We start from the raw sequence: 57,671 nt of genomic DNA on the forward strand, positions 1-57,671 counted from the left end.
GCCTTTAGGCGGGTTGTAATCGGCGTGATTAATTCGGGCTTCAGCCCCACATATAGCAGGTTAGAAAATAACGTAAACCGGTGCTTCAGCGCCGACAACATTTAATCGGGCTGAAGCCCGATGCGGGTGTTCCGGTATAAACGGATTATTTTGGGCTGAAGCCTTGAATATCCCCCTTGTATACCCCGCTTAAAAGCGGGGCCTATTGAGCGAGTGCGCTAACAGCCGGGCTTGCTTTTTGAAATCAGGAAATAAAATCGTTCACGATACTTTTTAAAAGGATATTTTTAAACATTTTATTTTAACCGGACAACAGTGATGAGCAAATTAGCAAATGCGCCCTTAAATTCGCCTTCCCTTATTAGATACAATTGATGGATAGATCAGTTTTAATTGGTAATTCTGAAGTTCTTAAACCCGATTGGAGCGGATACCGGCCTGTGGTTAAGGCCTGTGTAGTATGAGCGAAAAGCGGGACTGCCTTTAAAAAGTACACTGCAGTATATTTCAAAATGATATAAACCAATTTGAAACTACAAATTAGCAACTCAAACCAAATTCTTAAATAACGTGAACTCGACAAAATATAAAAAACCGCATACCTGCCTGCCGGCAGAGAAATATAGCATTTTAAAGCTGCCAGATTTATTTTAGACACAGATTTCTTTAAGCTTTGTTACACACAATATGATTTACAATCTATTTTTCCTTTAAAGCATAATATATTCAATCTATGTGGTTAGATATTGATCTTTAAATATTTATATATCAAACTCACGTTAAATAAATTGTATCGAACTCAGATTAATTTAATTCTTCAGATAAATTGGCTGATTTAATTCTTAATTTCAATTTAGAAAACAAACTATAAAAAATGAATCTTTCAAATAAACTCAGGTCTCTCATTTTGCTGGCACTGATTCTGCCTGTGCTGGTATCATTTAAAGAAGACCCAAAGCGGGTAGAAAATAAGGCAGAAATGCTGCAAAAAGAGGGCTTCGTACCTCTCTTTAACGGGAAAGACCTGAAAGGTTGGAAGGGTTTGGTTGCAGACCCGATAAAGAGATCGAAAATGGACGCTAAAACCTTAGCTGAAGCACAAAAGAAGGCTGATGCAGAAATGCGGGATAGCTGGAAAGTGGTGAATGGCGAGCTTCAATTTACAGGGCATGGAAATAATATTACCACAATAAAGAAATATGGTGATTTTGAAATGCTGGTCGATTGGAAAATTATTAATAATGGCACTCTGGACGGTGATGCAGGTATTTACCTGAGAGGTACTCCTCAGGTACAAATTTGGGATAATGCGAATTTAAAAGTTGGGGCACAGGTTGGTTCAGGTGGTTTGTACAATAATAAGGAGCATGAAAGTAAGCCGCTCACGGTAGCTGACAAAAAATTGGATGAGTGGAATACCTTCCATATTATTATGAAAGCCGATCGTGTTACTGTATACCTTAACGATGTACTCGTAACTGATAATGTGATTCTTGAAAATTACTGGGACAGAAGTATACCCATATTTGCTGAAGAACAAATAGAATTACAGGCACATGGCTCACCTATTGCCTACCGGAATATTTACATCAAGGAACTTCCACGCGTAAAACCATTCCAGCTGAGTGCTCAGGAAAAGAAGGATGGTTTTAAGGTATTGTTTGATGGAACGAATATGCACAGCTGGATAGGTAATACCAGGGATTATATCACCGAAGATGGTAATATGGCTGTTATTCCGAAACCTGGCAAAAGTGCTCTGGGTAATAACTTATTCTCCAGAGAAGAATTCAGTGATTTTGTATTGCGTTTTGAGTTTCAACTAACTCCTGGTGCGAACAATGGTTTGGGCATCCGCTCTCCTATAACCGGCGATGCAGCTTATGAAGGAATGGAATTGCAAATACTGGATAATGATGCTCCTGTTTATAAGGATTTGAAAGTTTATCAGTATCACGGTTCTATCTATGGTACTTTACCTGCAAAAAGAGGCTATCTGAAACCTGTGGGCGAATGGAATTATCAGGAGGTAATTGTTCAGGGACCAAAGATCAAGGTCATCTTAAACGGTACCGAAATACTTGATGCGGATATTACGGATGCCAGAAAAAATGGTGCAGCCGACGGGCTGAAACATCCGGGCTTATTACGAGACAGTGGGCATATCGGTTTTCTTGGGCATGGAAATCCGCTGAAGTTCAGAAATATCAGGATCAAGGATTTGAGTGCGAAATAATTAGAATTACTGGGTATGCTAACTGTGGAATGTATTATTAAAGATGAGTAACAACTATTAAACTTGGTATCTCACATCTCACATCTCATATCTCACATCTCATTAAGTATATGAAATTAAATTCAACCCGTAGGGATTTTATCAGGAAGACAGGCATTGCCGGTATGGGAATGTTGATGTTACCTGGAATGCTGCGTAAAGTAGCTGCAAGTGACCGCTTACGCGTTGCCCATATTGGTCTGGGTGGAATGGGCAATGCGCATATGAAGTGGTTTTCGGCAATTCCGGAAGTTGAAATTGTGGCTTTGTGTGACGTGGATCAGCTTCATTTAGATTCCACGATGAAAACCCTGGACACCCTTCGTCCCGGACATAAAGCTCAGGCTTACAAAGATTTCAGACATATATTGGATCGTAAGGATATTGATGCCATAAGCTGTGCTACTCCGGATCATTGGCATAGTCAGATTGCAACGTTGGCATTTAAGGCCGGTAAAGATGTGTATGGTGAAAAGCCCCTTTCGTATGATGTTAAAGGAGGCGAAGAAATGCTTAAGAACTTAAAGCGTTACGACCGGATTTTCCAATTGGGTACGCAGATTCATGCAGGCGATAATTATCATCGTGTGGTGGAACTTGTTCGCTCGGGAATCCTGGGTAAAATTCATACCATTCGTTTATGGAAAACCGGTGTTCCACCCGATTTTGGTCCGGCAGCCTACCAGCCGGTTCCAAAGAATTTGGATTGGGATATGTGGCTTGGCCCGGCTCCTGTATCTGAATATGATCCTCAACGCTGTCATTTTAATTGGCGTTATTTTTCTGACTATGGACATGGTGTCTTCGGTGATTTCTGGTCGCATATCGCTGATGTTGCTTATTGGGCACTCCAGCCTCAGGGCTTAAAAAGCATCCACGCCAGAGGTGAGCAAAATACCGGTATTTCCAATGTTCAGCGTTGGATTGATGTGGATTATGAGTATGAAGATTTAAATGTTTACTGGACGAGCATGGTTCCAAATGTTCCGGGAGCTGCCACCCGTTCTAATATTGGAGCTTATTTTGAGGGAGATAAGGGTACTTTGATTTGCGATTATAATACCCATGAGGTTCGGATAGGAGGAGAGCTTGTGTCTGATCTGGCTCATGTTCCGGTCACAATTGAACGTTCACCGGGTCATCAGCAGAATTTTGTGAATGCAGTTAAATCACGTACACAACCCGAGTCTAATCTGGAATATGCCCGTAAACTTACATTGCCTATGCACCTCGGACTAATATCCTATAAATCAGGTAGAAAGCTGGAATGGAATGATAGAAGGGAGCGGTTTGTACACGACAGAGAGGCGAATCAGCTATTATCGAGGGAAAATCGGAAGGAATGGGATTTGACGTAAGGTGTTTGGGGGATGGTGAGAAGGTCGGGGTCTTCGATATAATTACAATAAGTGTTTAAAGAATGGGGTCGTGGCTTTCGAGATAATGACAATCAATGCTTACAAAATGAGGCTGCCCTTAGCGGGCTTGACCCCAATGTCATTAAGTTAAGGATTACGATCCTGACGAATTCAGGATCTCCTCCATTATTAGAAAAATTGCATTGTCATTCTGGCGAAGGCCAGAACCTCCTGCCCTTAACTTAATGACATTTGCCTTGACCCCATGTTATTATTTAAGGATTGGGAGGTTCCAGCCTTCGAGGGATGATAAATCGGGAGGTGGGTTCCAGCTTTCGCTGGAATGACAAATTTTAGTGGGAGGTATAGGGAGATTCCAGCCTTCGCTGGAATCGTCTCAGGTTACTTACTTCTTTTGATGAACCAATCCGCGGCAAGATCATGCCAATCTGGGTTATGTTTTTCAATCAGATTATTTTTCCATGATCGTTGCCAGGTCTTTAATTGTTTTTCTCTGGCGATGGCTAAGTTCACGTCAGTAAACTTTTCAAACCACACCAGTTTAGTACAATTATACTTACTCGTGAATCCATAAACGAGCTTCCGTTTATGCTCGTATACTCTTCTGCGGATATTGTTAGTAAAACCGATGTACAAAACATTATGATAAGTATTTGTAAGCATGTAAACATAATATTCCCTCATTCTCCAAAACTGCAATCCCCGAAATACATAAAGTCAAAAAATGAGTAAAAGGTCTACATCATTTATCATACGGTTCCGCATTTCGATTCCAGCGAAGGCTGGAATCTCCTGCCTCTAAGCCACACTTGTCATTCCTGCGAAAGCAGGAACCTCCTTACCCTTAGCAACCATTGTCATCCGATAAAATCGGATCTCGCGAGGGCGAGAAACCCCACAATCCTTCAAACGTAGTCATACAATAAAATCGGTTCGCACGAAGGCTGTTTCTCCTGAATCCCAACTAACTTTGTCAGAACTACGAATTGTGAACCTCTCCAATACCCCACAAGCAATTTTAATCCAAAGAGCCTAGCCGCACTCTTAAATAATGACATTGGACTTGACCCGTTACCTCTCTTCATCACCCAGCAATCCATTGTAATATCGGAACTGAACCAAATCGTAACATCATCCTAATGGCATCTCAGAGTTAGACCATTTTCAAATTGCCCCTATTTCCTAAACCTCTGATACACCCAGCCAAGCAATAATACTGCCCCCACAACCACCCAAACCTGCCAACCATTAAACCTGTCCTTTTCAACAGATTTAGAATTGTTGATCTGCCTGGACGCCAGCTTTCTGATCATCTTAGATCTTGTCTCTTTACCTTCGGAAACCATAAGCACAGTGCTATCACTTACCCGGTTTAGCTGCCTGATTGAACCTATAATCTCTACCTTAGCTGCCTTGCCAATAAAACCCCTTTCCACAGAAAATTGAAAACTGTCCCTCGGGAAAATCGTAATCTGATAAACCTGCCCGATAGAGTCCCTGACAAAGCGGGCATGGGAGAAATGTATAGTTTCCTGCTCCCGGATCAGCGTATCTGTTTGTTCAAGCCGTGTGAGCTGATTCAGCTGGCGGTTTGAAAATTTAGTTGTGCGGCATGCGTACTGGACAGACATGATTAATATCATGCCCGCCAGTAAAATGAAGTTTTTCATAAGGATACAATTAGTTTTTTAATGCTTATCTGATTATTGTCTCGCCTGCATATGCCGTATCAGACACCTATCCATTTCCGACCTTGCCGGAAATGTGACCGCTTATTCCTTTTATTAGTGTTCCCATGATCTTTCTTTTTTAATAATTGATATAGCGTGCCACCCGGTAAATACTCCTGACAGGGCGCCGTTTGCGGTAGACCCCATCGCCTTCAGGGTTGCCGGATATATTTGTGTTGCCCTCTACGGTAATCAGCCAGGTTCCATCCCATGATCTTTCTTTTTTAATAATTGATATAGCGCGCCACCCGGTAAATGCTCCTGACGGGGCGCCGTTTGCGGTAGACCCCATCGCCTTCAGGGTGGCCGGATGTATTAGTGTTGCCCTCAACGGTGATCAGCCAGGTTCCATCCCATGAATCGATAAATCCCACATGAGCAATCCTTTTTTTCTCAGGGAAATAGATGCCGAAGACGTCGCCGGTAGTAGGGGTTATCTGTTGTCTGTTACCTGTTGTCTGTCTGGTCGGATAGGTATATGGTACGTGTCCTTGTTCCTTGCTCCATGCTCTTTGTTCAGATACAGGGCTTTCCGCTTTTATCTTTCCGCTTTCAGCCCTTAGCCAATTGTTACCTGTTATCTGTCTGGTTGGATAGGCACTATCGGTTTCTAATACGCTTGGTGGGCGTCTTGGTTCCTGGTTCTTGGTTCCTGATTCTCTACTCCAAATTACTCTTGAAGCAGTAAATAAAGATGGTGACCACCCCGTCTGCGGATTAGCAACCCCCGCTTTCCCGAAGACCCAGCACACGAATGCTGCACACCAGGGATTACCTTTCGTAAGGTTTACATAGTGTAGATACTTCTCCACTTCCGGTCCGCGATTTAATCCAGATTCCCGTACCCCGATCTGTGAATCATAAACCTGTTTAACTCTTGCGATGATATCAGAATGATCCTCTTTGAATATTTTGTTCAGGGAATATCCTCCAAGGCCTTGCCCTAAATTATTCTGGATTCTTGCCTGGCCAGCAGGCAGGATGATTTCTGGATACAGGCTCTCCTTTATAGAATAGCTATCAATATCAAAATGAATGCAAATAAAAGTGAGCAGTAAAAGCCAAGAAAGATGATTACTTTTTGCCATGACTGTAAGGATTTAAAATTGGTTTCAAAATGAAATTCAGAATAAGTGGCAAACAATGGCCAGATAGTCTTGATAAGCCACCAGGTGCTCAGCTTGAAAATTAGCATCGCCAATACGGCCATTAAAATTGCGCTTAATGCACCCGGGTCTATTGGAGCGGCACTTTCATCAAAGCTGCGGACTAACTGTGGGAAAATGGCAAACAGGAGTAAAACAAGCCCAATGCCCAGGTATTCTTTTCTCAGGATCTGACCTGCAGAAAATATTGATTTTAAATATTCCATGATTTTTAATTTTGATTTTAAATACTGCGGCGGTTTTACCCGCCGCAGTTCTTTTGTTAAACAATCACGACTTCACCCGCGAAATAGCTTTCGGAGATCTTCTTCTCACCTCTATCAGTGAAAAAGTAATAGATAACCAGATTCTGACCAATCATATTCTCTTCCATTGTAATCAGCATTTCTCCTTCAGATCGCAGAACATTGTCCAGACCATGGATGTAAATATTGGTTTCAGGTTCATAGATCAAAACCGTGATTACATCATCCGCAAATGCATTGTATTTATTGGTCTGTGGAGTCCAGCTTACCTTCAAAATGCCTCCACCCTCTGCCGAAGCAGACCCTTTTGCTATCGCAAGTGGACCGTAGGCAAGTTTGACAGCTGCATAATCGACGGCATAGTCCGGATAATCTCCCAAAATTGCCTGAGCCAGCACCTGTTTGAGTGCCATATTAAAACCCATTGCCCTTCCTTCGCGGAGACTGTTACAAGTAACATTCAGCAGATCTTTGATAGGCTTTAAGAATTTTACAGCCACTGAAAACTTTGCCCGCTGTTCAATCTGGCCTTGAGTAGAAGGTTTGTTGCTTTTCTTTGGTCGCCCTTTGATGTATTCGACCCCTTTCCAACTGCTTCCAATCACACTCCCGGCCTTGCCGGAGAAGCCACCATTGGCTCCTTGTTTTATTCTTCCCATAATGTTTAAATTTTAAATGTTTAAAAATTAATTAATTAGGATTTGCATCTACCGGTATAGCTGATATCCGGGTCAAACGTAGATGTGAATTCCAGATTCCCCAAAAAATGACCCGAATTGACTAGTAAGTGACATCTGAGCGATATTTGAGTGACATGTGTAGGAATAAGTCCTTAGTTTGTTATCCCGATTTATGTATCTGAATATTGACTGACTAATCCCAGAGCAGTATTGTGTTCGGCAGATTTTTGCTATTCGTTTACATCCCGGGCTTTGCCAGCCATACTAATGTCGAACTTGTGTCAAACTTGAGACAGGCATTTCAAGAGCCTGAGACGAACACCACCCGAACCGGACTCGAACCGGACTCGAGCATGACCCGAACGCCACTCGAACACGACTCGAACAGAAGGGCAGTTTTCCCGAAGGATTGGATCGATTTCCCGAACGCGACTCGAATAAAGGAGACTTTTCTCGAACAAGACAGTTTATCGGAAAGATTAGGTTAACCTGAGCTCGACTTAATATTTAAAAAACCGCATACCTGCCTGCCGGCAGGGAAACATAGTATTTTATAGCTTCTAACCTACATTTTAGACACAGATAGCCTTGAAGCTTCGCTTCAATCTATGTTTCCTTTAAAGCATAATAAATTCAATCTATGTGGTTAAATCTTAATCTTTAGATAGTTTAATATCGAACTTATGTTAGGTTAAATATTTGCCAGAGGGAATCCTCTTTACTTCAGGAAATAATTCCTTAGAGCCTCAATCTGGGAAAGGTCAAACCAGTTTTGTTTTCCAATACGGATAGGGGTAAATATCTCTGATTTAATATTCCGGGATAAGGTGCTCTTGCTGAAATTGAGTATTTCCCTGACTTGGTTTGAATTGATGAGCTGTCCAAGGGTTTCAATATCAAGTTTTGATTTTCTCAGCTTTTCTGTAGGATGAAAATCAGCAGTTCCGCAGCCCCGAATTTCCTGCAGCATTTCCTCATTCAGCTCCACGAGCCGGTCGATTGACTTGATGAGGTGATCCAGTTTGTTCACGATTTGAGAATTTGCTGATATAAAATTGCACTGAAAGCTCTGAAAATGTTATTCATTGCAGTAATAATTCATCAAAATGGAGAAATAAAAAAATAGTCCGGAATTGCTGAGAAGATAATTTTCGATCAAAGAAATTTCATGACCAGCAAGCCCAATAGATCTGCAAAAGCAAGTATTCAGGGCTCACAATAATTATCAGGCCTTGTTGTGGATTTATTTCTGCTTTGGGGATTTATTTAAAGACAGGGAAAAACCTCGTTTTCGGGCTCATTGCATTGATTTTTGAATTTTAAGGAGGGATCAGCTATAGGATTGGGTATTGCAGAAGGATATCTGTTTAATTATTTTTAATATACAAAACGCTGTGCTTATGTGAATTAAAAATTAAAAATTAAACATCTATCATCTACCCCAAAACCCCAAACTATGAAAAATTTCCACTTTGGAGAAAATCTCCGCATGATGCGCAATTACAGAGGCTACACCCAGGAAGCCATGGCAAAAGATCTTAACATGTCGCAGGGTACCTATTCTAAAATCGAATACAATGCTGATCAGCCGGATATTGATATGATCAACAAACTGGCAGAAATCCTCAGTTTTAAACCTAAAGACTTAATTTCTACCAATTGGTATGCTGATGAATTTAATTGCAGTACTAATACAAACCGGACTATTGCCATTCTTAACCGAAGAGGGCAGATTGCTTATATTTTTCTCCTTCTGGTTGCCTGGTCAGACATGAGCAATGGCGTGATCGATGGGGCAGAGCTAAAATCAATCGATTTAAAGCTTTTTTGGGCGGCTATTCTCGGGCTTGGAGTCTTCTTTTTCCATTATTTTTCTGTGATACGCGTGGAGGTGAAGGTTCAGAATGGGAGATTTACTGGGGAGGATAAAGGGGGGATTTGATGAGAGGTTCTGTATTTGTGGTTTTGCAATTTGAGGAGCCCATGTTATTTATTTTAAAAGAAACTCCTAAGTAATTTGGGAATTACTTATATAAAGCCTCAGCCACCAGCATATTATACTGAATGTTTGATAGATTTCACAGACCATGCTTAATACCTAAACCAAATGGGCATTTATCGAAAAGTAATATTTGGAAGCCAATTATTACAAATAATCATTTGCAATAATGTTAACAATTCTTTACATTTGATTAATAGTCATTAACCTGATTCATTTAATTAACCAATAGATGAAATGTTCAGAACTACTACGGTTGTTAAAGAAAGCGGGTTGGATCGTTATTCGAGAAGGTAAAGGCAGTCACAAAATATTATCACATCCGGATAAACCTGACAATATTATCACATTTCCTGATCATGGATCGGATGAAATGTCTAAAGGTTTAGCTGAGAAGTTTAAAAAACAAGCAGGACTAAAATAAACTCTGCTATTAAAAATAATCACAGGTTCTACTTACTGGTGAAAGTAGACACGGCATCCCGGTGATCAGGGATTGAACTCATGCTTATACAAACAAAGTGTAAAGCATACAATCAGCCACAAATTTTGGCACAGACATGGCAGGCAAGATCGTTTTCACAGTTGAAAAGACCTCAACAGGCTTTTCAGCATTCGCTCAAGATTTCGAAACTTATCCGGTAGGTACAACTGGCAATACCTTTACAGAACTGAAGGAAAATATTGTTGATGCCTTAAATTTACACAACGAACATCGAGGGTTAAAGATCGTAACTGAAGATGAGGTGTCAATTCAAGTTGATATCCCGCAATTCTTTCAATATTATAGTATAATAAATGCAAAAGCATTAAGTGAAAGAGTTGGCATTAACCCCTCCGTCCTTTCAATGTATGTAAATGGCCATAGAAAACCATCACCAAAGCAAGTCGAAAAGATTTTAACAGGAATTAGGGAAATTGGCAAAGAATTGTCAAGCCTTGACATGGTTGACGCTTAATATCGCTTTTGCTTTTCATTTCAAAACTTTTTAGCACTGCCATGGCACACAATTGAGTCTGACTTTATTAAAAGCATAAAAACCTAGATACTTACCCAAAGCCCACTTCCAGAACTCTTAAACACCGCCTCAATCACCAGCATATTATTAAGTGCATCTTCAAGCGGGGTAGGAACTTCTGTATTGTCAAGTATTGCTTTAGAGAAAAGATCACCCTGAATCGTATACTGATCACAGACTTCAAAGGTAATTTCCTCCGTCTTATCAGAGGTATGAAGCCACAATTTCGTTGGTTTATCCGGTGGGGCATTAAATGGGATTTCTATTTCTATACCGCCCGTATCACCAAAAATATTAACCCTTTGAAATGGTACTATTTGCGTTGAACAGGTAAATGTTGAAGTACCACTTGAAAAATCAAGTATTCCCGAGGCCATTCGGTCCGTTTTAAATTTCGGATCGAACTCAACAAGTCCGTACACCCGTTTGGGCTCCTCGCCGAAAATAAACCGTGATAAGGAAATGCAATAACAACCAATATCCATCAGGCCTCCTCCTCCAAAATCGGGGTTATGCCGAATATTATTAGGATCTGTATTATAATATGAGAAAAAAGTCTGAATGGTTTTAAGCTTTCCGATATACCCCTCTTCCACCAGTTTTTTGGCTTTTTGCCATTGGGGGTGATGCCGGTACATAAAAGCCTCCATGATTTTTAATCCCGGTTTACCTTTTGAAGCCTCAATCAGTCTTAGGGCTTCCTTACTGGAGAGCCCAACAGGTTTTTCCAGCAGCACATGTTTACCGGCCTCCATGGCCTTGATTGCCCAGTCCACATGCATATGGTTAGGTAAAGGAATATAGACCGCATCAATCTCAGAGTCTGACAATAGGTCATCATATGAACCATAAGCTTTTGGAATGTCAAGCAAATTGGCCGCTTTTTTGGCCTCATTCAAATCCCGGGAGGCTATTGCGGCAATTTCACAGTATTTTCCCTGCTTCATAGCAGGAATAACTTTTACTACTCCGATCTTTGCGGTGCTAAGTATCCCCCAGCGAATTTTAGATTTCATTATCAATTACCAATTATCAATTACGAATTTCCTATTTTCCATTCTCCATTCTCCCTTCTCCATTCACATTTCTATTTATTCTCCGCCTCTGCCTTCACAACTTTCTTAGGTTCTCGGAAGAAGATAACAAAGACTACAAGTACAGCTACCGAACCCCAGGCCGGGTAGATCCAGATATTATACCAGTCATGCGCAATATTACCAATTGGCTCAGCCAGTGTATGGATTGCCTGAGAACTTCCGGCAAGGTGAGTGCCAACAAAGGCGCCTACTCCCCACAGTATAAATGCTATTAGTCCCTGAGCAGCACCGCGCATTCTTTCATTGGCTTCATCATCCACATAAAGTTGTCCGGCAATAAATAGAAAGTCATAACAAACACCATGAAGTAAAATTGCACTGAATACCATGACTGTCTGCATTGAAACTGCATCGACACTTCCTGCTAAGAGGAAATAGCGTGCTGCCCAGGCCAGAATCCCGATAAAGATGGTCTTCTTATAACCAAGTCTGCTCAGCATAAATGGTAGCAGAATAAGAAAAATAACATCCGAGACCTGAGCCAATGACATTTTAGCTGCACTAAATTCCCATCCCAATTCTGTTACATACAAATTCATGTTCACAAAGTAAAAATAGAGCGGGATACAGATCAGGAACATACATACAATGAAAATGGCGAATGATGGTTTTTTCAGAAGCGCCAATGCATCTAGACCCAAAATTTCGCTCATGCTTACATCCTTGCCTGTTTTCATTGGAGGAGTATGGGGTAATGTGAGTGAGAATAAGCCGAAAATAATTGAAGTTGCTCCGGCAACATAAAACTGAACTGCTGATTGTTCACCTTTAAACACAACACTAAGAGTAATACCTGCAGCAATCCAGCCGATTGATGAAAGCGTTTTAACTAATGGAAAATCACGTTTTTGGTTATCCAGATGGCGCAATGACAGGGAATTACCCAGTGCCAGTGTAGGCACAAAAGTGCAGCAATAGATAATCAGCATCGGGTAGAATGAACTGAACGTTGTCATCATCGGGAGGGCGAATAGCATCAATCCACCCGTAATTCCAAGGAAAGCCAGAAGCTTCTCGGATGCGAAATACCTGTCTGCAAGTAATCCAACCAGAAATGGTGCAATCATCGCTCCAATAGCGAAGGCACCATAGGCAAGCCCAATCTGTCCGCCATCAAATTGAAGTGTCTTGCTAAGGTATGTCCCCATACTGACATACCAGGAGCCCCAGATGAAATATTGGAGAAACATAAAAAATGCTAGTTTGGTTTTGAGCTGTGCTTGCATGGCGGTTTTTTATTTGAATGTTTAAGTATATAGTTTTCTTAAGAAATTAATTACAAATTATTTATTCAGCTAACTAAAATAACATTTATCATTAAACTTAAGGTCATTATAAATTCTATCTGATAAATATATTCATGATTAAAAATTATTAAACAAAAGTCAATTTATTTTTCTGGAATTCTCAGTAATAAAGTATTATACTTCCTACTATTTATCAAAACTATCTTACCTGAGGGCATTTTTCTGCTACTTTTATTTACATTTATGATACTATTTTCTATAAATTCAATTTCTATTGATTTTATAGTTTAAATTAGTTTAGGTCATTAAAAAGATTTTATCATGAAAGCTTTACAGTATCACATTCCGCTAGAGTTAGATAAATCGTTCATTATATTCAAGGAAGAAGGGCCATTTTTCCCTTGTCCCTGGCATTTTCACTCTGAATATGAATTGGTATTGGTCAACAAAAGTACCGGCGTCCGCCAGGTTGGAGATCATATAGGATATTTTATGGAAGGTGATCTTGTTTTGATGGGGCCTTCCCTCCCGCATCTTTGGACCAATGATCCGAAATATTTTAAAGGGAAGGCTAATCTAACTGCAGAGGCAACTGTTATTCATTTCGTCGAAAATTTTTTGGGAAAAGAATTTTATAACCTACCCGAGATTGAGCCTATCAATAACCTTTTAAAACTATCGAAACATGGGATGGTAATAAGAGGCAATACGAGGAATAAAATTGCTGCTTTAATGCAGGACATGCAGACAATGAGTGGAATTCAGCGGCTTGCTTCCTTATTGTCAATCTTCGATATTTTGTGTGCAAGTAATGAGTATGAACTTCTGGCAAGCCCTGGTTATCTCAAATACGGACTGTTGGATTGTTCTGATAAGTTCAGTAAGGTAAATGCTTACATTCTGCGGAATTTTGATCATGATATCACGCTTAATGAAGTAGCATCTGTAGCGAATATGGCAGTAAGTACTTTTTGCAACTATTTTAAAGAGCATTACAGGGTTACTTTTGTTGAGTACCTGAATAAGGTGAGGGTTGGACATGCCTGCAAACTATTAGGGGAACTGGATGAGAATGTGGTTGAAATTGCATACAAATGTGGCTTTAATAACCTGGCCAATTTTAACAGACAATTCAGGAAGATTAAAAATATGACACCAAGTGAATATCGAAGGACATCAAATGTCAATGTGCCTCAGGTTGGCAGTACGGGTAGATGGCTGGTGATATCTAATAGAACTTCGGTGGAGTGTGCGTGAAATAGGTATCAGGTATCAGGTATCAGGACTGATACTACTCATTTGACATTTAGTAGTATATTTCCAACAACCAACAACTAACAACCAACAACTAACCAACCAATTTATCTTTCTCTTTCCACTGCTTACTGAATGATTTTTCAGTCAGTTTGGGAAGTTCACGGTGTTTCCCCCAGCTTTTCTTAAAGAAAGTCCGGAGCATTAAATTTTTGAATTTACCCCCGAACATATCCATCGTTTTTCTCTTCAACATTCCCGTTTTCCAGCCTTTCCATCCCATGTTTTCTGTAAAATCACTTAATCCCTGCTGAACGGAATCCCTTCTGTTCAACAAGAGCATTTTATGAATATCGATCTTAACAGGGCATACCTCGGTGCATTTTCCACAGAGGCTTGAAGCATAGCTTAAATGCTTGAATTCTTTCATTCCGGCCATGTGCGGTGTGATGATTGAACCAATCGGGCCGCTGTATGTAGTTTCATAGGTATGGCCACCTATGTTTTTATAGACGGGGCATGCATTCAAACAAGCACCGCAGCGTATGCAGTAGAGGGCCTGTCGCTGCTCCTTTTGGGCAAGCAAATTGGTACGACCATTGTCAAGTAAAATTACATACATTTCCTCTGGTCCGTCACTTTCATTTCCTTGTCGTGGACCACCCAGAATTGTATTGTAAACAGTCAGATTTTGTCCGGTACCATGGCTTGATAATATCGGCCAGAACAGATCCAGATCATTCATTGTAGGAATGACTTTTTCAATTCCGACTATTGCGATATGGATTTTTGGGAAAGTAGTGGTTAACCTCGCATTTCCTTCATTCTCTGTCAGGGCGATACTGCCGCTATCTGCAATCAGGAAATTCCCACCGGTAATACCAATATCATAGGAAGTGTATTTTTCCCTTAACAACTCCCGGGCTTTCATCGTAAGCTGTTCCGGTGTGGAATCTATCGCTGTTCCGAATTTTTCATGGAACAATTTCGCGATATCTTCCTTGCTCAGGTGCATGGCAGGAGTGACAATATGATAAGGCTTTTGTCCCAGCAGTTGTACAATGTACTCCCCAAGGTCACTTTCCAGTGCGTCAATATGATTCTTTTCCAGAAATTCATTCAAATGAATTTCTTCGGTAGCCATAGATTTGGATTTGATTACGGTTTTTGCTCCGGCTTTTTTGATGATCCGGAGGATTTCATTCTGAGCTTCTTCTATATCATTCGCCCAAATTACTTTGCCTCCCTTTCTCTGGAAATTCGATTCAAACTCCGGAAGAAGTTTGTCGAGATTTTCCATAACCTTCCATTTTATGGTATGAGCTTTCCGTTTGGAATTTTCAAGATTGGCAAGTTTTGATAATCCCCGTTCAACAGCAACATGATATTTACCAATGTTATAATTGATGATACGGCGATGATCGAGATCAAAGGCTTTAGTATCTGAGGTATGTATGAAATCGGTGGCTAACTTGCTCATTATGCGAATCTAAGTATTTTGAACTTAAACTCCCTTTTCTGTCCAAAATTTTGAACAAATCGAAATATTTGAAAATAATTTTCACCTGCTTGTAACGAAGGTTGAGTTCCCAACGTCTATATAAATGTGACAATCAGAATTTAAAAGGTCTTGTGATGCTAAAGATGTTCAATATTCCGGATTGTTGACCATTCTTCCATAAAAAGAAGATTGGGTCGTACTTATTATAATTTTATACAAGATGAAAAATTTTATTAAATTAATTTTACCGGGCCTCTTACTATTAGCCTCCTGTAGTTCAAAAGTCTACAAAGACAAAACCTTTTTTTCAAAAGCTGAACCTGGTACCCAAATCTTAGCAGTACTTCCTGCTGAAGTAATATTTACAGGCAATTTGCCAAAGAATTGGGGACCTGATCGTGTTTCCCAAATGGAGCTTGAGCAAAGTGGCCAAATTCAGGAATCTCTTTATGATGACCTTTTATTCCGTGCTACCAGCAGCCGGGTGCGAAATAAATGGAGCGTAAAGCTGATGGATTTTCGCTTAATAAACAGTAAGCTTGAAGAGAATGGAATTTCAATAAGGGACTCATGGAAAGTCCCATCTGCTGAATTAGCAAAGATTCTTGGTGTGGATATGATCATCCGTACAAGGGTACAGAATAACCGCATAATGTCTGAAGCGGCTGCAGCCGGCATTAATGTTGGTGTTTCTGTTTTGCGTGATGTCATAAGCAGTAGCTCAGGGCCAGTTTATGTACCCCGGGCACGTGCCAGTGAGAATGATATGAGTCTTTCTTTATACCATTCTTCAAAACCAGAAGCAGTTTCCAGAATTAGTTCTGAGAGAAAATTAAGGGTTAGAAAACTTCCTGTTTACGTGAAGAATTAAAAACCATCCGGATCCAGGTCCGGTCTCAATTAACAATTTTTTATTTTTTAAAAAACACCCTTCTGGTGCAGGAACCCTATTGACTTAGGTAGCCAGGAATGGTAAAAAATCAATCAAATGAAATCAATAAATTTAAATTTTATTTACCTTTTGAGCCTTCTAATCGGCTTTAGTTCATGCGTGAAAGAGGAGAATAGCCTGCAACTGCCGGTTCCTCAGGAAATGAATACATTCAGAATTATGCTGGATACACTTCCTGATGGATCTTCTTATGATACTTCAGACTTATTCGCTTTTGTAACGATTAAGAGTGATAGGAATGAAGAAGTTTTGAGTAATAAAAAACTGAGTATCAGCTTCAACGGAAAGTATGTCACAGAGAAAATTAAGCTTGATGCAGGGAATTATAAAGTCAGCAGTTTTATAATCAGTAATGGGGCTAACTTCACCAGGTTTGCTGCACCCAGGGCTAATTCCCTAAAAGCTTCGGAAGTAGAAAAGCCTTTGAACATCAGTTTTAAACTCGAAAATACTGATATTTTTGATCTTCCTGTTGAAGTCGCTAAAGTTCTGAATGATGATAAAGCAGAGAATTTTGGATATCAAACAGCTGATTTCAAAGTTCAAACCATTGATGAGAATATATTCATTAAGTTAAAACTTCAGGCTGTAATCAGGGTAGGGGATATTATTTATGATAATGTACCCGCTCTATTCAAGCTCAGCAGTTGGGATTCAAAGGGGATTGTGAGTGAGAAGGATACTTTGCTAGCTGGAGGAGTAAATGAGATATTCCTGCCAAAATCTGGTGTAAAATATCAGGTTAAACTGAGTAAATGGGGAGTTTCAGATGAGATGACCATCAATAAAGATCAGATTAATGAAGCTGTTGTTTATACTTTGGGAGGAGCTAAGTCACCCAAAAAGTTACGTCTTGAAGAGCAATTTACCTTCACCCAGGCGGGATATATGCCCTCTGGCAAAACAATTTACAGTTATGATCCAAACGGTAATCTTAAGAAAATTGAATATTATGATAAACTTCCGCAGTTTAGTGACCTGCGTTTAGCATGGTCTAAAGTTTATGTTTATTCGAATGATAAGCTAAGTAAGATTAACTATATCAATGATAAGGGGAGCGCGGTAGGCTATCTGGAGCTAACTTACAATACAGAAGGCACAAAGATCATAAAGATGAAGGAAGTGAATTATGATCAGACTACCAATGTTCAGGTTGAGTATCAGTTCCCTACAGGATATGCAAGGATTAACTTAAAATATTCCTTCTCTAATGGCAACACGATGGATTACATTCAGAAAATCATTGGAGGCAACAGAACAGAAGACTCTGCCAGCAGTCCGGGAGGGGGTGAAAGCGGAATCTATCAATATGATTTCAATATCAATCCGTATGTGCACCTTAATATGCCAAATATTTATCTTTCGAATTTACCTAAGAATAACCTGGTGAATCAGAAGAAAACATATTCAGGAAGTATTCCCTCGGCGGAACCGTATAAATTTGAGTACAGTTATGATGATGAAGGCTATCCAAAAGAATTAATAAAAAGTTTTAAAAACTATTTAAATGGAGAGCATTTGTTTAAGATCAAAACGGTGTATAGCTATTGATGTTCTTTTTCGATCAATATTCCATTAAGAGAGCGGATTCATTGATTTTGAGTCCGCCCTTTTGTCATTGCGAATTTGAAATGAGTCTTATTTTGAATCGTAATTTAATCCTTTACATCAACTACCGGCCTTTTATCCCGCATAACCAGATCCCAGCCGGTGTAGTATGCTAGTTGTGCCCTTTTTGCCAGAAGCTCAAAATTGATCTTGCTGATTTCGTCACTACCCTTGTGATAGTCATCATGCTTGCCATTGTAATAAAATATAACCGGAACTCCGTTTTTAGCGAAGTTGTAATGGTCTGACCAGTAATAGATCTGGTCATCGGGGGCATTGTGTTTATAATCGATTTTCAGTTTTGTGTAAATAGCATTGGCATTTTCACTGATCTTATACAAATCGGTACTCAGCCGATCAGCCCCAACCAGAAAGCAGTAATTGCTTGAATCCGGCGAGTTTAAATAATCAGTTCCTATTCTGCCTATCATATCTACATTCAGGTTAGTGATGGTTTTTGCAAACGGGAAGACAGGATTGAGCGCATAATATTCAGAACCCAACAGGTTTTTTTCCTCTCCGGTAAACATCAGAAACAGAATACTTCTCCTTGGGCCATTTCCATCATTTTTTGCTTTGGCAAAGGCCCTTGCAATTGCCAGAACTCCTGAAGTACCTGAAGCATCGTCATCAGCGCCGTTAAATACTTTGTCTTTTCCTCCATCAGGATTCATTCCAATATGATCATAATGGGCAGAGTAAACAAGCAGTTCATCTTTCAGGTCTGTTCCTTCCAGAAAACCGAGAACATTGGATGATTTGAGTCCTCTTTTCACAGGCTCATAATTCAATTTAACATCAGCTTTAATTAGCTGTGATCCATTGTCTGCATTTAGTTCTCCAAATGTTTTGCCGGATCTGCTCAGGATCTTATCTGCAATTTCAGATCCTATTTGAATGACTCCCGGGGTATTTGCCCGCATTGGAACACTTTCCCTAATCCCATTTTTAACACTTAGGCTTGCACCTGCTAGATGCGAATGCTGGGGCTTGGTGGTGTCGAAATTTACTGCTATGATCAATGTAGGTTTTTTATTCTTTATAAAGTTCAGCCTCTTGTTTATTTCAGCGGTTTCTCCCTCTTGCTTCAGTAAAACAACTTTATCTGCTATAGTTGTGTTTTTAAGATCTGATTCTGTTCCAGATCCTATGAAAATGATCTCATCAGTATTAATTATTTTTGCTTCTCCACTTCCGCTGAATGTAAAATCGGTTAAGTATTGTAGTTTCTTGCCGTTTACCTCCAATGAATTGACAATTATAGATGTTTCGATTAATTCAACATCCTGTAGGTAGGAACCCTTAACAGGGGCAGTTAGTTTCAACTTCTTAAACTCTCTGGCAAGATAAGCTGCAGCCATTTCAGCTCCGCGTTTTCCTGTTTCTCTGCCTTCATATTTATCAGAAGCGAGAACTTTTAGATGTTTTTTGGTTCTTTTTGCTGTTATCTCGGCAGCAAATTTTTGTGCAGCAGGATCCTGAGCAAAGCATTGAATCGAAATGACTGCGGAAAGTATAAAGCTAGTTAGTTGTCTTTTCATTGTTTATCGAATTCAGGATTGATCCACCGTGTATCTATTTGATAAGTCTTGTTTTTATTAGGTTCAATGACCCGGAAAGGGTCAAATGTTTATAGCATTTGGTTAACACGAAAATCCCGACCCCGAAGCTGGTCGCATGTGTCGCTTTATTTCATGCGACCACCTTCGGTGGTCGGGGAATGGTATTTTATTGCATTTCTATAAACATGCGACCACCTTTGGGGTCGTTTATACACCTGACATACACAATGAAATCCTTGAGTATATGGCAGGGGCAAGGTTTTTCATTTTCTTGTTTCCAGACTATCGCGTAGCCGGCATATCATTTTTGACATCTACAACCGGTCTTTTATCCCGGTTCAAAAGATCCCATCCGGTATAGTAAACGAGATGTGCACGTTTAGTAAGCAATTCAAAATTTATCTTGCTCACTTCGTCACTCGGTTTGTGATAATCTTCATGCACGCCATTAAAATAAAATACAATGGGAACACCATTCTTTGCAAAATTATAATGATCTGAACGATAATAGATACGTTCAGGATCATTTGGATCGTTGTATTTATAATCAATCTTCATTTTGGTATAAACAGCATTGGCATTCTCGCTGATCTTATGAAGATCAGTACTCATTTTATCAGAACCGATCAGATAGCAGTAATTTGCAGAATCAGCGGTGCCTTTGTATAATTCACCGGTTCTTCCGATCATATCAATATTCAGATTGGTAATGGTATTGGCCATAGGGAAAACCGGATTAAGAGAGTAATACTCTGAGCCTAACAGGCCTTTCTCTTCACCTGTTACCATTAAGAACAAAACACTCCTGCGGGGGCCATGGCCTGCTTTTTTGGCTTTGGCGTAGGCTCTTGCAATGTTCAGTACACCGGTGGTACCTGATCCGTCATCATCAGCACCATTGTTAACTTTGTCGGCACCACCATCAGTTGTCAGTCCGATATGATCATAATGGGCTGAATAAACCACCAGTTCATCCTTAAGGTCGCTGCCTTCCAGATATCCCATTACGTTCACCGATCTTACTTCTTTATTCACCGGGCCATAATTCATTAAAATCTGAGATTTCAGAACCTGAGATTGTGGTGTGCCACTTTTATCTATTGCTGATTTCAGGGCTTCATAGTTCTTTCCTGAATTTTTCAGGATTTGATTGGCTACCTCCGGTGTAATACTTACAAGTGCAGTACTTCCGGGGCGATTATTTGTTGAAACTATTGATTCCTTTTTAATACTCAACCTGCCAGTCCTTGGGGAATAGGCTTGAAGGGCAGCGCTTACATCCGGGCTCACTGCCAGAATAAGGGAAGGGTTTTTACTTGTTACATATTGAAGACGTTTAAACCGGCTGGTACTCCAGTCGGATACTTTTGAGGTTTTGCTGATTGCAGAAACTCCATTGTTCATCGGCTCTCCTTTATTAATCATTAAAACCACTTTTCCGGCTATATCAGTGTTTTTAAGGTCATCGTAATTTTCTGCGCCAATTCCATAGCCTATAAATACAATTTCGCTTGCATCGATTGATTTAGCGTCACCACTGCCTGTAAATAGAAATTCTTTTCCCAGACTTAAAGTTTTACCGTTTGTGGTAAAGGAAGTGACATCAAAAGAGGTTTCAAGCAGTGGAACATCCTGAAAATAGGATCCATTAACCGGTGCAATTAACTTTAATTTTTTGAATTCTTTGGCGATGTATTTGGCTGCTTTTTCTGCACCTGGTTTACCGGTTTCCCTTCCCTCAAACTTATCAGAAGCAAGTATGTTGAGATGTTTTTTCGCATTTTTTACATTGATTTGCTCTGCAAACTTTTGTGCATTCGGATCCTGAGCGAATGCCTGTGTTGCAACACAGAGCAGAAATAGCGCCCAGATTGTTTTTTTTGAAATCATATTTTCTTGGTTAGTTTAAAATTATCAGCAGGAGATTTTATTCACCCTGTTCGCATGGCGGCCTCCTTCAAATTCTGTATTGATAAATTTCATGCAGATCTGTCTGGCCAGCTCAGGGCTAATAAATCTCGCCGGGATACATAAAACATTGGCATTGTTATGAGATCTTGCCAGTTCGGCAAGTTCTTCATTCCAGCAGATTGCTGCTCTGATACCCTGATGTTTATTGGCTGTGATGGCTACCCCATTAGCGCTTCCACAGATCAATATGCCGATCGTAAATTCCGCTTTCTCAACCGCACTGGCGACGGGATGTGCAAAATCAGGATAGTCAACGGAGTCGGCACTGTAGGTACCAAAGTCTTTTACGCTATATTCTTTCAGTAACTCAATAAGCATGCTCTTGTACTCAAAACCTGCGTGATCAGCTCCGATTGCAATTGATATATGTTGGTTCATCTCTTTAAATCTTAATTTAATAAACTATAATAATTGAATTATTGAGAATTTTTCAATTAGTCCTTATAAAATTCTATTTCAGCTTTTTTCTTATTACTGGCCACCTTAGCCGAAACGTAAATGCTTAATTCATAAAGTAAGAACAGAGGGAAACTAACTGTAAGCATGGTCACAAGATCAGGGGTAGGGGTAACTATTGCGGCAATAATTAATATGATCACCGTTGCATACCTTCTGGAAGACCGCATAAACTCCGGGGTCATAATTCCCAGTTTTGAAAGGATATAGATAATGATTGGTAGTTCGAATGTGATCGCAGCCCCGATAGTCAGGGTAGCAACAACAGAGAAATAGGAAGAAATGGTGATCTGGTTGTTGATGATCGAACTGACTTCATAATTCGTTAAGAAATTAATCGAAAGTGGTGCAATAATATAATAACCAAAGGAAAGGCCAATTATAAACAGCAAGGATGCCCAGAATACAAAACCGGTTGCTGATTTACGTTCATTCTCATGAAGAGCGGGTTTTACGAATCGCCATATTTCAAATAAAAGGTAAGGTACACCCAGTACAATTCCTATCATTAAGGAAGAATTGAGTTGCAGAGTAAACTGTCCGCCAAGTTCTGTATTTATGATATTAAAACTGAGTTTCTTTACACAAAAGTCTGCACCCAGGTTGAACTTTTCGGTGGCTGCACACATCATTCTGTAAGTCCAGAAATCGGTACGGCCCGGACCCATAATGATCTGGTCAAATATAAAATCGTAAAATGTGAAGGCAAGTATAGTAAAGGTTACAATGGCAATAGAAGCCCTGATCAGATGCCCCCTGAGGACATCCAGATGGTCAAAAAAAGACATTTCGGCTTCAATGGTTTTACCTTTCTCCTTGATAGCCTTTACCAGGTCAGTACGTTCCTCACTCATAATTTTAAAACAAAAATACCATTCTGTTTAATTTTGGAATGGTATTCAGTGGATATTTAATAAGCATCAATCTATTGTGACATTCAGCTACGAAAAAAGATAGTATATTGTGTTTAACCCTCATATTGATCACTATTTATTCCGTAAGGTCGAAGCTGTCCATAAATTTGGTGGTAAAATTACCTGCACGGAAATTGGGGTCTTTCATCAACCTTAAATGGAAAGGGATGGTAGTTTTTACTCCTTCAATTACGAACTCACTCAAGGAACGTTCCATCGTACAAATCGCCTCTTCCCGGGTTTGCGCGACACAGATCAGTTTAGCGATCATTGAATCATAGTTTGGAGGAATCTGATAACCGGCATATACATGGGTATCAACCCTTACTCCATGGCCGCCCGGTGAATGGAAATTGGTAATTAGTCCGGGAGATGGCCTGAAATTATTGAAGGGGTCTTCAGCATTGATACGGCATTCAATTGCATGCATTTCAGGGATATAATTTTTCCCGGAAATCGGAATTCCAGAAGCTACTTTAATCTGTTCTTTGATCAGGTCGAAATTAATTACCTCTTCTGTAACCGGATGCTCTACCTGTATACGGGTATTCATTTCCATGAAGTAGAAGTTGCGGTGTTTATCTACCAGAAATTCCACTGTGCCAGCCCCTTCGTAATTTACAGCCATGGCTCCTTTAATGGCGGCATCACCCATTTTTTCACGCAGCTCCGGGGTCATAAATGGTGAAGGGGATTCTTCCACCAATTTCTGATGTCTGCGTTGAATGGAGCAATCACGTTCAGAGAGATGGCATACCTTACCATATTGATCTCCAATTACCTGAATCTCAATATGACGCGGATCTTCGACATATTTTTCAAGATATAATCCGTCATTTCCAAATGCAGCTGCTGATTCCTGACGTGCTGAATCCCAGGCAGGCTCGAACTCAGCATCGTTCCATACAATACGCATTCCACGGCCACCACCACCGGCTGTAGCTTTCAGGATAATCGGATAACCAATCTCATTTGCAATTTTAATACCCTCTTTTACATCAGATAATAAACCTTCAGAACCCGGAATAGTTGGAACACCGGCCTTTTTCATAGTTTCTTTTGCCGATGCTTTATCGCCCATACCATTGATCTGGTCGGCAGTAGCGCCTATAAATTTAATGCCGTATTCGTGACAAATTGCCGAAAATTTCGCATTTTCAGACAAAAAGCCATAACCGGGATGGATAGCATCTGCATTTGTTAATTCTGCTGCAGATATGATATTGGGTATACTTAGGTAAGAGTCTTTACTTGGTGGCGGACCAATACAAACTGCTTCATCGGCAAACCGTACATGTAAACTATGGCGGTCGGCAGTTGAATAAACAGCTACGGTTTTCACGCCCATTTCCTTACAGGTACGGATAATCCGAAGAGCTATTTCACCACGATTTGCAATAAGTATTTTTTTAAACATGCTTTTTCAATTTGAAAATTTGAAAATTTGATAATTTGAAAATGAAGATTTTAATAATCTTCAAATCTTCAAATCGTTAATTTTCAAATCAGATAGGTTCCACCAAAAATAATGGCTGATCATATTCTACAGGGCTCGCATTATCTACCAGCACTTTTACGATACGGCCTGAAATTTCAGATTCGATTTCATTAAAAAGTTTCATTGCTTCAATGATACAAACTATCTGTCCGGCTTTAATTTCATCTCCAACATTTACAAAAATGGGCTTATCAGGACTGGAAGACCTGTAAAAAGTGCCAATCATTGGTGATTTGACAGTTATGTAGTTTGAATTTTCCTCCTTTGCAGGGGCGGCTGCAGGTTTAGCATCTGCCAGAACTGAAGGTGTTGCTACAACTGCCGGAGTAGATGTGGCCTGAATTTGCTGAGCTGCCTGTACCTGATAGATCGGAGGCTGATTGGTTTTTATGGTAATTTTAAAATCTTCCTGCTCAATAGAAACTTCATTTACCCCAGATCTGGAAACAAATTTAATAAGCTCCTGAATTTGTTTAATATCCATTTTGTTTAGTTTATGTGGACGATTTTAATCTAAAATTATGATAAAAATATTAAGAAACGATGTTGATTTATTTTTTTAGTAAGCCCATTTCAAATACACTGAACCCCATGTGAATCCACCTCCAAATGCTGCCAGGATCAGATTGTCACCTTTCTTGAGTTTGCTCTCCCATTCCCATAAACACAGTGGAATAGTACCGTTTGTCGTATTACCGTATTTCTCAATATTGATCATCACTTTTTCGGGAGCAATACCGCAGCGATTGCTTGTAGCATCAATAATTCGCTTATTGGCCTGATGTGGAACCAGCCAGTCTACATCTTCCGAGAGCAGATTATTTTTTTCCATGATCTCAGCAGCAACATCCGCCATATTGGTTACGGCAAATTTGAAAACAGCCTGACCTTCCTGGAACAGAAAGTGCTCATCATTATCAACCGTTTCATGACTTGCAGGTCTTAATGAACCCCCGGCTTTCTGACATAAATAGGGGCCTCCTGATCCATCACTCTTAAGTACTGAATCAATTACTCCGAAACCCTCTGTATTTGGTTCAAGTAAAACAGCACCACATCCATCACCGAAAATGATGCAGCTTGTACGGTCTTTATAATTGATGATAGAAGACATTTTATCGCCTCCAACCACCAAAACTTTCTGATGTTTGCCTGTTTCAATGAACTGAGAACCTGTTGCCAGTCCGTATAGAAAACCTGAACATGCAGCATTGAGGTCATATCCCCAGGCATTCTTAGCCCCGATTTTGTGTGCAAGGATATTCGCTGAGGCCGGAAACATCATGTCGGGTGTCGTAGTACAGAAAATAATAAGGTCAATTTCTTCTGCACTAATCCCGCGTTTTTCTAGCAATCCCTTTACGGCATACGTAGCCATATCTGAGGTTCCAAGATCTCCTTTAAGGATGCGGCGTTCTTTAATGCCAGTACGACTGGTAATCCATTCATCATTGGTTTCAACCATTCCTTCCAGTTCCTTATTGGTAAGAATATATTCGGGAACGAAAGCATTAACGGCTGTTATTGCAGCATGAACTTTAGACATGATAGATTGGAAATAATTATTTAAAAGCTTCTTTGATCTTATCGACGAACTGACTTTCAATCATTGTTCGTGATAAAAGTACCATATTTTTAATTGCTTCCGGACTTGATATGCCGTGGCCAATCAGAACAGGCGCATTTACCCCCAAAATCGGACTGCCTCCATATTGTTCATAATTGAAACGGTCGAAGAATTCATCTTTAAATCCTTTTTTGAGTGTAAGAATATAAAAAGTTTCGGCTAATTTCAACATGACATTTCCCGTAAAGCCATCACAGACTATAACATCGGCTTTTTCGTTAAACAAATCCCGGCCTTCAATATTGCCTATGAAATTGATATCAGATTTTTGCAGCAGAGGGAATGTGGATTGGGTAAGAACATTTCCCTTTTCTTCCTCTTCACCCAGATTCATCAAACCCACTTTGGGGTTTTGAATATGGTAGACATGTTCTGCATATAAACTACCTAAGATACCAAACTGAGCCAGAACTTCAGGTTTGCAATCGGCGTTAGCCCCAACATCCAGCATGATTCCAAAGCCGGATTTTAATTTAGGTACATTGGTTGCAACTGCGGGACGAATTACCCCCGGAACGGGTTTGACACTAAATATAGCTCCTACTAACATCGCCCCGGTATTACCTGCCGATGAAAAAGAGTCTATTTTACCTTCTTTGAGATAATGAAATCCCAGACTGATACTTGAGTTAGGCTTCTGTAGTACCGATTTTGTTCCATGTTCTCCCATGCCGATCATTTCGGTGGTATGAACAAATTCGAAAACATCAGGATCGGTTCCGGCTTCTGTTATAAATGGCAGAGCCTGATCTTTATCCCCGAAAAGTACTAATTTTTGGTCTGCCGATAAGGCTTTTTGAGCTTCTATTGCACCCAAAACTGCTGCTTTGGGAGCAAAATCTCCACCCATTATATCTAAGCCAATCTTCATATCAGAATGGTAACTTAGGCAATAGAGGTATTTTCAATTACCAGCTTTCCGTTGTAATACAAGTTACCGTCAACTGTATATGCACGATGAGGTAAATGTACTGCACCAGTAGTTTGGCAGGTAGTTAAACCTGGAGCAACTGCTTTATAGTGAGTTCTTCTTTTATCTCTTCTTGATTTGGATATTTTCCGTTTTGGATGTGCCATTTGTTCCTATGTATTAATTTATTACTTTTTTATTTTCTTTAATGCTTCCCACCTTGGGTCGGCAATTTCTTCTTCTTCTTCAACTTCTTTTGGCCCGGGAGCCAGTTGCTGTAGTTTGGCAATCATTTCAAGATCGCACCATTCTGTATTGCCTTCATCATTACAGCGATTAATGTATGGTACTGCAAGGTTGATGAATTCATAGATCAGTGTTGCTACATTGATCTCAGTTTCATTTCTTTTCAACATCATTATCTCTTCGGTATCATCCTCAAGATCTTCGTTTCCGTTCAATTTAACAATCTGCCTCTCCTTTATTTCAACAGAATAAGGATAATCAGCAAGGCAAACATCACAACCCAGTTTCATCTCACCTGAAATATGGAAATGCAGGATCATCATTGTTTCCTGCTTATCCAGTTCAAGTTCTACACTAAGACATCCGCTCTTAACCAGGGAGTATTCAAACTCATTAAAAAAAGCATCATCTACTTCGAATTCAAAATGGTGAACTCCAAGTTTTAATCCGGTAAACGGAATGCTATATTGCTGTAACGATTTCAAAGCACGCCAATTGAGCCTGCAAATTTAGGAAAATTTATTTAGTTGCTAACAGTTTTTTAAAAATGAAATGATCAGCCAGCCTAAAAGCTTCGGTTTTATCGTTATGAAGACTTTTTAATCCCTGTCTTTTGAAAATTTACTCAGTTTCAAGGGATTTGAGCTGAGTTCAGTACTTTCTCTTCTGTACTTAACAATTTTGATTGCAGTGAATAATGCCTCCCTGAACGAGTTTGCTGATGCCTGATTTTTTCCTGCGATATCATATCCTGTGCCATGGTCCGGAGAAGTTCGGACAACAGGTAAACCAGCAGTGAAATTAACCCCGCTGTGAAATGCGATCTGTTTGAAAGGTATTAAACCCTGATCATGGTACATCGCCAGGACAGCATCGAACTGTGTATAGGTATGTGCTGCAAAGAAACCATCTGCTGCATAAGGGCCAAAAGCAAAGATTCCCTGTGCATTAGCTTCGGTAATGGCGGGGGTGATTATCTCCAGTTCTTCTTTTCCAATCAAACCCATATCTCCTGCATGTGGATTTAATCCTAATACTGCAATTTTTGGTTTTTGAATCCAGAAATCCTTTTTGAGGCTTTGATTCATCAAGCTTAATTTTGAGAGGATCTTTTCTTTACTAATCTTTTCAGGCACCTCATTCACCGGAATATGCCCGGTAACAACGCCTACCCGGATATCTTCACTCACCAGAAACATGAGGGAATCTTCAGAATTAGTCTTTGCCTGAATATATTCTGTATGACCCGCAAACTGGAAATCACCACTTTGAATGTTATGCTTATTGATTGGTGCGGTAACCAGGGCTTCTGTTTTGCCCGCTATCAAATCATCCAATGCCCTTTCAAGCGATATGAATGCATATTTCCCTCCGGTAGGGGTGCTGGTGCCTAATTCGATACGTACATCTTCCTCCCAGCAGTTAATCATATTAGCGCGTTTGTTATGCGCTTCCTCCGGACTGTTGATTACATTGAAATTAAACTCATTGACATCCATTGTTTTACGATGGAAAGATGCGACTTTGGTATGTCCGTATACAATGGGAGTGCAATAGTCCATGATTTTACTATCCATCAGAGTTTTAATAATAACCTCTAATCCGATCCCGTTAACATCGCCTATTGAAATTCCAATTTTAATTTTATCACTCATTCCTGCTTGCCCGTTTATTGAAAATAATTAACGCAAAATAAAGACTTTAATCCCAAACTCCAATTAAGTTGTAAGTAGTAAGTTATAGGTTATAAATTTTAAGTAATTGATAATTGATAGTTGACAATTGACAATGAAAGGAATTCCCATATTAATGAACTATCTAAAGAGTTGTAAGTTATAGGTTTTAAGTTTCGGATTATCATCATTGATTGAGAAATCCTTTCAAAGGAGTACGATCTCATTGACAAATAGACAAATTAACTCATCGACAAATTCATTTTCAAATTTGCTAATTCCCTGAACCTCTTTTTTCCGTAATTTGCGCCAAATGCAGCGCATATGAGTTTAGTAAAGGCAAAGAAGCATCTCGGACAACATTTTTTAACCGATAAAAACATCGCAGAAAAGATTGTAAACAGTCTGCAGGCTGGCAATCAGTATAAGCAGGTTTTGGAGGTTGGTCCGGGGATGGGAATTCTTTCCGACTTTTTGCTGGCTAATAAGGATCTGGAAACCTATCTGATCGATATTGACACTGAATCTTATGAATTTTTGAAAAAAAAATATTCAAATCTTGGTGAGCGCTTGATTAATGGAGATTTTTTACAACTGGATTTTGCGGCAGTATTTCCCGGAAAATTCGGTATCATAGGTAATTTCCCCTACAATATTTCATCGCAGATACTCTTCAAGGTACTGGATAACCGGGATCAGGTAGTTGAACTGGTTGGAATGTTTCAAAAGGAAGTGGCCCAGCGTTGCGCAGAAAAGCCGGGAAGCAAAGAGTATGGTATTTTAAGTGTTTTTCTGCAGGCCTATTATAAGGTCGAATATCTCTTTTCTGTTAAACCGGGTGTATTTAACCCACCGCCAAAGGTTACATCGGCAGTAATACGCCTAACCCGTAATGATGTTGAAAAGTTGGGTTGTGATGAAAAGTTATTCTGGCAGGTTGTAAAAGCCGGCTTTAACCAACGCCGTAAAACGTTGAGAAATGCATTATCCTCTCTTGTAAGTAAGGAGAGCATGACTAATGACCCCATGTTCGACCTTCGTGCTGAGCGGCTGAGTGTAGATGATTTTGTTAAAATGACGAACCTGGTCAGTACGTCGAGAACAATAACAGAATGAATAAAAGAATACTGATTGCAGACAATTTGCATCCTGCCTTTAAAATTGAGGCAGAAAAACTGGGCTATGTTTGCGATGATCTGCCATTAATCAGCAGAAGCGAAACTCTGGAGGTTCTCAAAAATTATTCAGGACTAGCGATTCGTACCAGGTTTCAGATAGACCGGGAAGTAATTGATGCAGGTTCAAATCTTAAATTTATTGCCAGAGCTGGTGCAGGAATGGATAATGTGGATGAGGAGTATGCCAAATCAAAGAAAATAATCTGTATCAATGCACCAGAAGGAAACCGGGATGCGGTGGCAGAACATGTTATTGGTATGCTGCTTTCATTGCTCAATAATCTTAGAAAAGCGGATAGCGAAGTGCGAAATGGTATTTGGGACAGGGAAGCTAACAGAGGTTGGGAATTAAAAGGCAGAACACTCGCAATTATTGGATATGGAAATACCGGACAAATGCTTGCCCGCAAACTTTCAGGTTTTCAGGTAAAGGTGATAGCTTATGATAAATATAAAACCGGCTTTTCAGATCAGTTTGTTGAGGAAGTAAGTATGGAACAAGTTGTTAGACAGGCAGATATTCTAAGTTTTCATATTCCGCTGACCTACGAAACGAGACAGCTCTTTAACGGGGAATATCTTTTCCATTTCAAAAAGCCGATAATTCTTTTAAATGCTTCAAGGGGTGAAGTGGTAAATACGAAGGCGGTTTTGAGCGGAATACGCAATGGTAAAATAAGCGCCGCCGGCCTTGATGTACTCGAAATTGAAAAGTTTCCTGCTTTAGGGGAGCAGGAATGGTATAATGAATTGAAGGATTGTCCAAACTTAATTTTAAGTCCCCACGTGGCTGGCTGGACCCATGAATCTTACCGAAAAATTTCAGAAGTGCTTGCCGAAAAGCTAAAACAACTTTCTTTTGTTGACTGATAATGAGGAGATTATAACTCATTATCATACTTCTTCTCGGATTTCATCATAGAAATTTGGAAATCTAAAATCAAAAATATTATCTTCGTAATAATACGAGCAAGACTATATTGGCTTAAGCCAACATAGTCTTGTTTGTTTTTTAGAGTTTATCATAAAATGTGAGAGATATGACGGAAGTAACTTATTATACCCGGGAAGGATTAGAAAAACTTAAAGAAGAGCTTCATTTATTAAAAACTGTAGGCCGTTCACAGATTTCAAAAGCAATTGCTGAAGCCAGGGATAAGGGCGATTTGTCTGAGAATGCTGAGTATGATGCTGCAAAAGAGGCTCAGGGCCATCATGAATCTAAAATTTCAAAGCTTACGAATGTATTGGCGAATGCCCGTTTGATCGATGAATCAAAGCTGGACTCGTCAAAAGTACTTGCCTTGTCTATTGTGAAGATTAAAAACACGAAGAATGGAGCAATAATGACTTATCAGTTGGTCTCTGAATCTGAAGCCGACCTTAAAACAGGTAAAATTTCAGTAAAATCTCCTATAGCCCAGGGATTATTGGGTAAATCTGTAGGAGAGAAAGCGGAGATTGTTGTTCCGGCAGGTAAAATTGAGTTCGAGATCATTGAAATCAGCAGATAATTAATACCTGATTAGAATATAAACCAAATCATATGGAATCAATCTTCTCAAAAATCATAGCCGGCGATATTCCTTCATATAAGGTCGCTGAGACATTAGAATACCTTGCCTTTCTGGATGTTAATCCGCTTACTGAAGGACATGTATTGGTTATTCCTAAAAAGGAGGTGGATTATATTTTTGACCTGGATAGTGAAACGTATGTTGGCCTGATGATGTTTGCTCAAATTGTTGCGGCTGGTTTAAAAAAGGCTGTTTCATGTAAGCGGATTGGGGTTTCTGTCATTGGCCTGGAAGTGCCACATACACACATTCATCTTATCCCGATCAACAGTATGGACGATATGAATTTTAGTCGACCCAAACTAAACTTCACCGAAGAAGAGTTTGAAGCAATAGCAGAAAAAATTAAGGAGCAACTTTAAGTTTATTTAATCCGTTTCTGATTATCCTTTGCAAAAGCATCCCAGCCCGAATAGTTTTTTTTGCTTCCGGAGCTGCTGATTTTCTGAAATGAATGACAGACTGCAACCGCTAAACCATCCGTTGCATCGAGAAATTCAGGCGTTTCGCTGAACTTTAATAGTGTTTTTAGCATAGCTGCCACTTGCTCTTTAGAAGAATTGCCGTTGCCGGTGATGGACTGTTTGATCTTTCGGGGTGAATATTCAAAAATGGGAAGACTGCGCGATAATGCTGCAGCCATGGCTACGCCCTGAGCCCGGCCCAGTTTCAGCATTACCTGGATGTTTTTCCCATAGAAGGGCGCTTCAATTGCCAGACAATCCGGGCTATATTGATCAATAAGTAAAACGGTTTTTTCAAAAATATGTTTGAGTTTCAAAGGATGATCATCCAGGTGCTGGAGTTTTACTACACCCATACAGACCAAATCAACAGAACTTTTGACCTCCTTGACTATTCCATAACCCATAACACTGGTTCCCGGGTCAATTCCAAGGATTATGCGCTCATTTGATTTTTCTTTTAACATGCCAGACAATATTAAGGAATTACGCGCTTTTTAATGTTTTTAAGGCAATACAATTTCAAAATTTAAATACAAGGAGCTTTTGCTTAACATTGCATAAATAAATTATTTTGAACAGCCGTACCAAAAAGATTATAAGCATTTGTATTAAGGTCGCCATTTTAGGTCTGGCATCCTGGTATATTTATAACAGGCTTAGTAATAATAGTGGTCTTAGCGATTTCAGGATGTTACTCAAGAAGCTGGATCCGGAAAGTGTATGGATAGTAATGTCCAGTATTTTTTTATTGATGTTGCTGAACTGGTTTCTGGAAGCCCTGAAATGGAAATTCCTGGTTCAGAAAATAGAACTAATCAGTACCTGGAAGGCTGTTGAATCTGTCTTTTGCGGTTTAACATGGGCAGTTTTCACACCAAACAGGATTGGTGAATATGGCGGGAGGGTCTTTTTCCTGTCCCCAAATAAGCGGATTAAGGGAGCTGTCGCAATGACCGTTGGGGCTTTCGGGCAACTGGTACTGTTCAATGTGCTCGGGGCACTGGCACTCAGGTGGTTTGTTTTTCGTTTTATGGATCTCAATCCCCTCATGAATTTAAGTATCTCCATATTGGCCATTGTTTTCAGTGGTTTTTTTCTGCTTTTCTATTTCAATATTCATTGGATTAATGGGCTCTTGTCAAAAATAAAGTTCATGAAGCCTTACAAGCGTTTTTTCATTATTTTCTCGAAATTTAAGGTTTCGGAGCTTTTGCAGATCTTAATGTATAACCTGTCACGTACCCTGGTCTTTAGCACACAATATTTTCTGATTATTCATTTACTGATCCCCGAAATAGATCCGTTTGATATGCTTTTGATATTGTTTATCTTTTACTTTATTCAATCTTCAATGCCTTCCCTTGACCTCCTTGATATAGGTTTAAGGGCAACAACCGCTGCTTACTTTTTTTCTTTTGTAACCGATCAGGAAATTGCAGTGATGGCAGCAGTTGCAAGTATATGGCTGATTAATTTAATTATTCCGGCTATTTTAGGGTCCGTTTTCGTTTTAAAACTCAATTTCTTTGGTAGTCGTCGTAATTAGTATCATTTCAATTGCTCTGGCCCTTGCCTATTTGGGTCTGGTTTTATTTCTGCGTAGGGGCTGGCTGGCTGTGGAAACGTTTAACCTAAATAGAACTCGTTTTAAAACTACCGTCAGTATTTTGATTGCAGCCAGAAATGAGGAAGATAAAATTTTCAATACTATTAACGATATTCTCTTACAGGATTATCCTGCTGATTTAATGGAATTAATTGTTGTTGATGACCACTCGTCCGACCGGACCTCTGAAATCGTACTTTCTTTTGCCGGCAGGGGTGTAAAACTGATTGTGTTGAACGAAAATGAACCATTGAATTCATACAAAAAGAAGGCAATAACCGAGGCAATAAAGCTTTCGGATTCAGAACTTATTATTACAACTGATGCAGATTGCAGAATGTCACCGGCCTGGCTAAAAACCATTATCGGATTTTATGAGTCGGGGAATTATAAAATGATCTCCTCGCCGGTAATCTATTTTGAAGAAAAGAGCAAATTTGAAGAAATGCAAACTCTGGACTTTCTTTTTTTGTCGGGTTTGGGTGCCGCCGGAATTGGAAATGGTATGCCTTCTACCTGTAGCGGGGCTAATCTCGCTTATCGCAGGGAAGTGTTTTATGAGCTAAAAGGATTTCAGGGTATTGATGAGCTGGCCTCAGGGGATGATGAACTCTTTCTTCATAAAGTGGCATCGGCTTATCCTGGTGGGATAGGTTTTTGTAAATCGCGGGATGCGATAGTATATACCCATGCAAAATCAAGCCTGAGTGAATTTATTCAGCAACGAAAACGCTGGGCATCAAAAAGCACCAAATATAAAAACAAGGCAATAGTTTTGATAGGTGTATCGGTGTGGATATTTAATTTCATGATTTTCCTGAGTTCAATTCTGGGCTTTTTCAATCCTTTTTTCTGGTATTTGTGTTTAATATGCATCAGCATAAAGGCTCTGGCAGAAATGTCATTACTAATACCGCTTTGCAGTTTTGCCAATAGAAGTAAATTACTGTGGTATGTTCCAATATTGACTGTGCTCCATATGTTCTATCTGATGTATATTGGAATCGCCGGAAACTCAGGTAAATACAATTGGAAGGGACGCATGGTGCGGTAGAATTGAGATGTGAGATATGAGATGTGAGATATGAGATGTGAGATATGAGAGAAATCATGTAGATAGCAAAGCCCGGGATCAGTTACAAGATCTGAGTCATATAGCCATAAAACCCGATTCCTGATTGTAAGTTTGGATTAATTACTTAATTTTAGATGTCGCTGCCTTCAATAGTAAAGTCTTGCAAAGAAAATCAACAACAACATTAAATGATGAAAGCGAGTTAATTCAACTCTTGCTAAAGCGTCAGGCTGAATTAAATTCTTTACTTGAAATTACTCAAGCTATCAACATCAATAGTCCCTCCTCAGTTTTGTTCGAAATGCTGGAGGTTATTCTGAATGTCCACTTAAAGATTGGCAAAATTCGCCTTCTGGTTAAGGAAGGAGAGCATTTCTATTGTGCAACGCGCTTCGGGGGTGAATTTGAAAATGCAAAAACATTGCAGCAAACCTACCTTGCTCTGATCGACTTAAGAAATATTTCCTCTTTGGGCTCCCATCATGATCCCTTAATAAACAAATACGAATATTTTGTTCCGGTATATCACAATCAGGAGCTTCTGGCTTTCGTTTTGATTGGCGACTTTGACACCAGTCAGAATCTGCTCAGTAGTGATCTCAATTTCATTCAGACTCTAATCAATGTGATTGTTGTTGCCCTTGAGAATAAGAAACTTCTGAAGGAAAGGGTAGGAAGAGAACGCTTACAACGTGATATGGAACTGGCTGTTGAAGTGCAGGGGATGCTTATCCCAAGACGATTACCAAAATCCGGTGCGATAGAAGTCGGTGCTACCTATCTGCCGAATGAGAATATTGGTGGTGACTATTTTGATTTTATTAAGTTGGGCACTCATGAATATCTATGGTGTATTGCGGATGCATCAGGGAAAGGGGTTTCTGCTGCATTACTGATGGCAAATTTGCAGGCCAGTTTAAGAGCCTGGGCTTCAGTAGAGAGGAATCTCATTAAGCTGACAGAACGATTGAACGAAATTGTTTACTCAAATACTAACGGAGAACGCTTTGTAACCCTATTTCTTGGACTATTTAATGAGCAAACCAGGGAATTGCAGTATGTAAATGCAGGACATAATCCTTCGGTTTTGATAATGGATGGACAGGTGAAATTTTTGAAAGAGGGTACTACTATTATCGGTGCTTTTGATATCCTTCCAACAATACATTTGGGCCGGGAAACCCTGGCTTCCGGGAGTATAATATTCAATTATACTGATGGTCTGGTTGAAAGCCCTAATGAGGAAGTATATATTTCTGATCTTGAACTGGTTTCGCATTTACGGGAAAGTTCCCATCTGGAGGTGGATAGCCTCAATGAAAATATATTAAGGAGTATTCAAACATTTAATAATGCGAAGATGAATTCAGATGATATCACCCTTTTAACCATAAGGATAACTTAGTGATTTCGTTATAAACTGATATTATGCTTCTACCTTACTTTCAGCAGGGATTAATTGAAGCGGGCTGCGATGAGGCAGGACGCGGATGTCTGGCAGGTCCGGTTTTCGCCGCTGCCGTAATTTTACCTGAAAGCTTTTCGCATCCTCTGCTTAACGATTCTAAGAAAATAAATGAAAATGATCGTTTTGAACTTCGTAATATGGTTGAACGTGAAGCATTGGCATTTGCCGTCGCATCAGTAGATCATTCAGAAATTGACAAAATCAACATATTGAATGCTTCGATCAAGGCGATGCATCTTGCACTTGGGCAACTCAGTATTCGACCGGGTTTCATTATTATAGATGGTAACCGATTTAAACCCTTTCAGGATGTAACTCATCAGTGCATCATCAAGGGAGACAGTAAGTACTATTCAATTGCAGCAGCTTCAATTCTGGCTAAAACCTACCGGGATGAATACATGCTAAACCTGGGAGCAGAATATCCACAATATGACTGGAAAAGAAATAAAGGTTATCCTACCATTCAGCATAGAAATGCAGTTATTGCTAATGGTCTGTCCCCATTTCATCGCAAAACTTTCAGGATCAGCGATCCCCAGCTTAGCCTTGCATTATAGTTTCTGAAAAAAAGATTATCCGGAAATTAAAGCTTAGCATTTAACCGTTTTTAGTTAATTTGGCGCAATCAAAATACATTCGTAATAATGAAAAGTGTTGCTTTAAATGATATCCATATCGCCCTTGGCGCTAAAATGGTACCTTTTGCCGGGTTTAATATGCCTGTTCAATACAGTGGGATTAACATCGAACACGAAACAGTCAGAAATGGTGTGGGAGTATTTGATGTAAGTCATATGGGCGAATTTATCCTGAAAGGCGCGGGTGCATTAGATCTTATCCAAAGTCTATGCTCAAATGACGCTTCCACACTGTTTGATGGTAAGGTGCAATATTCGTGTTTGCCAAACGAGCAAGGTGGAATAGTTGATGATTTGCTGGTTTATCGAATAGATGAAAAAACATACATGCTGGTTGTAAATGCCTCGAATATTGATAAGGACTGGGAATGGATTTCAAAGCATAATAAAGGTGCTGTGGAGATGAAGAATATTTCAGATCAGACTTCATTGCTGGCAGTACAGGGTCCAAAAGCTGCTGAAGCTTTACAAAATTTGACGGAGCTTAATTTGGCTTCTATGGATTATTATACATTTAAGAAGGGAGTTTTTGCCGGGATCGAAAATGTATTGATATCTGCAACAGGATATACCGGAGCAGGAGGTTTCGAGTTATATTTTGATAAAAAGGATTCTGAACATATCTGGAATGAAGTTTTCAGAGCCGGTGAACCTTTTGGGATTAAACCAGTCGGACTCGCAGCAAGGGATACACTTCGACTGGAGATGGGATTTTGCCTTTATGGGAATGACATTGACGATTCAACTTCTCCAATAGAGGCTGGTCTGGGTTGGATTACCAAATTCAGTAAGAACTTTGTCAATTCGGAAAATCTTGCAGCGCAGAAGGAAAAAGGAGTTGAACGTAAGCTGATTGGATTTGAAATGATTGAAAGAGGAATTCCGCGACATGATTATGAGATCCTTGATGTAGCTGGCACTGTAATTGGTAAGGTAACTTCGGGTACTCAATCGCCAAGCCTGCAAAAGGGCATAGGTATGGGTTATGTTAAAACAGCCTTCTCAAAAGTTGGGACGGATATTTATATAAAAATCAGAGATAATAAAGTGTTAGCAAGGGTAGTAAAAATGCCTTTTAAATAATCATCCCGCTCCAAAGAATGCAAAAACGTAACCTCGAAGTTTGTCTCACGCCTGCTCTGCTACATCTTCATGATTTCTCAAACAGTATTGTTGTTGTAATTGATATTTTCAGAGCAACTTCCTCTATTTGTTATGGTATCGAAAATGGGGCAGAATCAATCATTCCGGTTGCTACGATCGAAGCATGTGAATCCTATAGAAATTCTGATTATCTGCTTGCTGCAGAGCGTAACGGTGAGGTGGTGGATGGTTTTGATTTTGGCAATTCCCCTTTCTCCTATACGGAAGATAAGGTAAATGGTAAAACAATTGTATTGACCACAACCAATGGCACGCACGCCATCAATATGTCGCGAGGAGCCCATAAGATCATAATTGGTTCTTTTTTAAACCTTGCCTCCCTCTGCGACTGGCTAAAAAACCAGCCCAATGATATCCTGCTGTTATGTTCCGGCTGGAAGGATAAAGTTAATCTTGAAGATACCTTATTTGCTGGAGGGGTGGTTCATTACCTCAGAGAGGATAACTATGCTTTGGACGATGCAGGTATAGCATCCGAAGATTTGTATATCATGGCAAAGGATGATCTAAACACTTACCTGAAGAAAACTTCACATAGTGAGCGCCTGAAAAAACTGGGGATAGAAGAAGATATTAAATTTTGTCTGAACCTGAATATTACCAAAGAAATTCCGGTACTTGATGGTGAAAGATTGATTAAAATGGTTATTTGATTAAGGCTGACAGGGTATCAAAGCTGACAAGGTATCAAGGCTGACAGGGTTTAAAACCCTGTCAGCCTTATTTCAACTTCTCATTATTCTTATGCCTGTCGGCATCCCTGATATTTTTTTTCTCCATATTTTTACTTAGTGCTTCGGTCAGATCCACACCTGTTTGATTGGCAAGGCAAATCAGAACAAATAGCACATCGGCCAGTTCATCCCCCAGATCATGCCCTTCATCTGATTTTTTGAAGGATTGTTCCCCATATTTTCTGGCCATGATTCGGGCCACCTCACCAACTTCCTCCATCAGGATAGCGGTATTCGTCAGTTCATTAAAATAGCGAACCCCGGTTGTTTTGATCCATTGGTCAACCGTTTCCTGTGCTTCTTGTATTGTCATCCGTTTTATAATTATTCTCTTGATTTGGAATCCATAATGATGGTTACCGGGCCATCATTAACCAGGCTGATCTGCATATCTGCTCCAAAAACCCCGGTCTGGATCCTTGTTCCGCTAAGCTCACCCAACTCCCGGATCATTTTTTCATACATCGGAATTGCTATATCCGGCTTTGCTGAGCGCGTAAATCCGGGGCGATTCCCCTTTTTTGTCGAGGTAAACAAGGTAAATTGACTGACCAGCAAAATATTGCCCCGGACATCAGCTAATGCTTTATTCATTAATCCATGTTCATCCGAGAAGATCCTCATGTTTGTGATCTTCTGTGCCAGCCAATTTAAATCTTCCTCGGTATCACTGTCTTCAATACCCAGCAGAATCATAAATCCCAGTCCAATCTCCCCACTGATCTTCCCTTCAATACTGCAGGATGCGCTGCTGACCCGCTGGATTATTGCTCTCATATTATGCTCTTGTATCGTTATTGTTGTATATGCTTAAATAACTGTCGTATCTGGAAGGTTCGAGTTCCCCAACTTCCAAAGCATCTAAAACTGCACATCCTGGTTCATTAATATGCCTGCAATTATTAAATCGGCAATCATCCATCAACCTTCTGATCTCAGGAAACAAACGACCGAGTTCCTGTTTCTCAATATCGAAAACACCTAGTTCACGTATCCCCGGCGTATCAATCAGATATCCGCCGAAAGGCAGCCCGAACATCTCCGCAAAAGTTGTGGTGTGTTTCCCCTTATCACTCCAGTCGGATATCTCTGCAGTTTTAAGTTTAGAACCGGGGAGCAATGCATTGATCAGCGTTGATTTTCCAACCCCGGAATGACCGCTGACCAGCGTTACTTTATCTTTCAAAAGTTCCCTTAACTGATCCAGATTAGTCGCTTTTAATGCCGAAACACTGTAACAGGGGTAACCGGCTTGCTCATAGATGGATTGGTATTGCTTTAAAATATCCAGACCTTCATTACTGAACAGGTCAAGTTTGTTAAATATTAATTTGGCTGGAATACCATATGCTTCGGCAGTGACCAGAAAGCGGTCGATAAATCCGAGGGAAGTTCGGGGAGAAGCCAGGGTAACAATCAGAAAAGCCTGATCTAAATTAGCTGCAATAATCTGTGACTGCTTCGACAGGTTAACAGACTTACGGATAATATAATTCTTTCTTGGCTCAAGTTCGGTGATAAGCCCCGTTCCCTGGTCAGGCTCCGGTTCAACTGTGACCCGGTCGCCTACAGCTATGGGATTAGTAGTTTTAATATCCAGCGTACGAAATTTACCCTTGATACGGCATTTTATAGCCTTCCCCTCATCGGTTTGAACCTCATACCAGCTTCCTGTTGATTTTATAACTAATCCCTTCATTTGATCACTAAAGATAGCCCTTCATTACGTTATCAATAATCATATAGCCTATATTTTATCGTTTTGACAAAAAATAATGTGTAAATAAAATAAATTCACAAGAATTTGCGAATTCAAAAATTAAAACCGTTATTTACGCCACAATAAAAAAAGAAATGATTATAACTTTTTATACCACAACAACAACTACCACCACCACGCTGATGTTTGGGGAAGGTAAATGTATGGTGTAAATTTAACATAAAACATCAAAAACGCCTTCCTCCGACAAAGGGGAAGGCGTTTTTTTTTATAAAAATTCAGGAAATCCCGCACATGCGGGACTTATAAATTAGTATACAGTAATGAAGGTTTTAAAGTTTGGGGGTACCTCAGTTGGATCGGTTGAATCGATCAGTAAATTATTGCAGATTATTGAAAAGGAAAGGATGCAATCTGGAAATCCGGTCATTGTTCTTTCGGCTATGAGCGGAGTTACAAACCTTTTGTCGGCAATGGCAGATAAGGCCGCTCAGGGTGGTACTTTCAGTAATGAATTAAAGGAGCTGGAAGAACGCCATTTTGAGGTGATTAAAGAACTTCTGGCCGTGCCTAAACAAAATCCTGTATTCACAAAGCTTCGTATCCTTTTCAATGAACTGGAAGATCTGTTGCAGGGGGTAATGATTCTTCGCGAATTAACTCCGCGTACCCGTGACCTGGTTCTAAGCTATGGTGAGCGTTGTTCAACGTTTATGATCAGTAAGATTGCCGGACAGAAATCAGATGAAGATGTTTATGTGAATGCAGCTGATGTAATTAAAACGGACAGCACTTTTGGTCAGGCGCGGGTTAATATGGAACTTACTGAGCTCCTGATCAGGGATTTTTACAATAAGAATAAAGGTAAAATGCTGTTCGTTACCGGTTTTATCGCAAGTAATGATGAGGGTAGAATAACTACTCTGGGAAGAGGTGGAAGCGATTATACCGCTGCCATCTTTGGTTCAGCCCTCAATGCAGAGGAGATTGAGATATGGACCGATGTAAACGGAATGATGACTGCAGATCCGCGCATGGTAAAAAAGGCATTTTCATTACCTGAACTTTCCTATACCGAGGCTATGGAACTTTCTTTCTTTGGAGCGAAGGTGATATACCCACCAACTATGATTCCTGCTTTCATGAAGAAAATTCCGATTGTAATCAGGAATACTTTCGAGCCTGAATTCCCGGGTTCGGTGATCAGACACGACTGTGAAAATTCAGGACTTGCTATCAAAGGAATTTCTTCAATTAATGATATCAGTATTATAAATATTGAAGGAAGTGGTATGGTTGGGAAAGCAGGCTTCAGCGGGCGATTGTTTTCCCTGCTGGCACGTGAGCAAATCAATGTTATTCTGATCACTCAGTCTTCTTCAGAACACAGTATCACTTTTGCAATACATCCATCTGATGCGGCTAGAGCACAACATTTAATCGAGCAGGAATTTGAACTGGAGTTGCTCGCAAAAAAGATCGAGGCACCTGTTTTTGAACAGGGTCTTTCGGTTCTCGCCATCGTTGGGGAAAACATGAAACAAACTCCCGGGATTTCCGGAAAGCTTTTCCATGCCCTGGGACGAAATGGAATCAATGTCAGGGCGATTGCCCAGGGATCTTCGGAGTACAATATTTCGGTGGTAATCTCCAAAGAAGATTTGAATAAAGGCCTAAATGCGGTTCATGATGCGTTCTTTGTTGAATTAAATAAAACTTTGCACGTGTTCTGTCTCGGAACCGGAAATATTGGAACTACTTTGTTCAAACAATTATTGGAACATAGAGATTTCCTTCAGAAGCACAATGGAATCCAGATCAAAGTGGTCGGCATCAGTAATACCCGCAAAATGATCTTTAATGCAGAAGGTATTAAACTTGAAAACTGGCAGGATACGCTGCAGAAAGAAGGTGAACTGGCTGACCTGTCACTTTTCGTAGAGAGGATGAAACTAATGAACCTTCCAAACTGTGTTTTTGCAGATAATACAGCAAGCTTAAAACCCATTGAGCATTACAAGGAGATATTCAGTTCAAATATTTCCATCGTAACCTGCAATAAAATTGGCAATTCTTCTTCATTCGAACAGTACAAGCTGTTCAGGGATACGGCAAGACTGCATGGGGTTGATTTTTTCTATGAAACTAATGTTGGTGCCGGACTTCCAATCGTGAAGACACTAAAAGACCTGATGATTAGCGGAGACCGGATTCTGAGCATTGAGGCGATACTTTCAGGAACGATTTCCTACATTTTTAATAATTACAAAGGTGATGTAACCTTCCACGATATTGTGAAGCAGGCTCAGGAGAAGGGATTTACAGAGCCTGATCCGCGTGATGACCTTCGTGGTACAGATTTTATGAGAAAGATGCTTATTCTTGCCCGCGATGCCGGGTATGAACTTGAAGCTGCAGATGTTGAGATTGAAAGCATGCTTCCTGAATCATGTCTTAATGCAGAGAGTGTAGATGATTTTTACAGGACTTTGCTGACAGAGAATAGCTTTTTTGAAGATATGAAAAGACGGGCAGAACATGAAAAGAAGGTACTTAGATATATTGGTAAACTCGAGAATGGTAAGGTAAAGATTGGGCTCCAGATGGTTGATGATGCACATCCATTTTATGCCCTATCGGGAAGTGATAACATCATTTCATTCATTACCGATCGCTATAAGGAAAGGCCAATGGTTGTTAAAGGTCCGGGTGCCGGTGCCGAAGTTACTGCAGCTGGTGTGTTCGCAGATATTGTTCATGTTGGAGCTAATAAATTCTGATAGCACCTGATTATTTTAATATTTTTGATCGTTCGGCTTTAGCAGGATTTTCAGGAGACAGTAAATAAATATGAATAGATCAGTAAAAGTTTTTGCACCTGCAACAGTAGCCAATGTGGTTTGCGGTTACGATGTATTGGGTTTCGCGGTGAATGCGCCTGGCGATGAGGTGATCATGCGTTTCAGGGATAAACCAGGGGTAATTATCACAAAAATAAGCGGTGATGATGGACGTCTGCCATATGATCCGGCTAAGAACACGGTAAGTGTCAGTGTGCAGCATTACCTGAATCATATTGGTCGCAGTGATGTAGGTGTTGAGATTGAGTTGTATAAAAAGATGCCTATTGGCAGCGGACTGGGATCAAGCTCTGCAAGTACAGTTGCTGGTTTGTTTGCAATTAATACTTTGATGGACAGTCCTTTGACAAAAATGGAACTTGTTCCTTTTGCGATGAAAGGAGAGGAGTTGGCCTGCGGATACGGACATGCAGATAATGTCGCTCCGGCTCTGCTCGGAGGTTTTGTCCTCATCCGCAGTTATGAGCCATTGGATATTATTCAGCTTCCTTTTCCTGAAGAGCTGTATTGCTCTATCGTTTTTCCGCAGGTTGATGTGCCGACACGCGATGCAAGGCAGATTATTAGGAGCAAGATATTGTTGAAGGATGCTGTTGTTCAGTGGGGCAATGTTGCCGGACTGGTTAGTGGTTTGTATACCAAAAACATAGACCTGATTGCCAGAAGTATGAAGGATGTGATTGTTGAGCCTGTCAGGTCGATTTTAATCCCTGATTTTTACAGATTAAGAGAAATTGCGATGGAGAATGGGGCATTGAGTTTTGGGATATCCGGTTCTGGACCATCCGTTTTTACATTTACCAGAAATGATGAAGATGCCCGCCGGATCAATGAAAAATTGCAGGCACATTTCAGATGGCTGGATACAGAAAGTATTGCATACAGGTCACCGATTAATGCTGAGGGGCCAATAATTTTAGATTAATGATTTTATACAGTACCAATAATAAAGAATTAAGAGTTCCTTTTAAAGAAGGTGTTTTCAATAGTTTACCCGCCGACAAGGGATTATATATGCCGGTAAATATCCCTGTGTTGGATCCGGAATTTATTGCTGATCTGCACAAGTATAGCTTGCCAGAAATTGCTTTCAGGGTGTCTAAAGCAATTCTGAATGGTGCAATTCCCGAAACCGATCTGAAGGCTATTATCGATGATGCGATCAATTTCGATGCTCCTGTTGTTGAACTTTCAGAACAAATAAATGTGCTGGAACTGTTTCATGGTCCTTCACTTGCATTCAAAGATTTCGGTGCCAGGTTCATGAGCCGTGTGATGAGTTATTTTTTGAAAGAGGGTGAGCAACAACTGGATGTACTGGTAGCCACATCTGGAGATACAGGTGGGGCGGTGGCCTTGGGATTTCTGGGTGTTCCAAACGTAAGGGTAACTATTTTATTTCCAAAAGGAAAGGTAAGTCCGATACAGGAGCTCCAGTTAACTACCAACGGACAAAACATTCGTGCGATTGAGATCGATGGCACCTTTGATGATTGCCAGGCCCTGGTAAAACGTGCATTCAATGACCCTGAACTGAAGGAGAAATTTCGCCTTACCTCAGCTAATTCTATCAATATTTCAAGACTTATCCCTCAGACATTCTATTATTTTTATGCCTATGCTCAAATTCAGCGTAAGGGGTTTAAGGAAGTAGTTTTTTCTGTCCCTAGCGGTAATTTTGGAAATATTGGAGCTGGTTTGCTTGCCTGGAAGATGGGGCTGCCTGTCAGGCAGTTTATAGCTGCTACCAATATTAATGATACAGTTCCGGCATTTCTCCGAACCGGGGTTTATCAGGCTAAGCCGAGTGTTCAAACCTGGTCAAATGCAATGGATGTAGGCGATCCAAGTAACTGGGTAAGGATTATGGATTTGTTTAAAGGTGAAACTGCAGATCTGAAAAAACTTCTTACTGCCTATACTTTTACAGACGAAGAAACGCTAAATGCAATTGAAAAGGTTTATAGAGAGCAACATTATATTATGTGTCCGCATACAGCCATTGCCTGGCTGGCATCAAAGCAATGGTTAAAGGATCATCCGGTTGAAAGCGCCGAACTTGTATTTCTTTCAACTGCGCATCCATGTAAGTTTCCTGATATTTTTTCAAAGGAGATAGCTGGCAATATTGAGGTGCCATTACAGGTGCAGGAACTTGAAGGCCGGGAAAGACTCGCAATTACATTGGGCCGGGATTTTGAAGGCTTTAAGAATTATTTACTGGACAGCTAATTGCTTAAATTGATTAATTTCAGATTGAAAATTTTCTGTTTCTTAGTGTTTTAGCCAGGTAAAGTAAACAGATAACATGCAATAAACATATTAATTGCGAAAAAATCGTACTTTAAGGTTATGAGCAAATTTCATATTCCTGAGAATACTATCTATATCTGTATGGGTAGCAAATGTTCTAAACGGGGCAGCAGGGAAATGTATAAAAATCTGAAGCATTACCTGAAGGGTAAGGGAGTAAAAGACGAAATTGAGCTTATTATTACCGAATGTACAGACCGATGTAAATTTGCTCCGGTTCTGGCTGCCCAGCCTGCGAATATATGGCTGAAGGAATATACCTCGAAAGACGTACTTAAATTACTTGAGGAGATCTCAGGAGATAATTGATTTAAGCTATTCCCGTGGCATTTTGCCAAGCAGCAACCTGGCTTGAGTTCCCCAGCCACCAATAAAAGCATCCGGGATACCATCTTTATTCACATCGCCGATACAAATACCCCATGAACGCCCATGAGTCTCCTCAGGAATGACTTCTTTGCTCATATCGGTAAATTTACCATCCCCATTATTTTTGTAAGCCCTGACCTTGTCCGCATTAAAACCTGGAATAGTAATAGCACTCAGTAAAATATCCGGATGGCCATCACCATCGAAATCGATCACATTAGCTGCATAGGTAGAGAATTTATTTTCGGGCATTCTGTTGCGACTTTCATCTTTAAAAAAGCCCTTACCATTATTGATCAAGAGTCTGGCTTGTGGATCTTTGTCCCATTTTCCGCCATTATTTGTAAGATTAGCAAAGAGAATATCCTGATCACCATCTCCATCGGCATCGAACAGAACAATTTCGCGTGTATGAAGAGGAACAAGAAGCTCAAGTTGATTGGATTTTTCTGTAAAATTCCCCTTTCCGTTGTTTATATATAATCTGTTTGGTGGGATTTCATTCCCTACGATCATATCCAGATCACCATCGGCATCCAGATCTGCAAGTTTAATATCCTGTGTAGCGTCATTTATTTCCGGTAGGTATGATTTAGTGCGATCTGAAAAACTTCCCGGCTTTAGTTTGTTGTTCAGCCATAGAAAATTTTGCCCTTTTGAACCAGAGTTGCCAACCAAAATATCTGTCAGACCATCCCCGTCAACATCTGCAACAGCCAGACCATTCCCTTCACTTTTCGACGGGAGCTCATCGCTGAGATCCTGAAAAGTACCATCACCATTGCCCAGATATAGTTCCGGAGTCTGGTCATCTTCTGCTACAAAAATAGCATCAAGATTACCATCATTATTGAAGTCGCTGAGACGTACATGTTCTGTATCGTTCTTCACCTCCCGAAATACTCCCTGCTTCCAGGTGAATCTGCCATTACCATCATTCAGATACAATCTGTTAACATCATTTTCTACGGCTATGACAATATCCAGATCCCCATCATTATCAATATCCCCGAATGCTGCATCCAGGGAATGTAGATTTGGAGCCTGTGGTAGGTGAGTAAGTGTTACATCCTCAAAATAAGCTGTTGAAAATACTCCGGAAGTATTCGGGCTTGAGGGTGCACATGCCAGGTAGATGATCAGTGCCGGGGCGGAGAAAATAAATAGCCGGGATCGTTTCATACTTAACGCTGACAGGGTTTTAAACCCTGTCAGCGTTAGCTAAATTACCAAAACTTATACAATAAGTTATAAGAAATTAGTGAACGGTAGATATGATTGATCTAATGGTTGATTTTTATATAAGTGTTAAAGGCTGCCTTTTCAGACAGCCTTTGTATTATTCAGCAGAATATTTAATATTCCCGATATTTTTATCAATGTCCCAGTAACCTGTTCCGCTTTCACCGATAATATCGAATAGTTCCAAGGCCCTGCGAGCTATATATTCTTCCTCCCGCTGCTCTCTCAGGAACCAGTTTAGGAATTCAAGTGTTACATAATCCTGCTCTTTATGGCAGCGGGCGACGATATTTTTAAATGACTGTGTGATTGCAATTTCCTGATCAAGTGCATCTTCGAACACTTCGCGGAAGGTGCTGAATTCATTTTTAATATTGTTGACTTCTGGCGATATTGCGGTACCTCCCATATCAAGAATGTACTTATATATTTTTAACTGGTGATCTCTCTCTTCATTAGATTGTTTGAAGAAAAAGTCGGCTGATCCCTCGAAACCATTACGGTCACACCAGGAAGCCATTGATAAATAGATGGCCGAGGAATGTGCTTCTTTTTTTACCTGCTGGTTAAGCAGCGTTTCTATCTCTGCAGAAAGCAGGGTTTTAATTCGCATCAAATCTTTCATAACTTAAATATTTTACTGTTTGTTAATACAAAATTAAGTAAATAAGCAGAAGGTAGTTGATCTTTGGATAATATGGAGTTAATCTAAATTAAGAAACTACCAAACGGTTAAGGCAATCCGTGATAATATGATTAAGTCTGAACATGGTAAAGGCACCATGGAGTATTTCTTTGAGGTAGATTATCTCGATTCCCGACAGCACATAACAGTTATCCTTTAACAGGATTATTTCGATATCAGCGTGCTCAATTAATGTACACATATGTCCGAGGTCAACCTTGTCAATTATTTTTTTCAGATCACTGAGTGATTGAAAGCTAAGTTTAGAGGTTTTTCCTGAGAAACTAAGAAAGAGGCAATTTTCTTTGTCAGATTGATAAACACCACCTTTCGAAGTAATAAATACTTCGATTAATTCAGTTGAAGTGATGGGGTTCTCTATTAACATTGAAATACAAAGATCACATTATTTAGAAACAATCCAAATAAATATAAAAATTATTTTCCTAGCCTTTGTAATGCAGAATGGATTTCGTTCGTCATCCGGTCTGTATGATTTTTTTATTAAAATATTGCTTCTGCAATACGCTTGGTTGGACCGGGATTACTCATTGTATAAAAGTGCAATACCGGCGCCCCAACTTTCATTAATTCTTTACACTGAGCAATCATATGTTCAATTCCAACTTCTTTTACCTCTTTTTCTGATTTGCATTTTTGAACAGCTTCACTAAGTTCCTCCGGCAAATCGATATGAAAAATTTTCGGAAGGCTGATTAATTGTTTGGAAGAAGTAATTGGTTTTAATCCGGGTATAATCGGAACGTTTATTCCGTTTTCGCGGCATAAAGCAACAAAATTAATATACTTGGTATTGTCGAAGAACATCTGGGTCACGATAAATTCTGCCCCCATTTCAATTTTCTTTTTCAGAAAGCCAAAGTCTGTTTTCATGTTTGGCGCTTCAAAGTGTTTTTCGGGATATCCGGCTACACCGATACAAAATTTGGTCTTATAAGCAGTGTCGTAATCTTCATGAAGGTAAACCCCATTATTCATATTGACCACTTGTTCTAATAGATCAGTCGCATAAGTATGTCCTCCTGGCGTAGGAATAAATCCTGAATCAGCATGACGGGCATCTCCTCGTAAAACCAGAACGTTATCTATGCCTAAAAACTGCAGGTCGATCAGGGTATTTTCAGTTTCTTCCTTAGTAAATCCTCCGCAAATCAGATGAGGCACCGCATCCACATTGTAGCGATTCATGATCGAGGCGCAAATAGCTACGGTTCCGGGGCGTTTACGATAGGAAACCTTTTCCAGCAGTCCATTGCTATGCTGTTTATAGATATAATCCTCTCTATGATAGGTTACATCAATAAAGGGCGGGTTAAAGTCCATCAACGGATCTATGGCATCATAAATACCCTGTATACTCTGCCCTTTTAAAGGTGGCAGAAGCTCGAAAGAGAAAAGTGTTTTGCCTTTGGCGTTTTTTATGTGATCGGTGATTTTCATGCCTGCTAGTTGGTTGGTGGTTAGTAGGTTAGATTTTATCTACTCCCCATAAAACTAAATACTTATTTGCTATTCTTGTTTATCATTATTGTACCTAATGAAACCATTTAATAATTTACCTAATGCTTCAATTTTTGTGAGGCAGGTTGATAATTGAACTTCTGTGATGTATGATAGGTCTTTTGAAATATAAAGTTGTGTTTCCAATTCATATAATGAACCTCTGGCGATGGATAAAAATTGTACAGTCTCTTCTTTATATTGTCTTCCACAACCTTCTGCTATATTGGATGGCACAGAAACAACGCATCGTCTTATCTGTGAAACTATCCCAAATTGTTCAGATTTCGGGAAGGTAGCAGTCAATTCATAAACATGTGAAGCTAATGCACGGGAATGTTTCCATACATCCAACTCCGTATATTTCTGATAAGCACTCATTACAAATCCAACCAACTAACAACTAACCAACAACTAGTACCCCAAATTCGGGCTCAACCATCGCTCCGTTTCCTCTACTGTCATCCCCTTTCGAAGGGCATAATCTTCTACCTGATCCTTGCTGATTTTGCCTAATCCGAAGTAGCGGGATTGCGGATGGGCAAAATAATAGCCGCTGACTGCTGCGGTAGGATACATTGCAAAACTCTCAGTCAAATGAATTCCGGTTGCCTTTTCTGCATCAAGTATATCGAACAGCGTTGCTTTTTCGGTATGATCCGGACAGGCGGGATATCCCGGGGCCGGACGAATGCCTCTGTATTTTTCCTTGATCAAATCTTCAGAACTAAGCGATTCATCATTCGAATAGGCCCAGAATTCTTTTCTAACCAGCTCATGCATACGCTCTGCAAATGCCTCTGCAAGGCGATCTGCGAGGGCTTTTACCATGATACTGTTATAATCATCAAAGTTCTTTTCAAACTCGGCTACCAGTTCATCACAGCCTATTCCTGTGGTAACCGCGAATCCGCCCCAGTAATCAGCAATGCCCGATTCTTTTGGAGCAATAAAGTCTGAAAGGGCATAATAGGGCTCACCAGCTGCTTTCTCTGCCTGTTGCCGAAGTGTATGGATGGTTCTGTAAACCTGTGTTCTGCTCTCATCAGTATAAAGTTCGATGTCATCGCCTACAGAATTTGCCGGCCAGAAACCAATCACCGCATTGGCTTTCAAAGATTTGTCGGCAATGATCTTGTCGAGCAAAATTCTGGCCTCGTCATAGAGTTTTTTTGCTTCCGCACCAACAAAATCATCTTGAAAAATACGCGGGTAACTTCCTCTCAACTCCCAGGTATGGAAAAAAGGTGTCCAGTCGATATAAGGTACCAGTTCTTCTAAAGAAAAATCAACAAATGACCTGGTTCCAAGGAATGTAGGTTTTGATGCAACAGCCGCATTCAAATCAATTTGAAACTTGCCTGCCCTTACCTCTTCAATAGTTTTAAAGCGTTTGTCTGATTGCTTGTTTAAATGGGCCTCTCTTGCTTTTGAATATTCATTATGAATGGTTGTGATATATTCCCCACGGTTTTCATCACTCATCAGGGTACTGCATACCGTAACACTTCTCGAAGCATCAAGCACATGTACGGATGGACCTGAATAATTTGGAGCCACCTTCACCGCTGCATGAATTCTGGAAGTAGTTGCACCACCAATAATTAATGGAATCGTAAATCCTTCCCTTTCCATTTCTTTTGCGAAATGAACCATTTCATCCAGAGATGGGGTAATCAGTCCGCTGAGACCGATTATATCTACATTTTCAGCTTTTGCTGTTTCAATAATTTTCTGTGCAGGAACCATTACTCCCAGGTCAATGACCTCAAAATTATTACAGGCCAGAACAACCCCGACAATATTTTTACCAATATCATGAACGTCGCCTTTTACTGTCGCCAGTAATACTTTTCCTGCATTTTTGCGCTGGTTACTATCAGCATTATTCAGTTTTTCTTCCTCGATGAAAGGTAATAAGTAAGCCACTGCCTTCTTCATTACCCTGGCCGATTTTACCACCTGAGGAAGGAACATCTTACCCTGTCCAAACAGATCACCCACAATACCCATCCCGTCCATCAATGGTCCTTCAATAACCTCGAGGGGCTTAGCATATTTCTGACGTGCTTCTTCTACATCGTCATCCAGGTAGTCGATGATGCCTTTTACCAGCGAGTGTGATAAGCGCTCTTCCACACTTGCATTGCGCCATGCCTCATCCTTTACAATAATTTTACCGGTGGTTTTAATCGTTTCGGCAAAATCAACCAGGCGCTCTGTGGCGTCTGGGCGGCGATTTAGCAGCACATCTTCAACCAATTCCAGCAAATCTTTAGGTATTTCTTCATACACTTCAAGCATGCCGGCATTGACAATACCCATATCCAGTCCGGCTTTAATTGCATGGTAAAGGAACGCGGAGTGCATTGCCTCACGGACGGTATTATTCCCCCTGAAAGAGAATGAAATGTTACTTACTCCGCCACTTACCTTGGCAAGCGGAAGGTTTTGTTTGATCCAGCGGGTGGCTTCAATGAAGTCTACTGCATAGTTATTATGCTCTTCCAGTCCGGTAGCAACCGTCAAAATATTCGGATCAAAAATAATATCTTGCGGAGGAAAGTTGACCTCATTAACCAGAATATTATACGATCTCTGACAAATTTCCTTACGTCTTTCGAGTGAATCAGCCTGTCCGGCTTCATCAAATGCCATTACAACTACTGCAGCTCCATATTGGCGGATTTTCCCCGCATAAGTTTTAAAAGCCTCTTCCCCTTCTTTCAAAGAGATTGAATTCACAATCCCCTTTCCCTGAAGACATTTTAATCCGGCTTCAATTACCGTCCATTTAGATGAATCCACCATGATGGGCAGTTTGGAGATATCAGGTTCAGAAGCAATCAGGTTAAGGAATTTAACCATTGCTGCTTCAGAGTCGAGCATTCCTTCATCCATATTGATGTCAATGATCTGAGCACCACCTTCAACCTGCTGACGAGCAACAGAAAGTGCTGTATCGAAATCGCCGCTAAGAATCAGTTTAGAGAATTTCGGAGATCCTGTGATATTGGTACGCTCACCTATATTTACAAAGTTCGTTTCGGGAGTCAGTGTAACCGGCTCAAGTCCGCTAAGCCTAAGAAAAGGTTCAGGAGAAGCAGGGATCCTTGGCGAAAATTTTGCTGCTTTTTCAGCAATACATTTAATGTGTTCAGGAGTTGTACCACAGCAACCACCTACAATATTGACAAAGCCGTTTTCCATGAAATCTTCAACCAAATGAGCAGTTTCATGGGGCAGTTCATCATAAGCTCCAAACTCATTGGGTAGTCCGGCGTTCGGATAGGCGGAAATAAAACAGTCCGCTTTTTGAGAGAGTTCTTCAATATGCGGACGCATATCTTTTGCTCCAAGCGCACAATTTAGTCCTATACTTAATAAATTTGCATGACTCAATGAGTTTAAAAATGCCTCAACGGTCTGGCCGGATAAGGTTCTTCCACTGGCATCCGTAATTGTTCCCGAGATCATGATATCGATCTTCCTGCCGCTCTCGTTCTCATAATTCTTCGCTGCAAAAAGCGCGGCTTTGGTGATGAGTGTATCCGTAATTGTTTCGAAAAGCAATACATCAGCCCCTCCTTCAATCAGGCCCTTAACCTGCTCATAATAAGCATCTACCAATTCGTCAAAAGTAACGGCCCGATAACCGGGATCATTAACATCCGGAGACATGGAAGCCATTTTCGTTGTGGGACCGAGGGCACCGGCAACAAAACGGGGTTTATCAGGATTTTTCAGCGTGTACTCATGGGCGATTTCTTTGGCAATTCGTGCACCTTCAAAACTCATTTCATACGACAGATCTTCCATCTGGTAGTCGGCCATCGAAATGCGTTGGGTGCTGAATGTATTCGTTTCAATGATATCGGCACCAGCTTCAAGGTATTCGGCATGGATTGCTTTGATGATATCCGGACGGGTAATGTTAAGCAGGTCATTATTACCTCTTACATCACATGGATGATCTTTAAATCGTTCACCCCTGAAATCATCTTCTGTTAACTGATAGCGTTGAATCATGGTGCCCATAGCACCATCAATTACTAGTATTCGTTTTTGTAATTCTTCTCTAATGTTCATATATAATTTAGACATGAGATATGAGATGTGAGATATGAGATAAAACTGATGAAATGCAATGATTTTTGCATACATAAGTCTGATATCTCAAATCTAATGTCTCATATCTACAAACAGGCTTATCTTCGAAAAGTCGGTATTTATTGACTCTCACTTATCTGTTCCCGCACATGCGGGATAGAATGTAGCACCTTATTAGCACAGGTTGCTAAGATTTCTCAGGGTCTAATCCCTCCATCTTTCTGAATAAGCAGTGCAAAAGTGCAAGATATTTTGATGAAATGCAAATACAGCTTGTTTATCAGTTAGCTGTTGTCAGTTTCCTGTTATCAGTTACCTGTTAACAGTTAGCTTTTATCAGTTGCCGGTCAGCTGTGTGTAAACTAGATTTCGCAGTTAACAGATAACTGGTAACATTTATTTACTTCCGGCTTCCGAACAGGCGAAGTAGCATCAAAAACAGATTGATAAAATCCAGATAAAGGGTTAATGCACCCATGATCACCATTTTATTGGCAGATGCATCACCATATTCTATTCCGGCAGCTATACGTTTCAGACGCTGCATATCATAGGCGGTTAATCCTACAAACAAGGCTACGCCTATAAAACTGATGATATAATCTAATTGACTGCTACCCAAAAAGAAGTTAACAATGCTCGCTATAATAATTCCAACCAGAGCCATCATCAGGATGGGGCCAAATTTTGTCAGATCAGTCTCAGTAGTGTATCCGGCGAAAGCCATCACTGCGAAAAGCAGGGATGCAGAAATAAAGCAGCCCAGAACAGAAGATGAGGTGTAAACAAGCAAAATATAACTTAAACTAATGCCTGTTATGGCCGAGTAAAGAACAAAAATAAGGGCCAATGCAGGAAAAGAAAGACGATTCATTCCGAAGGACATGACCATCACAAATGCTAAAGGAGCGAACATTGCAATTGTACCTAAAGTGGTTCTGCCTCCACTTATCGGGTCGATCAGCATGCTGAGTAATGCCTCATCGGTAGAGAAGAAATACGCAAAAGCTGCAGAAAGACCCAGGGCTATGAACATCCATAGAAATACATTCGGAATAAAATTTGCTGAAGTAATGGCTCCTTCACGCTGAACAATCGGATCGTTGATATATGGATAGCTGGTTTCTTTTTCTGACATCATTTTTAATTTTTTTTATAAATTTAATAAAATTCGGGCTGATATCTGCATATTGTGTAACAAGGCAAATGCTTTGATTAAATGAAGGGGATATGAAAGTTGGATTGATAGGTTTCGGGAAAACAGGAAGGGCAGTTGCAAATGTCATCTTACAAAACAATGGATTTTGCCTTGAATGGGTCCTTCGAAAAAGTACAATCCTTGAAAATAGAAGAGTTTCCGAATTTTTGGGGTTGCAATCAGACGATCCCGGGTTAATTTATTCGAGTACAACAATAAGTATTTCTGAGCTTCTTGACCAGCATCCTGTAGATATAATTATTGATTTCTCTTCCCAAACAGGCCTCTATGCTTATGCTGAAATTGCAGGCGAACGTAAGATTAAGATTATTTCTGCGGTTTCACATTATGGTGAAAATGAAAATAAATTACTGAAAGAAATTTCCAATAACACAGTGGTATTTTGGAGCCCTAATATTACACTTGGAGTTAATTACCTCTTATTTGCTGCGAGGTTTCTTAAAAAAATTGCCCCCTGGGTTGATATTGAAATTGTTGAAGAGCATTTTAAAGGGAAAGAAGGAGTTTCAGGTACGGCAATTAAGATAGCGGAAGCTTTGGACATAGAAAAAACGGATATTAATTCAGTAAGAGCAGGAGGTATTGTGGGTAAGCACGAGGTAATTTTTGGCTTCCCGTATCAAACAGTAAGGATTATTCATGAGTCTATTTCAAGAGAGGCTTTTGGGAATGGGGTATTGTTTGTCGCAGAAAACTTATCGGATAAAATGCCGGGTATGTACAATTTCGAGGATATTTTACTCCCTTATTTTTCAATGGGAAGTATAAAAAGTTAAATGCGGTCTTAGAATTATTAAGGTGAGTTCGATTTAAAATCTTGCTGGGGTAAATCTAGATTGAAGATTTTTTCTTGTTTTAGAAAGCAGGGTCTGTGCCTTTTCGGTCCTGACAATCCCGTGTTCTGCCCTAGTTTTTTGCGGCAGATTTAGTAGATGTCATGAAATTCTTAAGCAAAAAAGCTAGAGCTGCCACCCGGGTTTATTACGAATGGCAAATGGTCCTTTTGCCGGGCTGTCCGTCCCGATGAAAAACAGCACCGGGTAAAATAAACCTTGCCGGAGGAGGTAGCTTCCGGCTATATCCCTGTGGTTGGTGTTATCACCAACCAATGATATGATCGTGCTTGGTACGGTGAACACTGACCAGAGGGGAACGAGATTTCATGCCGGAAATACTCCGGAGGAAAGGGCTGAACTAACCCAAAACACACATGTATTGGTTTCAAAAATTAAATTATTTTGACTTTAGAGCCTTATCTTAACAATGATAACCGTATTATTTTACCCTTCTTTATATCGAACTCAGTTTATAAAGATCATAGTCCAGGCAAGCCGATTAGTTTAATCTTCGGCTTAATGCCATTTCCACTTCTTTGAATAATTGAACGGGTTTTAGATTCCGCCATGCCATATCATCCAGATTGCCGCCAAAGTTGATGTAATAATCAATATTGTTGCGCTTGAATTCACTGATTACATGTTCCCTGAAATTAATGCCCGCAATCCAGCCTTCCTCCACATCCTGAAACCATTCTTCGTAATAACAGTCATCAGATGAATGAAAATTAAGTATGTTTTCTCCAATCAGGATAAATTTATCGATTCCTTCAATGACCATCAGATCTAGAATTTCCCGTTTTAGGGTCATTATATCATTGTGAAGGGCATCGTTCCATTCGCCTATGAACTCGATAATCGCATAACCTTTTTCATAATCGGCGTAAAGAACCTTAAGGTACAAGGTTTGTGAACCAAAGAAATCCCACTGAGGATGGATCAGATAATTATAGATCTGTTTATCGAATTCAAACTCATTATAGTTAGTTTCAAAAAATGGTGAAAGTGCATCTTCAGACGCAATATAATCGTCTCTCCAGCGGTAATATGGTTCTATTTCATGCATCTTTGATCTTATAGTTCTGACGATGCGGCATTATCAACAGCTTTACGGACACTTCCGTATCTTTCAAGAAGTTTTTGAGCTGTACCTGAATCCAGACCGGTTGCCTGCATTACCATGTTAACTGCACGCCCAACAAGTTTTACATTACTTAAACGCATATCAACCATTTTATTACCTTTTACCCGCCCCAGCCGAATCATTGTTGAAGTACTGATCATATTCAGGACAAGTTTTTGAGCTGTTCCGGATTTCATTCGGGTTGAACCTGTCACGAATTCGGGGCCGACAACAACCTCAATCGGATGTTTGGCTATAGCAGCTACCGGACTTCCCGAATTGCAAACGATGCAAGCTGTTTCTAATCCATATTCATTCGCCATTTTCAATCCTCCGATGACGTATGGGGTAGTTCCTGATGCGGCAATTCCAATCAAAACATCTTTATCAGAGATATTAAATGCCTGCAAGTCTTTCCAGGCCTGCTCGCTATTATCTTCCGCATTTTCAACAGCTTTCCGGATTGCTTTATCTCCGCCGGCAATAATTCCAACTACCATATCAAATGGTACACCATAGGTAGGAGGGCATTCTGAGGCGTCGAGTATGCCAAGACGACCACTAGTTCCTGCACCTATATAAAACAAACGTCCGCCATTGCTCATTTTGTCGACAATTATATTCACCACTTTTTCAATAGCCGGAATTGATTTCTCAACGGCAAGTGGTACAGTTTTATCTTCCTTATTTATGCCCTGCAGTAACTCTGCGACGGACATTTTTTCGAGATCTTTATAATTTGAATCCTGTTCA

At 40.1% G+C, this 57,671-nt stretch carries 56 protein-coding genes and 1 riboswitch (1 of these 57 running past the window's edge); of the genes, 23 read left to right on the top strand and 33 right to left on the bottom strand.

Annotated elements, in window-relative coordinates; genetic code table 11:
* The first annotated feature begins 874 nt into the window (after positions 1-874).
* Both Q8S11_RS14110 and Q8S11_RS14115 read left to right on the top strand, forming a co-directional pair.
* Positions 875-2,236: a DUF1080 domain-containing protein gene (locus Q8S11_RS14110; RefSeq protein ID WP_305662762.1), complete on the top strand. Its 1,362-nt coding sequence runs from the start codon at positions 875-877 to the stop codon at positions 2,234-2,236.
* 110 nt (positions 2,237-2,346) lie between these two features.
* On the top strand, positions 2,347-3,633 hold the full coding sequence (locus Q8S11_RS14115) for a Gfo/Idh/MocA family protein (RefSeq protein ID WP_305662763.1): 1,287 nt from the start codon (positions 2,347-2,349) through the stop codon (positions 3,631-3,633).
* A 402-nt stretch (positions 3,634-4,035) separates the two neighbouring features.
* Here Q8S11_RS14115 and Q8S11_RS14120 read toward each other — a convergent pair whose 3' ends face one another.
* From Q8S11_RS14120 to Q8S11_RS14145, 6 genes are all read right to left on the bottom strand, one after another.
* Positions 4,036-4,317 carry a GIY-YIG nuclease family protein gene (locus tag Q8S11_RS14120; RefSeq protein WP_305662764.1) on the bottom strand — a complete coding sequence of 94 codons (282 nt, stop codon included), beginning with the start codon at positions 4,315-4,317 and terminating at the stop codon, positions 4,036-4,038.
* 512 nt (positions 4,318-4,829) lie between these two features.
* Positions 4,830-5,324: a hypothetical protein gene (locus Q8S11_RS14125; protein ID WP_305662765.1), complete on the bottom strand. Its 495-nt coding sequence runs from the start codon at positions 5,322-5,324 to the stop codon at positions 4,830-4,832.
* Between the two features lie 284 nt (positions 5,325-5,608).
* Complete coding sequence (locus Q8S11_RS14130) at positions 5,609-6,472, bottom strand: hypothetical protein (RefSeq protein ID WP_305662766.1); 864 nt, start codon at positions 6,470-6,472, stop codon at positions 5,609-5,611.
* Positions 6,391-6,756, bottom strand: a complete 366-nt coding sequence (locus Q8S11_RS14135) for a hypothetical protein (RefSeq protein ID WP_305662767.1) — start codon at positions 6,754-6,756, stop codon at positions 6,391-6,393. Before Q8S11_RS14135 ends, Q8S11_RS14130 begins: the two co-directional genes overlap by 82 nt.
* A 56-nt stretch (positions 6,757-6,812) precedes the next feature.
* A complete protein-coding gene (locus tag Q8S11_RS14140; RefSeq protein WP_305662768.1) occupies positions 6,813-7,454 on the bottom strand; it encodes a DUF6266 family protein in 642 nt (213 codons plus the stop codon).
* A gap of 739 nt (positions 7,455-8,193) precedes the next feature.
* The gene (locus tag Q8S11_RS14145) at positions 8,194-8,505 is read right to left on the bottom strand and encodes a hypothetical protein (protein ID WP_305662769.1); all 312 of its coding nucleotides are present in this window, start codon (positions 8,503-8,505) and stop codon (positions 8,194-8,196) included.
* 426 nt (positions 8,506-8,931) lie between these two features.
* On the opposite strand from Q8S11_RS14145, the gene Q8S11_RS14150 reads away from it, so the two are divergent.
* The 3 genes from Q8S11_RS14150 (at position 8,932) to Q8S11_RS14160 (ending at position 10,433) form a co-directional block, all read left to right on the top strand.
* Positions 8,932-9,417 (top strand): helix-turn-helix domain-containing protein, encoded by a 486-nt coding sequence (locus Q8S11_RS14150; protein ID WP_305662770.1) that lies wholly within the window; start codon positions 8,932-8,934, stop codon positions 9,415-9,417.
* A 289-nt stretch (positions 9,418-9,706) separates the two neighbouring features.
* Positions 9,707-9,898, top strand: a complete 192-nt coding sequence (locus Q8S11_RS14155) for a type II toxin-antitoxin system HicA family toxin (protein WP_305662771.1) — start codon at positions 9,707-9,709, stop codon at positions 9,896-9,898.
* 136 nt (positions 9,899-10,034) lie between these two features.
* Positions 10,035-10,433: a helix-turn-helix transcriptional regulator gene (locus tag Q8S11_RS14160; protein WP_305662772.1), complete on the top strand. Its 399-nt coding sequence runs from the start codon at positions 10,035-10,037 to the stop codon at positions 10,431-10,433.
* Between the two features lie 83 nt (positions 10,434-10,516).
* Here the strand turns inward: Q8S11_RS14160 and Q8S11_RS14165 are convergent, their stop codons facing one another.
* Positions 10,517-11,509 carry a Gfo/Idh/MocA family protein gene (locus Q8S11_RS14165; RefSeq protein ID WP_305662773.1) on the bottom strand — a complete coding sequence of 331 codons (993 nt, stop codon included), beginning with the start codon at positions 11,507-11,509 and terminating at the stop codon, positions 10,517-10,519.
* Positions 11,510-11,580: 71 nt separating this feature from the next.
* Positions 11,581-12,816, bottom strand: coding sequence for an MFS transporter (locus Q8S11_RS14170; protein WP_305662774.1), 1,236 nt, complete (start codon positions 12,814-12,816; stop codon positions 11,581-11,583).
* Between the two features lie 342 nt (positions 12,817-13,158).
* On the opposite strand from Q8S11_RS14170, the gene Q8S11_RS14175 reads away from it, so the two are divergent.
* Positions 13,159-14,094: an AraC family transcriptional regulator gene (locus tag Q8S11_RS14175; RefSeq protein ID WP_305662775.1), complete on the top strand. Its 936-nt coding sequence runs from the start codon at positions 13,159-13,161 to the stop codon at positions 14,092-14,094.
* A gap of 91 nt (positions 14,095-14,185) precedes the next feature.
* On the opposite strand, the gene Q8S11_RS14180 is transcribed toward Q8S11_RS14175, so the two are convergent.
* Positions 14,186-15,571 (bottom strand): LutB/LldF family L-lactate oxidation iron-sulfur protein, encoded by a 1,386-nt coding sequence (locus Q8S11_RS14180; RefSeq protein ID WP_305662776.1) that lies wholly within the window; start codon positions 15,569-15,571, stop codon positions 14,186-14,188.
* A gap of 241 nt (positions 15,572-15,812) precedes the next feature.
* Between Q8S11_RS14180 and Q8S11_RS14185 the strand changes: the two genes are divergently transcribed.
* Together Q8S11_RS14185 and Q8S11_RS14190 are read left to right on the top strand one after the other, a co-directional pair.
* Positions 15,813-16,463 carry a hypothetical protein gene (locus Q8S11_RS14185; protein ID WP_305662777.1) on the top strand — a complete coding sequence of 217 codons (651 nt, stop codon included), beginning with the start codon at positions 15,813-15,815 and terminating at the stop codon, positions 16,461-16,463.
* Between the two features lie 117 nt (positions 16,464-16,580).
* The gene (locus Q8S11_RS14190) at positions 16,581-18,095 is read left to right on the top strand and encodes a hypothetical protein (RefSeq protein WP_305662778.1); all 1,515 of its coding nucleotides are present in this window, start codon (positions 16,581-16,583) and stop codon (positions 18,093-18,095) included.
* Positions 18,096-18,199: 104 nt separating this feature from the next.
* Here Q8S11_RS14190 and Q8S11_RS14195 read toward each other — a convergent pair whose 3' ends face one another.
* The 11 genes from Q8S11_RS14195 to pdxA all read right to left on the bottom strand — a co-directional run bounded on the left by Q8S11_RS14195 (position 18,200) and on the right by pdxA (position 28,991).
* Positions 18,200-19,693: a M28 family peptidase gene (locus Q8S11_RS14195; protein WP_305662779.1), complete on the bottom strand. Its 1,494-nt coding sequence runs from the start codon at positions 19,691-19,693 to the stop codon at positions 18,200-18,202.
* A 303-nt stretch (positions 19,694-19,996) separates the two neighbouring features.
* Positions 19,997-21,604, bottom strand: a complete 1,608-nt coding sequence (locus Q8S11_RS14200) for a M28 family peptidase (RefSeq protein ID WP_305662780.1) — start codon at positions 21,602-21,604, stop codon at positions 19,997-19,999.
* A gap of 24 nt (positions 21,605-21,628) precedes the next feature.
* Positions 21,629-22,063: a ribose 5-phosphate isomerase B gene (gene rpiB, locus Q8S11_RS14205; protein WP_305662781.1), complete on the bottom strand. Its 435-nt coding sequence runs from the start codon at positions 22,061-22,063 to the stop codon at positions 21,629-21,631.
* Positions 22,064-22,119: 56 nt separating this feature from the next.
* Positions 22,120-22,995 (bottom strand): twin-arginine translocase subunit TatC, encoded by an 876-nt coding sequence (gene tatC / locus Q8S11_RS14210; protein WP_305662782.1) that lies wholly within the window; start codon positions 22,993-22,995, stop codon positions 22,120-22,122.
* A gap of 136 nt (positions 22,996-23,131) precedes the next feature.
* On the bottom strand, positions 23,132-24,472 hold the full coding sequence (accC, locus tag Q8S11_RS14215; protein WP_305662783.1) for an acetyl-CoA carboxylase biotin carboxylase subunit: 1,341 nt from the start codon (positions 24,470-24,472) through the stop codon (positions 23,132-23,134).
* Between the two features lie 88 nt (positions 24,473-24,560).
* On the bottom strand, positions 24,561-25,037 hold the full coding sequence (gene accB / locus Q8S11_RS14220) for an acetyl-CoA carboxylase biotin carboxyl carrier protein (protein ID WP_305662784.1): 477 nt from the start codon (positions 25,035-25,037) through the stop codon (positions 24,561-24,563).
* Positions 25,038-25,112: 75 nt separating this feature from the next.
* Positions 25,113-26,099, bottom strand: a complete 987-nt coding sequence (locus Q8S11_RS14225) for a beta-ketoacyl-ACP synthase III (RefSeq protein ID WP_305662785.1) — start codon at positions 26,097-26,099, stop codon at positions 25,113-25,115.
* Positions 26,100-26,115: 16 nt separating this feature from the next.
* A complete protein-coding gene (gene plsX, locus Q8S11_RS14230; protein ID WP_305662786.1) occupies positions 26,116-27,051 on the bottom strand; it encodes a phosphate acyltransferase PlsX in 936 nt (311 codons plus the stop codon).
* Positions 27,052-27,065: 14 nt separating this feature from the next.
* Entirely contained in the window at positions 27,066-27,257 is a 192-nt protein-coding gene (gene rpmF / locus Q8S11_RS14235) for a 50S ribosomal protein L32 (RefSeq protein ID WP_305662787.1), read from the bottom strand.
* A gap of 21 nt (positions 27,258-27,278) precedes the next feature.
* Positions 27,279-27,821: a DUF177 domain-containing protein gene (locus tag Q8S11_RS14240; protein WP_305662788.1), complete on the bottom strand. Its 543-nt coding sequence runs from the start codon at positions 27,819-27,821 to the stop codon at positions 27,279-27,281.
* A 114-nt stretch (positions 27,822-27,935) separates the two neighbouring features.
* Positions 27,936-28,991: a 4-hydroxythreonine-4-phosphate dehydrogenase PdxA gene (pdxA, locus tag Q8S11_RS14245; RefSeq protein ID WP_305662789.1), complete on the bottom strand. Its 1,056-nt coding sequence runs from the start codon at positions 28,989-28,991 to the stop codon at positions 27,936-27,938.
* Positions 28,992-29,333: 342 nt separating this feature from the next.
* Between pdxA and rsmA the strand changes: the two genes are divergently transcribed.
* From rsmA to Q8S11_RS14265, 4 genes are all read left to right on the top strand, one after another.
* Positions 29,334-30,125 carry a 16S rRNA (adenine(1518)-N(6)/adenine(1519)-N(6))-dimethyltransferase RsmA gene (gene rsmA / locus Q8S11_RS14250; RefSeq protein WP_305662790.1) on the top strand — a complete coding sequence of 264 codons (792 nt, stop codon included), beginning with the start codon at positions 29,334-29,336 and terminating at the stop codon, positions 30,123-30,125.
* A complete protein-coding gene (locus tag Q8S11_RS14255) occupies positions 30,122-31,057 on the top strand; it encodes an NAD(P)-dependent oxidoreductase (RefSeq protein WP_305662791.1) in 936 nt (311 codons plus the stop codon). Before rsmA ends, Q8S11_RS14255 begins: the two co-directional genes overlap by 4 nt.
* Positions 31,058-31,227: 170 nt before the next feature.
* Entirely contained in the window at positions 31,228-31,701 is a 474-nt protein-coding gene (gene greA / locus Q8S11_RS14260; RefSeq protein ID WP_305662792.1) for a transcription elongation factor GreA, read from the top strand.
* Between the two features lie 32 nt (positions 31,702-31,733).
* Positions 31,734-32,126: an HIT family protein gene (locus tag Q8S11_RS14265; protein WP_305662793.1), complete on the top strand. Its 393-nt coding sequence runs from the start codon at positions 31,734-31,736 to the stop codon at positions 32,124-32,126.
* 2 nt (positions 32,127-32,128) lie between these two features.
* Here the strand turns inward: Q8S11_RS14265 and ruvC are convergent, their stop codons facing one another.
* Entirely contained in the window at positions 32,129-32,695 is a 567-nt protein-coding gene (gene ruvC, locus Q8S11_RS14270) for a crossover junction endodeoxyribonuclease RuvC (protein ID WP_305662794.1), read from the bottom strand.
* A gap of 107 nt (positions 32,696-32,802) precedes the next feature.
* Between ruvC and Q8S11_RS14275 the strand changes: the two genes are divergently transcribed.
* From Q8S11_RS14275 to Q8S11_RS14300, 6 genes are all read left to right on the top strand, one after another.
* A complete protein-coding gene (locus tag Q8S11_RS14275; RefSeq protein ID WP_305662795.1) occupies positions 32,803-33,777 on the top strand; it encodes a hypothetical protein in 975 nt (324 codons plus the stop codon).
* Complete coding sequence (locus Q8S11_RS14280) at positions 33,758-34,891, top strand: glycosyltransferase (RefSeq protein ID WP_305662796.1); 1,134 nt, start codon at positions 33,758-33,760, stop codon at positions 34,889-34,891. The genes Q8S11_RS14275 and Q8S11_RS14280 overlap by 20 nt, the downstream gene beginning before the upstream one ends.
* 181 nt (positions 34,892-35,072) lie before the next feature.
* Positions 35,073-36,317 carry a PP2C family protein-serine/threonine phosphatase gene (locus tag Q8S11_RS14285; RefSeq protein WP_305662797.1) on the top strand — a complete coding sequence of 415 codons (1,245 nt, stop codon included), beginning with the start codon at positions 35,073-35,075 and terminating at the stop codon, positions 36,315-36,317.
* Positions 36,318-36,340: 23 nt separating this feature from the next.
* Positions 36,341-36,940 carry a ribonuclease HII gene (locus Q8S11_RS14290; RefSeq protein ID WP_305662798.1) on the top strand — a complete coding sequence of 200 codons (600 nt, stop codon included), beginning with the start codon at positions 36,341-36,343 and terminating at the stop codon, positions 36,938-36,940.
* 87 nt (positions 36,941-37,027) lie between these two features.
* Complete coding sequence (gene gcvT / locus Q8S11_RS14295) at positions 37,028-38,104, top strand: glycine cleavage system aminomethyltransferase GcvT (protein WP_305662799.1); 1,077 nt, start codon at positions 37,028-37,030, stop codon at positions 38,102-38,104.
* Between the two features lie 17 nt (positions 38,105-38,121).
* Positions 38,122-38,838 carry a 2-phosphosulfolactate phosphatase gene (locus Q8S11_RS14300; RefSeq protein ID WP_305662800.1) on the top strand — a complete coding sequence of 239 codons (717 nt, stop codon included), beginning with the start codon at positions 38,122-38,124 and terminating at the stop codon, positions 38,836-38,838.
* A 67-nt stretch (positions 38,839-38,905) separates the two neighbouring features.
* On the opposite strand, the gene Q8S11_RS14305 is transcribed toward Q8S11_RS14300, so the two are convergent.
* From Q8S11_RS14305 to rsgA, 3 genes are read right to left on the bottom strand one after another with little or no spacing between them, the layout of a single operon-like run.
* Complete coding sequence (locus Q8S11_RS14305) at positions 38,906-39,232, bottom strand: nucleotide pyrophosphohydrolase (RefSeq protein ID WP_305662801.1); 327 nt, start codon at positions 39,230-39,232, stop codon at positions 38,906-38,908.
* An 11-nt stretch (positions 39,233-39,243) separates the two neighbouring features.
* Positions 39,244-39,696, bottom strand: coding sequence for a D-aminoacyl-tRNA deacylase (dtd, locus tag Q8S11_RS14310; RefSeq protein ID WP_305662802.1), 453 nt, complete (start codon positions 39,694-39,696; stop codon positions 39,244-39,246).
* Between the two features lies 1 nt (position 39,697).
* Positions 39,698-40,618 carry a ribosome small subunit-dependent GTPase A gene (gene rsgA / locus Q8S11_RS14315; protein ID WP_305662803.1) on the bottom strand — a complete coding sequence of 307 codons (921 nt, stop codon included), beginning with the start codon at positions 40,616-40,618 and terminating at the stop codon, positions 39,698-39,700.
* A gap of 344 nt (positions 40,619-40,962) precedes the next feature.
* Here rsgA and thrA point away from each other — a divergent pair, with 344 nt between their 5' ends.
* From thrA to Q8S11_RS14335, 4 genes are all read left to right on the top strand, one after another.
* Positions 40,963-43,419, top strand: coding sequence for a bifunctional aspartate kinase/homoserine dehydrogenase I (gene thrA / locus Q8S11_RS14320; protein ID WP_305662804.1), 2,457 nt, complete (start codon positions 40,963-40,965; stop codon positions 43,417-43,419).
* A gap of 70 nt (positions 43,420-43,489) precedes the next feature.
* Entirely contained in the window at positions 43,490-44,425 is a 936-nt protein-coding gene (locus Q8S11_RS14325; RefSeq protein WP_305662805.1) for a homoserine kinase, read from the top strand.
* A complete protein-coding gene (gene thrC / locus Q8S11_RS14330) occupies positions 44,425-45,732 on the top strand; it encodes a threonine synthase (protein ID WP_305662806.1) in 1,308 nt (435 codons plus the stop codon). The genes Q8S11_RS14325 and thrC overlap by 1 nt, the downstream gene beginning before the upstream one ends.
* A 120-nt stretch (positions 45,733-45,852) precedes the next feature.
* Complete coding sequence (locus tag Q8S11_RS14335; protein WP_305662807.1) at positions 45,853-46,122, top strand: (2Fe-2S) ferredoxin domain-containing protein; 270 nt, start codon at positions 45,853-45,855, stop codon at positions 46,120-46,122.
* A gap of 6 nt (positions 46,123-46,128) precedes the next feature.
* On the opposite strand, the gene Q8S11_RS14340 is transcribed toward Q8S11_RS14335, so the two are convergent.
* From Q8S11_RS14340 to Q8S11_RS14370, 7 genes are all read right to left on the bottom strand, one after another.
* The gene (locus tag Q8S11_RS14340) at positions 46,129-47,364 is read right to left on the bottom strand and encodes a VCBS repeat-containing protein (RefSeq protein WP_305662808.1); all 1,236 of its coding nucleotides are present in this window, start codon (positions 47,362-47,364) and stop codon (positions 46,129-46,131) included.
* A gap of 157 nt (positions 47,365-47,521) precedes the next feature.
* Entirely contained in the window at positions 47,522-48,049 is a 528-nt protein-coding gene (locus Q8S11_RS14345; RefSeq protein WP_305662809.1) for a ferritin, read from the bottom strand.
* 88 nt (positions 48,050-48,137) lie between these two features.
* The gene (locus tag Q8S11_RS14350) at positions 48,138-48,497 is read right to left on the bottom strand and encodes a hypothetical protein (protein ID WP_305662810.1); all 360 of its coding nucleotides are present in this window, start codon (positions 48,495-48,497) and stop codon (positions 48,138-48,140) included.
* A gap of 116 nt (positions 48,498-48,613) precedes the next feature.
* Complete coding sequence (metF, locus tag Q8S11_RS14355; protein ID WP_305662811.1) at positions 48,614-49,570, bottom strand: methylenetetrahydrofolate reductase [NAD(P)H]; 957 nt, start codon at positions 49,568-49,570, stop codon at positions 48,614-48,616.
* A gap of 69 nt (positions 49,571-49,639) precedes the next feature.
* Positions 49,640-50,011 carry a four helix bundle protein gene (locus Q8S11_RS14360; RefSeq protein WP_305662812.1) on the bottom strand — a complete coding sequence of 124 codons (372 nt, stop codon included), beginning with the start codon at positions 50,009-50,011 and terminating at the stop codon, positions 49,640-49,642.
* A 33-nt stretch (positions 50,012-50,044) separates the two neighbouring features.
* Positions 50,045-53,719, bottom strand: a complete 3,675-nt coding sequence (metH, locus tag Q8S11_RS14365; RefSeq protein ID WP_305662813.1) for a methionine synthase — start codon at positions 53,717-53,719, stop codon at positions 50,045-50,047.
* Between the two features lie 151 nt (positions 53,720-53,870).
* Positions 53,871-53,972: riboswitch (SAM riboswitch) on the bottom strand.
* A 168-nt stretch (positions 53,973-54,140) separates the two neighbouring features.
* Complete coding sequence (locus Q8S11_RS14370; RefSeq protein ID WP_305662814.1) at positions 54,141-54,881, bottom strand: Bax inhibitor-1/YccA family protein; 741 nt, start codon at positions 54,879-54,881, stop codon at positions 54,141-54,143.
* 89 nt (positions 54,882-54,970) lie between these two features.
* On the opposite strand from Q8S11_RS14370, the gene Q8S11_RS14375 reads away from it, so the two are divergent.
* Positions 54,971-55,735 (top strand): 4-hydroxy-tetrahydrodipicolinate reductase, encoded by a 765-nt coding sequence (locus tag Q8S11_RS14375; RefSeq protein ID WP_305662815.1) that lies wholly within the window; start codon positions 54,971-54,973, stop codon positions 55,733-55,735.
* Between the two features lie 559 nt (positions 55,736-56,294).
* Here Q8S11_RS14375 and Q8S11_RS14380 read toward each other — a convergent pair.
* Positions 56,295-56,861, bottom strand: coding sequence for a hypothetical protein (locus Q8S11_RS14380; RefSeq protein WP_305662816.1), 567 nt, complete (start codon positions 56,859-56,861; stop codon positions 56,295-56,297).
* An 8-nt stretch (positions 56,862-56,869) separates the two neighbouring features.
* Positions 56,870-57,671, bottom strand: partial view of an N-acetylmuramic acid 6-phosphate etherase gene (gene murQ / locus Q8S11_RS14385; protein WP_305662817.1) — the 3' portion only. 14 nt of this gene lie beyond the right edge of the window; the window shows 802 of its 816 coding nt (coding positions 15-816); its start codon lies off the right edge, out of view; it ends in the stop codon at positions 56,870-56,872.

It is taken from the genome of Daejeonella sp. (genome assembly GCF_030695525.1).
In the GTDB taxonomy this organism is placed as follows: domain Bacteria; phylum Bacteroidota; class Bacteroidia; order Sphingobacteriales; family Sphingobacteriaceae; genus Daejeonella.

Coding starts and splice junctions, on each gene's coding strand:
- greA (WP_305662792.1), top strand. CDS start 31,228: ATGACGGAAGTAACTTATTATACCCGGGAAGGATTAGAAAAACTTAAA.
- Q8S11_RS14155 (WP_305662771.1), top strand. CDS start 9,707: ATGAAATGTTCAGAACTACTACGGTTGTTAAAGAAAGCGGGTTGGATC.
- Q8S11_RS14380 (WP_305662816.1), bottom strand. CDS start 56,861: ATGCATGAAATAGAACCATATTACCGCTGGAGAGACGATTATATTGCG.
- rpiB (WP_305662781.1), bottom strand. CDS start 22,063: ATGAACCAACATATATCAATTGCAATCGGAGCTGATCACGCAGGTTTT.
- rsmA (WP_305662790.1), top strand. CDS start 29,334: ATGAGTTTAGTAAAGGCAAAGAAGCATCTCGGACAACATTTTTTAACC.
- Q8S11_RS14370 (WP_305662814.1), bottom strand. CDS start 54,881: ATGATGTCAGAAAAAGAAACCAGCTATCCATATATCAACGATCCGATT.
- rpmF (WP_305662787.1), bottom strand. CDS start 27,257: ATGGCACATCCAAAACGGAAAATATCCAAATCAAGAAGAGATAAAAGA.
- Q8S11_RS14135 (WP_305662767.1), bottom strand. CDS start 6,756: ATGGAATATTTAAAATCAATATTTTCTGCAGGTCAGATCCTGAGAAAA.
- Q8S11_RS14200 (WP_305662780.1), bottom strand. CDS start 21,604: ATGATTTCAAAAAAAACAATCTGGGCGCTATTTCTGCTCTGTGTTGCA.
- Q8S11_RS14115 (WP_305662763.1), top strand. CDS start 2,347: ATGAAATTAAATTCAACCCGTAGGGATTTTATCAGGAAGACAGGCATT.
- thrC (WP_305662806.1), top strand. CDS start 44,425: ATGATTTTATACAGTACCAATAATAAAGAATTAAGAGTTCCTTTTAAA.
- Q8S11_RS14290 (WP_305662798.1), top strand. CDS start 36,341: ATGCTTCTACCTTACTTTCAGCAGGGATTAATTGAAGCGGGCTGCGAT.
- rsgA (WP_305662803.1), bottom strand. CDS start 40,618: ATGAAGGGATTAGTTATAAAATCAACAGGAAGCTGGTATGAGGTTCAA.
- Q8S11_RS14160 (WP_305662772.1), top strand. CDS start 10,035: ATGGCAGGCAAGATCGTTTTCACAGTTGAAAAGACCTCAACAGGCTTT.
- Q8S11_RS14185 (WP_305662777.1), top strand. CDS start 15,813: ATGAAAAATTTTATTAAATTAATTTTACCGGGCCTCTTACTATTAGCC.
- Q8S11_RS14175 (WP_305662775.1), top strand. CDS start 13,159: ATGAAAGCTTTACAGTATCACATTCCGCTAGAGTTAGATAAATCGTTC.
- Q8S11_RS14360 (WP_305662812.1), bottom strand. CDS start 50,011: ATGAGTGCTTATCAGAAATATACGGAGTTGGATGTATGGAAACATTCC.
- Q8S11_RS14305 (WP_305662801.1), bottom strand. CDS start 39,232: ATGACAATACAAGAAGCACAGGAAACGGTTGACCAATGGATCAAAACA.
- Q8S11_RS14345 (WP_305662809.1), bottom strand. CDS start 48,049: ATGAAAGATTTGATGCGAATTAAAACCCTGCTTTCTGCAGAGATAGAA.
- Q8S11_RS14350 (WP_305662810.1), bottom strand. CDS start 48,497: ATGTTAATAGAGAACCCCATCACTTCAACTGAATTAATCGAAGTATTT.
- Q8S11_RS14110 (WP_305662762.1), top strand. CDS start 875: ATGAATCTTTCAAATAAACTCAGGTCTCTCATTTTGCTGGCACTGATT.
- Q8S11_RS14140 (WP_305662768.1), bottom strand. CDS start 7,454: ATGGGAAGAATAAAACAAGGAGCCAATGGTGGCTTCTCCGGCAAGGCC.
- Q8S11_RS14130 (WP_305662766.1), bottom strand. CDS start 6,472: ATGGCAAAAAGTAATCATCTTTCTTGGCTTTTACTGCTCACTTTTATT.
- Q8S11_RS14150 (WP_305662770.1), top strand. CDS start 8,932: ATGAAAAATTTCCACTTTGGAGAAAATCTCCGCATGATGCGCAATTAC.
- Q8S11_RS14325 (WP_305662805.1), top strand. CDS start 43,490: ATGAATAGATCAGTAAAAGTTTTTGCACCTGCAACAGTAGCCAATGTG.
- accC (WP_305662783.1), bottom strand. CDS start 24,472: ATGTTTAAAAAAATACTTATTGCAAATCGTGGTGAAATAGCTCTTCGG.
- Q8S11_RS14180 (WP_305662776.1), bottom strand. CDS start 15,571: ATGAGCAAGTTAGCCACCGATTTCATACATACCTCAGATACTAAAGCC.
- metF (WP_305662811.1), bottom strand. CDS start 49,570: ATGAAAATCACCGATCACATAAAAAACGCCAAAGGCAAAACACTTTTC.
- Q8S11_RS14190 (WP_305662778.1), top strand. CDS start 16,581: ATGAAATCAATAAATTTAAATTTTATTTACCTTTTGAGCCTTCTAATC.
- Q8S11_RS14375 (WP_305662815.1), top strand. CDS start 54,971: ATGAAAGTTGGATTGATAGGTTTCGGGAAAACAGGAAGGGCAGTTGCA.
- Q8S11_RS14335 (WP_305662807.1), top strand. CDS start 45,853: ATGAGCAAATTTCATATTCCTGAGAATACTATCTATATCTGTATGGGT.
- ruvC (WP_305662794.1), bottom strand. CDS start 32,695: ATGTTAAAAGAAAAATCAAATGAGCGCATAATCCTTGGAATTGACCCG.
- dtd (WP_305662802.1), bottom strand. CDS start 39,696: ATGAGAGCAATAATCCAGCGGGTCAGCAGCGCATCCTGCAGTATTGAA.
- Q8S11_RS14300 (WP_305662800.1), top strand. CDS start 38,122: ATGCAAAAACGTAACCTCGAAGTTTGTCTCACGCCTGCTCTGCTACAT.
- Q8S11_RS14165 (WP_305662773.1), bottom strand. CDS start 11,509: ATGAAATCTAAAATTCGCTGGGGGATACTTAGCACCGCAAAGATCGGA.
- Q8S11_RS14170 (WP_305662774.1), bottom strand. CDS start 12,816: ATGCAAGCACAGCTCAAAACCAAACTAGCATTTTTTATGTTTCTCCAA.
- tatC (WP_305662782.1), bottom strand. CDS start 22,995: ATGAGTGAGGAACGTACTGACCTGGTAAAGGCTATCAAGGAGAAAGGT.
- plsX (WP_305662786.1), bottom strand. CDS start 27,051: ATGAAGATTGGCTTAGATATAATGGGTGGAGATTTTGCTCCCAAAGCA.
- Q8S11_RS14125 (WP_305662765.1), bottom strand. CDS start 5,324: ATGAAAAACTTCATTTTACTGGCGGGCATGATATTAATCATGTCTGTC.
- metH (WP_305662813.1), bottom strand. CDS start 53,719: ATGAACATTAGAGAAGAATTACAAAAACGAATACTAGTAATTGATGGT.
- Q8S11_RS14255 (WP_305662791.1), top strand. CDS start 30,122: ATGAATAAAAGAATACTGATTGCAGACAATTTGCATCCTGCCTTTAAA.
- Q8S11_RS14195 (WP_305662779.1), bottom strand. CDS start 19,693: ATGAAAAGACAACTAACTAGCTTTATACTTTCCGCAGTCATTTCGATT.
- gcvT (WP_305662799.1), top strand. CDS start 37,028: ATGAAAAGTGTTGCTTTAAATGATATCCATATCGCCCTTGGCGCTAAA.
- Q8S11_RS14340 (WP_305662808.1), bottom strand. CDS start 47,364: ATGAAACGATCCCGGCTATTTATTTTCTCCGCCCCGGCACTGATCATC.
- Q8S11_RS14265 (WP_305662793.1), top strand. CDS start 31,734: ATGGAATCAATCTTCTCAAAAATCATAGCCGGCGATATTCCTTCATAT.
- accB (WP_305662784.1), bottom strand. CDS start 25,037: ATGGATATTAAACAAATTCAGGAGCTTATTAAATTTGTTTCCAGATCT.
- pdxA (WP_305662789.1), bottom strand. CDS start 28,991: ATGAGTGATAAAATTAAAATTGGAATTTCAATAGGCGATGTTAACGGG.
- thrA (WP_305662804.1), top strand. CDS start 40,963: ATGAAGGTTTTAAAGTTTGGGGGTACCTCAGTTGGATCGGTTGAATCG.
- Q8S11_RS14120 (WP_305662764.1), bottom strand. CDS start 4,317: ATGCTTACAAATACTTATCATAATGTTTTGTACATCGGTTTTACTAAC.
- Q8S11_RS14225 (WP_305662785.1), bottom strand. CDS start 26,099: ATGTCTAAAGTTCATGCTGCAATAACAGCCGTTAATGCTTTCGTTCCC.